This is a genomic window from Burkholderia sp. MS455, from assembly GCF_016899445.1.
Taxonomy (GTDB): Bacteria; Pseudomonadota; Gammaproteobacteria; order Burkholderiales; family Burkholderiaceae; genus Burkholderia; species Burkholderia pyrrocinia_C.
The window spans coordinates 1,303,538-1,359,725 of the sequence record NZ_CP041778.1; the positions used below are offsets into that span (position 1 = coordinate 1,303,538).

49 protein-coding genes (2 of these 49 cut by a window edge) are annotated in these 56,188 nt (G+C 68.3%); 19 read left to right on the forward strand and 30 right to left on the reverse strand.

Features of this window, described 5'->3' with window-relative positions; all coding sequences use genetic code 11:
• On the reverse strand, positions 1-648 hold the 5' portion of the coding sequence (locus tag FPJ27_RS10470; RefSeq protein WP_204422829.1) for a glycerophosphodiester phosphodiesterase. Its footprint begins 498 nt before the window's first position; the window shows 648 of its 1,146 coding nt (coding positions 1-648); its start codon is at positions 646-648; its stop codon lies off the left edge, out of view.
• 390 nt (positions 649-1,038) lie between these two features.
• On the opposite strand from FPJ27_RS10470, the gene FPJ27_RS10475 reads away from it, so the two are divergent.
• Positions 1,039-2,103: a phytoene/squalene synthase family protein gene (locus FPJ27_RS10475; protein WP_204422830.1), complete on the forward strand. Its 1,065-nt coding sequence runs from the start codon at positions 1,039-1,041 to the stop codon at positions 2,101-2,103.
• Positions 2,104-2,581: 478 nt separating this feature from the next.
• Complete coding sequence (locus FPJ27_RS10480) at positions 2,582-3,778, forward strand: porin (RefSeq protein ID WP_175959014.1); 1,197 nt, start codon at positions 2,582-2,584, stop codon at positions 3,776-3,778.
• 226 nt (positions 3,779-4,004) lie between these two features.
• Here the strand turns inward: FPJ27_RS10480 and FPJ27_RS10485 are convergent, their stop codons facing one another.
• The 5 genes from FPJ27_RS10485 to FPJ27_RS10505 are packed head-to-tail and all read right to left on the reverse strand — an operon-like array spanning position 4,005 to position 9,264.
• Positions 4,005-5,495 (reverse strand): efflux transporter outer membrane subunit, encoded by a 1,491-nt coding sequence (locus FPJ27_RS10485; RefSeq protein ID WP_204422831.1) that lies wholly within the window; start codon positions 5,493-5,495, stop codon positions 4,005-4,007.
• A gap of 10 nt (positions 5,496-5,505) precedes the next feature.
• On the reverse strand, positions 5,506-6,663 hold the full coding sequence (locus tag FPJ27_RS10490) for an ABC transporter permease (RefSeq protein WP_204422832.1): 1,158 nt from the start codon (positions 6,661-6,663) through the stop codon (positions 5,506-5,508).
• The gene (locus FPJ27_RS10495; RefSeq protein ID WP_204422833.1) at positions 6,660-7,610 is read right to left on the reverse strand and encodes an ABC transporter ATP-binding protein; all 951 of its coding nucleotides are present in this window, start codon (positions 7,608-7,610) and stop codon (positions 6,660-6,662) included. Before FPJ27_RS10495 ends, FPJ27_RS10490 begins: the two co-directional genes overlap by 4 nt.
• Positions 7,607-8,569 carry an HlyD family efflux transporter periplasmic adaptor subunit gene (locus tag FPJ27_RS10500; protein ID WP_204422834.1) on the reverse strand — a complete coding sequence of 321 codons (963 nt, stop codon included), beginning with the start codon at positions 8,567-8,569 and terminating at the stop codon, positions 7,607-7,609. The genes FPJ27_RS10495 and FPJ27_RS10500 overlap by 4 nt, the downstream gene beginning before the upstream one ends.
• Positions 8,566-9,264: a TetR/AcrR family transcriptional regulator gene (locus FPJ27_RS10505; RefSeq protein WP_204422835.1), complete on the reverse strand. Its 699-nt coding sequence runs from the start codon at positions 9,262-9,264 to the stop codon at positions 8,566-8,568. The genes FPJ27_RS10500 and FPJ27_RS10505 overlap by 4 nt, the downstream gene beginning before the upstream one ends.
• Here FPJ27_RS10505 and FPJ27_RS10510 point away from each other — a divergent pair.
• Positions 9,263-9,412 carry a hypothetical protein gene (locus tag FPJ27_RS10510; protein WP_204422836.1) on the forward strand — a complete coding sequence of 50 codons (150 nt, stop codon included), beginning with the start codon at positions 9,263-9,265 and terminating at the stop codon, positions 9,410-9,412. The genes FPJ27_RS10505 and FPJ27_RS10510 overlap by 2 nt on opposite strands.
• A 128-nt stretch (positions 9,413-9,540) precedes the next feature.
• Here FPJ27_RS10510 and FPJ27_RS10515 read toward each other — a convergent pair whose 3' ends face one another.
• From FPJ27_RS10515 to FPJ27_RS10525, 3 genes are all read right to left on the reverse strand, one after another.
• The gene (locus FPJ27_RS10515; protein ID WP_204422837.1) at positions 9,541-9,960 is read right to left on the reverse strand and encodes a cupin domain-containing protein; all 420 of its coding nucleotides are present in this window, start codon (positions 9,958-9,960) and stop codon (positions 9,541-9,543) included.
• 10 nt (positions 9,961-9,970) lie between these two features.
• Positions 9,971-10,408 (reverse strand): carboxymuconolactone decarboxylase family protein, encoded by a 438-nt coding sequence (locus FPJ27_RS10520; protein WP_204422838.1) that lies wholly within the window; start codon positions 10,406-10,408, stop codon positions 9,971-9,973.
• 94 nt (positions 10,409-10,502) lie between these two features.
• Positions 10,503-11,987 (reverse strand): PLP-dependent aminotransferase family protein, encoded by a 1,485-nt coding sequence (locus FPJ27_RS10525; protein WP_204422839.1) that lies wholly within the window; start codon positions 11,985-11,987, stop codon positions 10,503-10,505.
• Positions 11,988-12,202: 215 nt separating this feature from the next.
• Between FPJ27_RS10525 and FPJ27_RS10530 the strand changes: the two genes are divergently transcribed.
• Both FPJ27_RS10530 and FPJ27_RS10535 read left to right on the forward strand, forming a co-directional pair.
• Positions 12,203-13,120 carry a LysR family transcriptional regulator gene (locus tag FPJ27_RS10530; RefSeq protein ID WP_204422840.1) on the forward strand — a complete coding sequence of 306 codons (918 nt, stop codon included), beginning with the start codon at positions 12,203-12,205 and terminating at the stop codon, positions 13,118-13,120.
• 139 nt (positions 13,121-13,259) lie between these two features.
• The gene (locus FPJ27_RS10535; RefSeq protein WP_072436700.1) at positions 13,260-14,009 is read left to right on the forward strand and encodes an SDR family oxidoreductase; all 750 of its coding nucleotides are present in this window, start codon (positions 13,260-13,262) and stop codon (positions 14,007-14,009) included.
• A 95-nt stretch (positions 14,010-14,104) separates the two neighbouring features.
• Here FPJ27_RS10535 and FPJ27_RS10540 read toward each other — a convergent pair whose 3' ends face one another.
• Positions 14,105-15,751: a glycoside hydrolase family 32 protein gene (locus FPJ27_RS10540; protein WP_204422841.1), complete on the reverse strand. Its 1,647-nt coding sequence runs from the start codon at positions 15,749-15,751 to the stop codon at positions 14,105-14,107.
• Between the two features lie 158 nt (positions 15,752-15,909).
• Positions 15,910-17,493, reverse strand: a complete 1,584-nt coding sequence (locus FPJ27_RS10545; protein ID WP_204422842.1) for a glycoside hydrolase family 68 protein — start codon at positions 17,491-17,493, stop codon at positions 15,910-15,912.
• 218 nt (positions 17,494-17,711) lie between these two features.
• Between FPJ27_RS10545 and FPJ27_RS10550 the strand changes: the two genes are divergently transcribed.
• The 5 genes from FPJ27_RS10550 to FPJ27_RS10570 all read left to right on the forward strand — a co-directional run bounded on the left by FPJ27_RS10550 (position 17,712) and on the right by FPJ27_RS10570 (position 22,863).
• Positions 17,712-18,725 carry a substrate-binding domain-containing protein gene (locus tag FPJ27_RS10550; RefSeq protein ID WP_204422843.1) on the forward strand — a complete coding sequence of 338 codons (1,014 nt, stop codon included), beginning with the start codon at positions 17,712-17,714 and terminating at the stop codon, positions 18,723-18,725.
• 395 nt (positions 18,726-19,120) lie between these two features.
• A complete protein-coding gene (locus FPJ27_RS10555; protein ID WP_204422844.1) occupies positions 19,121-19,807 on the forward strand; it encodes a type 1 glutamine amidotransferase domain-containing protein in 687 nt (228 codons plus the stop codon).
• Between the two features lie 141 nt (positions 19,808-19,948).
• Positions 19,949-21,058 (forward strand): NADH:flavin oxidoreductase/NADH oxidase, encoded by a 1,110-nt coding sequence (locus tag FPJ27_RS10560; RefSeq protein ID WP_072436917.1) that lies wholly within the window; start codon positions 19,949-19,951, stop codon positions 21,056-21,058.
• Positions 21,059-21,194: 136 nt separating this feature from the next.
• Positions 21,195-22,265 (forward strand): AI-2E family transporter, encoded by a 1,071-nt coding sequence (locus FPJ27_RS10565; RefSeq protein WP_072436705.1) that lies wholly within the window; start codon positions 21,195-21,197, stop codon positions 22,263-22,265.
• Positions 22,266-22,488: 223 nt separating this feature from the next.
• On the forward strand, positions 22,489-22,863 hold the full coding sequence (locus FPJ27_RS10570) for a hypothetical protein (protein ID WP_051983619.1): 375 nt from the start codon (positions 22,489-22,491) through the stop codon (positions 22,861-22,863).
• Between the two features lie 28 nt (positions 22,864-22,891).
• Here FPJ27_RS10570 and FPJ27_RS10575 read toward each other — a convergent pair whose 3' ends face one another.
• Positions 22,892-23,686 carry an SDR family NAD(P)-dependent oxidoreductase gene (locus FPJ27_RS10575; RefSeq protein ID WP_204422845.1) on the reverse strand — a complete coding sequence of 265 codons (795 nt, stop codon included), beginning with the start codon at positions 23,684-23,686 and terminating at the stop codon, positions 22,892-22,894.
• A gap of 171 nt (positions 23,687-23,857) precedes the next feature.
• On the opposite strand from FPJ27_RS10575, the gene FPJ27_RS10580 reads away from it, so the two are divergent.
• On the forward strand, positions 23,858-24,703 hold the full coding sequence (locus FPJ27_RS10580; RefSeq protein ID WP_204422846.1) for an AraC family transcriptional regulator: 846 nt from the start codon (positions 23,858-23,860) through the stop codon (positions 24,701-24,703).
• 74 nt (positions 24,704-24,777) lie between these two features.
• Here FPJ27_RS10580 and FPJ27_RS10585 read toward each other — a convergent pair whose 3' ends face one another.
• The 7 genes from FPJ27_RS10585 to FPJ27_RS10615 form a co-directional block, all read right to left on the reverse strand.
• Complete coding sequence (locus tag FPJ27_RS10585) at positions 24,778-25,365, reverse strand: LysE family translocator (RefSeq protein WP_204422847.1); 588 nt, start codon at positions 25,363-25,365, stop codon at positions 24,778-24,780.
• A gap of 96 nt (positions 25,366-25,461) precedes the next feature.
• On the reverse strand, positions 25,462-26,919 hold the full coding sequence (locus FPJ27_RS10590) for a heavy metal sensor histidine kinase (protein ID WP_204422848.1): 1,458 nt from the start codon (positions 26,917-26,919) through the stop codon (positions 25,462-25,464).
• Positions 26,916-27,611: a heavy metal response regulator transcription factor gene (locus FPJ27_RS10595; RefSeq protein WP_034179625.1), complete on the reverse strand. Its 696-nt coding sequence runs from the start codon at positions 27,609-27,611 to the stop codon at positions 26,916-26,918. Before FPJ27_RS10595 ends, FPJ27_RS10590 begins: the two co-directional genes overlap by 4 nt.
• 22 nt (positions 27,612-27,633) lie before the next feature.
• Complete coding sequence (locus tag FPJ27_RS10600; protein WP_204423155.1) at positions 27,634-29,124, reverse strand: efflux transporter outer membrane subunit; 1,491 nt, start codon at positions 29,122-29,124, stop codon at positions 27,634-27,636.
• Between the two features lie 5 nt (positions 29,125-29,129).
• Positions 29,130-30,359, reverse strand: a complete 1,230-nt coding sequence (locus tag FPJ27_RS10605; RefSeq protein ID WP_204422849.1) for an efflux RND transporter periplasmic adaptor subunit — start codon at positions 30,357-30,359, stop codon at positions 29,130-29,132.
• Positions 30,360-30,385: 26 nt separating this feature from the next.
• On the reverse strand, positions 30,386-33,634 hold the full coding sequence (locus FPJ27_RS10610) for an efflux RND transporter permease subunit (RefSeq protein ID WP_204422850.1): 3,249 nt from the start codon (positions 33,632-33,634) through the stop codon (positions 30,386-30,388).
• 229 nt (positions 33,635-33,863) lie between these two features.
• Positions 33,864-34,619 carry a Crp/Fnr family transcriptional regulator gene (locus FPJ27_RS10615; protein ID WP_072436719.1) on the reverse strand — a complete coding sequence of 252 codons (756 nt, stop codon included), beginning with the start codon at positions 34,617-34,619 and terminating at the stop codon, positions 33,864-33,866.
• Positions 34,620-34,787: 168 nt separating this feature from the next.
• Here FPJ27_RS10615 and FPJ27_RS10620 point away from each other — a divergent pair, with 168 nt between their 5' ends.
• Entirely contained in the window at positions 34,788-36,440 is a 1,653-nt protein-coding gene (locus FPJ27_RS10620; RefSeq protein WP_204422851.1) for an acyl-CoA synthetase, read from the forward strand.
• A gap of 42 nt (positions 36,441-36,482) precedes the next feature.
• Here FPJ27_RS10620 and FPJ27_RS10625 read toward each other — a convergent pair whose 3' ends face one another.
• From FPJ27_RS10625 to FPJ27_RS10640, 4 genes are all read right to left on the reverse strand, one after another.
• Complete coding sequence (locus tag FPJ27_RS10625; protein WP_204422852.1) at positions 36,483-38,465, reverse strand: methyl-accepting chemotaxis protein; 1,983 nt, start codon at positions 38,463-38,465, stop codon at positions 36,483-36,485.
• Between the two features lie 152 nt (positions 38,466-38,617).
• Positions 38,618-39,049: a YqaA family protein gene (locus FPJ27_RS10630; protein WP_204422853.1), complete on the reverse strand. Its 432-nt coding sequence runs from the start codon at positions 39,047-39,049 to the stop codon at positions 38,618-38,620.
• Between the two features lie 53 nt (positions 39,050-39,102).
• Entirely contained in the window at positions 39,103-39,249 is a 147-nt protein-coding gene (locus FPJ27_RS10635; RefSeq protein WP_239483277.1) for a hypothetical protein, read from the reverse strand.
• Between the two features lie 47 nt (positions 39,250-39,296).
• Positions 39,297-39,965, reverse strand: a complete 669-nt coding sequence (locus tag FPJ27_RS10640) for a LysE family translocator (protein ID WP_072436723.1) — start codon at positions 39,963-39,965, stop codon at positions 39,297-39,299.
• A 287-nt stretch (positions 39,966-40,252) separates the two neighbouring features.
• Between FPJ27_RS10640 and FPJ27_RS10645 the strand changes: the two genes are divergently transcribed.
• Positions 40,253-40,735 carry an Lrp/AsnC family transcriptional regulator gene (locus FPJ27_RS10645; protein ID WP_072436724.1) on the forward strand — a complete coding sequence of 161 codons (483 nt, stop codon included), beginning with the start codon at positions 40,253-40,255 and terminating at the stop codon, positions 40,733-40,735.
• A gap of 802 nt (positions 40,736-41,537) precedes the next feature.
• Here FPJ27_RS10645 and FPJ27_RS10650 read toward each other — a convergent pair.
• The gene (locus FPJ27_RS10650; RefSeq protein WP_204422854.1) at positions 41,538-43,187 is read right to left on the reverse strand and encodes an IclR family transcriptional regulator C-terminal domain-containing protein; all 1,650 of its coding nucleotides are present in this window, start codon (positions 43,185-43,187) and stop codon (positions 41,538-41,540) included.
• A 177-nt stretch (positions 43,188-43,364) separates the two neighbouring features.
• On the opposite strand from FPJ27_RS10650, the gene FPJ27_RS10655 reads away from it, so the two are divergent.
• Together FPJ27_RS10655 and FPJ27_RS10660 are read left to right on the forward strand one after the other, a co-directional pair.
• On the forward strand, positions 43,365-44,324 hold the full coding sequence (locus FPJ27_RS10655) for an MBL fold metallo-hydrolase (RefSeq protein ID WP_204422855.1): 960 nt from the start codon (positions 43,365-43,367) through the stop codon (positions 44,322-44,324).
• Between the two features lie 157 nt (positions 44,325-44,481).
• Entirely contained in the window at positions 44,482-45,849 is a 1,368-nt protein-coding gene (locus FPJ27_RS10660; protein ID WP_204422856.1) for an MFS transporter, read from the forward strand.
• A gap of 73 nt (positions 45,850-45,922) precedes the next feature.
• On the opposite strand, the gene FPJ27_RS10665 is transcribed toward FPJ27_RS10660, so the two are convergent.
• The 4 genes from FPJ27_RS10665 to FPJ27_RS10680 all read right to left on the reverse strand — a co-directional run bounded on the left by FPJ27_RS10665 (position 45,923) and on the right by FPJ27_RS10680 (position 49,988).
• The gene (locus FPJ27_RS10665) at positions 45,923-47,713 is read right to left on the reverse strand and encodes a sensor domain-containing diguanylate cyclase (protein WP_239483278.1); all 1,791 of its coding nucleotides are present in this window, start codon (positions 47,711-47,713) and stop codon (positions 45,923-45,925) included.
• Between the two features lie 222 nt (positions 47,714-47,935).
• On the reverse strand, positions 47,936-48,340 hold the full coding sequence (locus tag FPJ27_RS10670) for a nuclear transport factor 2 family protein (protein ID WP_204422857.1): 405 nt from the start codon (positions 48,338-48,340) through the stop codon (positions 47,936-47,938).
• A 35-nt stretch (positions 48,341-48,375) separates the two neighbouring features.
• Positions 48,376-49,137: an SDR family NAD(P)-dependent oxidoreductase gene (locus FPJ27_RS10675; RefSeq protein WP_204422858.1), complete on the reverse strand. Its 762-nt coding sequence runs from the start codon at positions 49,135-49,137 to the stop codon at positions 48,376-48,378.
• Between the two features lie 50 nt (positions 49,138-49,187).
• Positions 49,188-49,988, reverse strand: a complete 801-nt coding sequence (locus FPJ27_RS10680; RefSeq protein WP_072436728.1) for an SDR family oxidoreductase — start codon at positions 49,986-49,988, stop codon at positions 49,188-49,190.
• 136 nt (positions 49,989-50,124) lie between these two features.
• Here FPJ27_RS10680 and FPJ27_RS10685 point away from each other — a divergent pair, with 136 nt between their 5' ends.
• Both FPJ27_RS10685 and FPJ27_RS10690 read left to right on the forward strand, forming a co-directional pair.
• Positions 50,125-51,084, forward strand: coding sequence for a GlxA family transcriptional regulator (locus tag FPJ27_RS10685; RefSeq protein WP_204422859.1), 960 nt, complete (start codon positions 50,125-50,127; stop codon positions 51,082-51,084).
• Positions 51,085-51,161: 77 nt separating this feature from the next.
• A complete protein-coding gene (locus FPJ27_RS10690) occupies positions 51,162-52,310 on the forward strand; it encodes an epoxide hydrolase family protein (protein ID WP_204422860.1) in 1,149 nt (382 codons plus the stop codon).
• A 102-nt stretch (positions 52,311-52,412) separates the two neighbouring features.
• Here the strand turns inward: FPJ27_RS10690 and FPJ27_RS10695 are convergent, their stop codons facing one another.
• A complete protein-coding gene (locus FPJ27_RS10695) occupies positions 52,413-52,904 on the reverse strand; it encodes a 2,4'-dihydroxyacetophenone dioxygenase family protein (RefSeq protein ID WP_072436731.1) in 492 nt (163 codons plus the stop codon).
• Between the two features lie 150 nt (positions 52,905-53,054).
• A complete protein-coding gene (locus FPJ27_RS10700; RefSeq protein ID WP_072436732.1) occupies positions 53,055-53,996 on the reverse strand; it encodes a LysR family transcriptional regulator in 942 nt (313 codons plus the stop codon).
• Positions 53,997-54,101: 105 nt separating this feature from the next.
• Between FPJ27_RS10700 and FPJ27_RS10705 the strand changes: the two genes are divergently transcribed.
• Both FPJ27_RS10705 and FPJ27_RS10710 read left to right on the forward strand, forming a co-directional pair.
• Positions 54,102-55,460 carry an aspartate aminotransferase family protein gene (locus tag FPJ27_RS10705; protein WP_204422861.1) on the forward strand — a complete coding sequence of 453 codons (1,359 nt, stop codon included), beginning with the start codon at positions 54,102-54,104 and terminating at the stop codon, positions 55,458-55,460.
• Positions 55,461-55,510: 50 nt separating this feature from the next.
• A protein-coding gene (locus FPJ27_RS10710; protein WP_204422862.1) for a CoA-acylating methylmalonate-semialdehyde dehydrogenase crosses the window boundary here: on the forward strand, positions 55,511-56,188 show its start. The gene runs 840 nt beyond the window's last position; 678 of the gene's 1,518 nt are visible here — the first part of the coding sequence; it begins with the start codon at positions 55,511-55,513; its stop codon lies off the right edge, out of view.

A 56,188-nucleotide genomic window follows, 5' to 3' on the forward strand; every position in this document is an offset into this window, starting at 1 on the left:
CGCCGTGCGCGACGTGTACGGATCCTTCAGCAGCGCGTCGACGAGGCGATCCTCGAGCGGCAGATTGATCGACTGGAAGTAGGTCGGATGCTTGGTTTCCGGATACAGGTGGATCGTGCGGCCGGTTTGCGCGGACATCTGCTTCGCGAGCGCGACGATCTCGTCGAAGGTCGGAATCTCGAACTGGTCGTTGTATGCGGTGTTCGAGGGGCGGATCTGCGGAATGCGCTCGCGCGCGCGCAGCGTCTTCAGCTCGGCGAGCGTGAAATCCTCGGTGAACCAGCCCGTGAGCTGAGCGCCGTCGATCGTCTTGGTCGCCTTGCGGCTCGCGAACTGCGGCAGCGCCGACACGTTCGTCGTGCCCGAGATCTCGTTCTCGTGGCGCGCGACGAGCACGCCGTCGCGCGTCGACACGAGGTCGGGCTCGATGACGTCCGCGCCGTCTTCGATCGCCTTGCGGTACGACGCGAGCGTGTGTTCGGGGCGCAGCGCGCTCGCGCCGCGATGGCCGACCACCTGGACCTTCGCGGAAATCGGCTGCGTGGGATCGGACGTCAGGTCGTCGTCGCCGCCGCACGCAGCGAGCAGGAAGGCTGCGGCACAGGCGAACGGGACGTAGCGCAGGGCGCTCGGGCGCGTGAAGAACATGTCGATGAACCTTCGAAACGGGAGTCGGAAAAATCGGGAAAATCGGGAAAGGGTGCTCGCTCCGCCGGCGCGGCTGTCGTGCCGCGTCGTATGGGATCGAACGGGACGCGATCGTCGCATCGAATAATTACATATGTATTACTTCTGCCTTTCCGTTTTGTTCGGGGCTGCGATGACGGTGGCGGGGAGCGGCGCGGCATCGATGTGCGTGCCGCATTCCGGCCGTCTCGGGCAGGCCTTGCGCCGGATGCACTAAACTTGCGGGAATTTTGCATCGCAGCGCCCGGGCCGATGCCCGCGCGGCGCGACGATGCGGCGACTCGCGGTCCGGCGCGGGCGCCCGACGCCCGTGTGCGTCAGGGGCCCGCGCCGGCCGATTTTTCCCGACCCATGACGACCCGAACCGATTCCGCCTACCTGCTCGGCGACCTGCTGAAGAACGTTTCCCGCTCCTTCTACCTGACGCTGCGCGTGCTGCCCGACGGCATGCGCGACCCGGTCGGGCTCGCATATCTGCTCGCGCGCGCGGCCGACACGATCGCCGACACCGCGCTCGTCGCGCCCGATCGCCGGGCCGCGTTGCTGACCGACCTGCGCGACGAGATCGAGCGGCTCGGCGACGGCGCGGCGCTGTCGCGTTCGCTCGACGACGTGACGCGGATGCAGACGGATTCGCACGAGCACGTGCTGCTCGGCTCGATGGAGCCGATGCTCGCGCTGCTGCGCGCGCAGCCGGACGCCGACCGGGCGTCGATCCGCAAGGTCGTCGCGACGCTGACGTCAGGCATGGAATTCGACCTGCGCACGTTCCCGGACGAACAGTCGGGGCAGGTCGCGTCGCTGCCGACGCGCGACATGCTCGATCGCTACACGTACCTCGTCGCGGGCTGCGTGGGCGAGTTCTGGACCGACATGACGGGCGCGCACACGCGTGCCGCGCGCGGCTGGGATTTGCCGGGCATGCGCGAGAAGGGCATCCGTTTCGGCAAGGCGCTGCAGATGACCAACATCCTGCGCGACTGCGCGAAGGACCTGCGCATCGGCCGCTGCTACCTGCCCGACGACGTGCTGCGCACGCACGGGCTCGGCGTCGCCGACCTGATGCAGCCCGACGCGTCGGCGCGCGCGCGCGGCGTGCTGGTCGACCTGCTGCGCATCGCGCTCGACCAGTATCGCGATGCATGCCTGTATACGCTCGCGATTCCGCGCCGCTTCGTGCGGCTGCGGCTCGCGTGCCTGTGGCCGATCATGATCGGCCTCGAAACGCTCGAACTGCTGGCCGGCCACGATGCGTGGCTCGCCCCGGCGAAGCCGGCCAAGGTGCCGAGAAAACGTATCTACCGGATCATGGCGTCGTCGCTCGCGCTGGTCGGCTCGAACACGGCGATCCGTGCGCGGATGACCGCGCTCGCCGATGCGGTGAACGCGCGGCTCGTCGCGCCGGCATCGCGTTGAATGTCGCCGGCGCGCCGCGCCGGCATCGTCCTTCGGCCCGCGTTCGCCGGGCCGCTCCCGTCCGATCTCCCGCGCGCGGACTGAAACGTTTTCATGATTTCGTTTCGCGAAATGTGGGTGTCATGAACGTCAGCGATCCTGCGCGGCGGCGTGAATCGCGGCGTCAGCTGCGATCGCGCATTTGTAAGACGATTTTTTGCCGAAGGCGTCTGACGACATGAGGCGGTCGCGTTGCACCCGTAAAAATGTAAAGCTAGGGTTTTCACCGGGAAATGCCGGAAATGCCCGCCGCGTAAGCGTTTTCAGGTGTTATGTAACTGCTTGGTGAACCCGCGCGTTGCGTCGATCATACGATGACCGACTGCGCGTGTTGGGAAATAATCGGTAATCCGTCAGAATTGCCCCGGCATGTACTCGCACATGTGTCAGTCATAAAACCACACCAGAAAAGAAATCATTCTTTGAGGACGGAGAATCAATGAAAAAGCGCGTCGCTTTCGCCATGACGGCAGCGGGCCTTGCAGCCGCTACCGCCGCCCACGCCCAGAGCAGCGTGACCCTGTACGGTATCGTCGACAACGCCATCGCTTGGCAGAACAACTCGTCGGCAACTGGCGCGACCACGGGTGGTCACTCGAAGGTGCAGATGGCCACCGGCATTTGGGCAGGCAGCCGCTTCGGCCTGAAGGGCAGCGAAGATCTCGGCGGCGGCACGAAGGCGATTTTCCAGTTGGAAGCCGGCTTCAACGCGAACAACGGCTCGTCGCAGTGGGCCAACGGCATCTTCACGCGTCAGGCGTGGGTGGGTCTGTCCAACGCAGCGTACGGTACGCTGACGGCGGGCCGCCAGTACACCGCGTACTACACGCTGCTGTCGCCGTATAGCCCGACGACCTGGCTGACCGGTTATTACGGCGCGCACCCGGGCGATATCGACTCGCTGGACACCAGCTACCGCGCGAACAACTCGCTCGTCTACATGTCGCCGAAGTTCTACGGCTTCACGGTCGGCGGTTCGTATTCGCTCGGCGGCGTGGCAGGCAGCTTCAACCGCGGCTCGACGTGGAGCGCGGCGATCCAGTACCTGAACGGCCCGGCAGGCATCGCGGTCGGCTTCCAGAAGGTCAACAACTCGACGCTCGGCGGCGGCGTGTGGGGTGACAATTCGACGGTCACGAGCGGCGGCCAGCCGGCCGTGTCGGCGATTAACAGCGGCTACCAAACGGCGCAAACGCAGCAGCGCCTCGGTGTGACGGCCGGCTACCAGTTCACGCCGGCATGGGACGTGTCCGTGTCGTACACGAACGTCCAGTACGTGCCGGGAGTCGGTTCGGCATTCCGCAACACGGCGATCTTCAACACGGCAGGCGCCGTGCTGCACTGGAAGGCAGCGCCGCAGTGGGACTTCGCGGCAGGCTACTCGTACACGGCGGCAACGCAGTCGAACGGCATCTCGAGCGCGGCCAAGTACCACCAGGTCACGCTCTCGCAGTACTACAGCCTTTCGAAGCGCACGGGCCTGTATGCAGTTGAGGCTTACCAGCACTCGACCGGCAACACGCTGAACAAGGCTGGCGGCATCCAGGCAGCAACGACGTCGATCGGCGACGGCGTGGGCGCAGGTTCGAAGCAGAACCAGATCGCTGCAGGCGTCGGCCTGATCCACCGCTTCTGATGTCGCGCGGCGCGCGAGCGCCGCTCACGGCATGCAGTATGAAAAACCGGCCTTCGGGCCGGTTTTTTTATTGGCGGTACGCGTTGTGCTTACTGCGGGTTCCGTCATAGGCGGCATCGAACGGAAGCGGGCGGCGACGGCAGCCGAGCCCGACAAGCGCGCCGCTCACGCGGCGCATGGCGTGCAGACCGGCGGTGTCCGGCCGGTGCCAACGCCATCCTGCCGGTCACTTCGCCGCATTATCCATCCAGCTCCCCGCCAGCGCCTGAAACAGCGCCGCCGTATCGGCAAGCCGATCGGCCTGCGCGCGGGTACGGTCGAGCGTCGTCTGCAACGTCTGCCGCTGCGCGTCGAGCAGGTCGAACGTGCTGATCCCGCCCGCCGCGTAACGGCCGCCGGCAATCGCGTTGCGTGCCGCCGCTTCCTGCGCGGCCGTGTCGCGCGCCTGCAGCTCGGCCGCGTCGTGCTCGACCGCGCGCATCGCGTCGGCTACCTGCTGAAGCGCCTGCAACACAGTTTCCCGATAGCTCGCGAACGCGGCATCGTACGCCGCTTCGGCCGCGCGTTTCTTCGCGCGCAGCTCGCCGCCGTGAAAGAGCGGCTGCGTCAGACCCAGGCCGACGTTCCATACATTCAACCCGCTCACGATATCCGCGATGCGCGTGCGTTCCGAGCCGATTCCCGCCGAAATCGAAAAACGCGGATACAGGTTCGCGGTAGCCACGCCGACGTTCGCGCTCGCCTGGTGCAGCACGGCTTCCGCTGCGCGGATGTCGGGCCGTTCGCGCGCGAGCGTCGACGGTAGCGTGACGGGCAGCGTGCGCGGCAGCACGAGTGCATCGAGCGTGAGATCGGGCAGCACGGCGCTGGACGGCGGCGCACCGAGCAGGATCGCGAGCCGGTGGCCGGCCTGTGCGAGGCGGGCCGCGAGCGGCGGCAGCGATGCCCGCGTCTGCGCGAGCAGCGCGCGCTGCGCATGCACGTCGGCCTGCGACACGCCGCCCACTGTGAAGCGCGCTTCGACGATGCGCAACTGCCGCGTCTGCGCGTCGACTAGTTGCTGCGTGAGCGCGACCTGCTGCGCGAGCGACGCGCGCAGGATCGCGGTGGCGACGACGTTGCCCGCGAGCGTCAGGCGCGCGGCGTCGAGCGTGTACGACTGATAGTCGACCTGCGCGCGCAGCGCTTCGAGCGCGCGCCGGTTGCCGCCGAACACGTCGAGCACGTACGACACGCTGACTGACGCGTCGTACAGCGTGAACGGCCCCGGATTCGGCACGTTGCCCGGCAGCCCGAACGCGGCGATGTCGACCTTCTCGCGCGTGGCGGACAGGTTCGCGTCGACACGCGGCAGCATCGTCGCGCCGGCTTCGGCTGCATGGTTCTGCCGCGCTTCGTCGAGCCGCGCGCGGGCCTCGGCGAGCGTCGGGCTGTTTTGCCATGCGGTGTCGACGAGCCGGTTCAGCGGTTCGGAGCCGAACTCGGTCCACCAGCGTTGCGGCGTGTGCGCGGCCGATGCGAACGTCTGCGCGTCGCCGGCCGGGCCGCCGGCGGCCGCCGTCGTGACGGGCGGCTCGTCGCGCGTGTATTGCTGCGTGGCCGGTGCGTCCGGCGTGCGGAAATCCGGCCCGACCGCGCAACCGGCGACGAGCAGCGCAGCGGCGGCCAGCGTAATGCCGCTTGCAGCGATGGAGGCGCGATGCGAAGCCGGTTTCATCGTGCGGCCCCTAATCGAGCGTGCGCCGGTAGAAGCGCAGCGCGATGCCCATCACGACGACGGTGAACAGCGCGACCGGCCACACGGACGGCCACAGGTCGGCCCAGCCGTTGCCCTTCAGCAGGATGCCGCGCACGAGGCGGTTGAAATAGGTGAGCGGCAGCAGGTTGCCGATGAACTGCGCCCACTTCGGCATTCCGGCGAACGGGAACATGAAACCGGACAGCAGGATGTTCGGCAGGAAATAGAACACCGCGAGCTGCATCGCCTGCAACTGGTTCTGCGCGAGCGATGACAGCGTGATGCCGACCGTCAGGTTCGCGGCGATGAACAGCAGCGCGGACAGGTAGATCGCGAACACGCCGCCGACGAACGGCACGACGAACACGAACCGAGCCGCGACGAGGATGATCGACACCTGGATCAGCCCGATCAGCACGTACGGGACGATCTTGCCCGTCATTACCTCGAGCGGCCGCACGGGCGTTGCGAGCAGGTTTTCCATCGTGCCGCGCTCGCGTTCGCGCGTGATCGCGAGGCCCGTCATCATCACCATCGTCATCGTCAGGATCACGCCCATCAGGCCCGGCACGACGTTGTACTGCGTGATGCCTTCCGGGTTGTACAGCCGGTGCAGCACGACGTCGAACGCGGCCGGGCGGCCGTTCTTCAGGTGCGCGAGCGGCCCCGTCAGGTCCTTGTCCGCGACGGGCTGCACGAGGCCCGGCAGCGCGCCGATCGCGGATGCGGTCGCGACGGGATCGGTGGCGTCCGCCTCGACGAGCAGCGACGGACGCTCGCCGCGCAGCAGCCGCCGCGAGAAATCGGCCGGCACGCTCAGCACGAACTGCACGTCGCCGCGGGCGAGCGCATGCCGGCCGGCCGCTTCGTCCGGCAGCGTCTCGACGATGTCGAAGTAAGCGGAATTGCGCATCGCGGCGATGAAGCTGCGCGCGAACGGGCTCGAATCGGCGACGATCACCGCGGTCGGCAGGTGCTTCGGATCGGTGTTGATCGCGAAGCCGAACAGCGCGAGCTGGATGATCGGCACGCCGACGATCATCGCGAACGTCACGCGGTCGCGGCGCAACTGCAGGAATTCCTTCAGCACGATGCTCCACCAGCGCGCGACCGAAAACGATTCGCGCAGGCCCGCCCACGCGTTCATGACGCTGCTCCGCCGGGCGGCCCGGACGCGCGGCCCATCATGTAGATGAAGACGTCCTCGAGCCCGGTGTCGATGGGCGCGACCCGCAGCGACGCATCGTCGCTCGCGACCCGCGCGAGCGTCGCGTCGAGCGCGCCGCGATCGCGGCCGCTCACGTGCAGCGCGGAACCGAACACGACGGTTTGATCGACGCCCGGCATCGCGCGCAGCCGTGCGGACAGTTCGGTCAGGTGCTCGCCGGTGATCGTGCGGGTCGACAGGTGCTGCGACGCGATGATCTCCGCCGACGTGCCTTGCGCAAGCAGTTCGCCGGACGCGATATAGGCGAGCTTGTGGCAGCGCTCGGCTTCGTCCATGTAGTGCGTGCTGACGAGCACCGAGATCCCCTGCGCGGCCAGCCGGTGCAGTTCCTCCCAGAAGTCGCGGCGCGCGGCCGGATCGACGCCGGCGGTCGGCTCGTCGAGCAGCAGCAGTTCGGGCTCGTGCAGCATGCACGCGGCCAGCGCGAGGCGTTGTTTCCAGCCGCCCGACAGCGCACCCGTGAGCTGGTCCGCGCGGCTCGCGAGGCCGAGCCCGTCGAGCGCGCGCGCGACGGCCGCCTTGCGGTCGGGCATCCCGTACACGCGCGCGACGAAATCGAGGTTCTCGCGGATCGACAGGTCTTCCCAGTACGAGAAGCGCTGCGTCATGTAGCCGACGTGCCGCTTGATCTGCGCGCTGTCGCGCACGATGTCGTAGCCGAGGCAGGTGCCGCTGCCCGAGTCGGGCGTGAGCAGGCCGCACATCATCCGGATCGAGGTCGTCTTGCCGCTGCCGTTCGGCCCGAGAAAGCCGAAGATCTCGCCGCGCGCGACGCGCAACGAGACGTCCTTCACGACGTGCTTGTCGCCGAAGCGCTTGTTCAGGCGATCGACGTCGATCGCGTACGGAGCGGCCGGCGCGTTCATTGCACCCTCACGGCGACGGGCTGGCCCGGATGCAGCTTCGGCGCGTCGGCGACGGCGGGGCGCGCCTCGATCATGAACACGAGCTTGGTCCGGCTCTCGTTGCTGTAGATCACGGGCGGCGTGTATTCGGCCTCGCTCGACACATAGGTGATGCGTGCGGGCACGTCGGCCGCGCAGCCGTCGCAGCGGATCGCGACCGCGCGCCCCGGCGCGAGCGATGCGATGACGGCTTCCGGCACGAAGAAGCGCACCTTCAGGTTCTGCGGCGGCAGCATCTGCACGACCGGATTGCCTGCCTGCACCCATTCGCCGACGCGGTACAGCGTGTCGTACACGCGCCCGGCGGCGGGTGCGGCGACGCGCTTCTGGTCGAGCTTCCATTGCGCTTGCGCGACCGCTGCCTGCGCGGCGTCGACCTGCGCGGCCTGCGCGGCGACCTGCTGCGCGCGGCCCGGCAGGCGAGCGACGTCGACCTGCTTCTGCAGTTCGCGCATCTGCGCGGCGGTGGTTTGCGCGGACGTGCGCGAATCGTCGAGCTGCTGCTTCGACAGGCCGCCGGCCGCGTATTGGCGTTCGTCGCGCGCGAGTTGCGCGGCGGCCCGTGCGGCCTGCGCGGTGGCCTGCGCGAGTTGCGCCTGCGTGACTGCCACTTCCGGCGGGCGCTTGCCGGTCTGCAGGTCGGCGAGCTGCGCGCGTGCCGCGGCGAGCTGATGCCGTGCCTGCAGCAGCGCGGCCGTTTCGTTCGCGGCTTCGAGCGAGAACGCGGGCGTGCCGGCGGCGACGGCCTGGCCGCGTGCGACCGACAACTGCGTCAGCGTGCCCGATTGCGACGACGACAGGTACACGAATTCGCCTTCGACATAACCCTGGTAGGTCGTGCCGTTGTCCGTCGATCGTCCGCAACCGGCGAGCAGCGCGAAGGCGGCGAGCGCGAGCGATAGCGCGCGGGCCGCGTTCACGACGGCCTCCGCGGCGAGCGCGTCCGCGCACGCGGCGTGGCGGCCGGCGGCCGCAGGCCGGAACCGAGCAGCGCGCGGACATGCCGGTGCAGCACGTCGCGATCGATCGGCGGCAGGCCGCGCGCGCTTTGCCACAGCTTCGCGGTCGCGAGCGGCAGCATCACGAGCGCGATGATCGAATGGAACAGGAACGCGGGTTCCAGCGCGGGGTTCAGCGTGCCGGCGTGCTGCGCGGCGCGGATGCGTTCGGCGAAACGCCCGACATGCTCGAGCGGAATGCGCCGGACCATCCGTTCGCGCAGCAGCCCGCCTTCATGGACGATCTCGCGCAGCCAGATCGACGGCAGCCACGGCATGCGATGCGTGACGTCGAAGAAGCGGTCGACGAGTTCGGCGACGAGCGCGAACGGATCGTTCTCGATCTGCGGCTCGGTCGGGCGCCACACGAACGCGATGACCTGCGCGAGCCGCTCCTCGACGATCGCGTCGAGCAGTTGCTCGCGATTCGTGAAGTAGTAGTGGACCATCGCGGACGTGACGCCGGCGGCGGCGGCGATCTGCGCGACCGTCGTCGCGGCGATGCCGTGCTCGGCGAACAATTGCATCGCGACGTCGAGCATGTGGTCGCGCAGGTCGAAATCGTCCACCGACGGGCGGCGCCCGCGCGGCCTGGCGACGGTGGATTTCGCGTTCATGCAGACGACGCTAATTGATGAGTTAGTTAATTTCAAGGAAGGGTTTTCGCCGGCGTTGATCGAGATCAGACGCGCGTCGAATGGCGGCGCGGACGCGCGGGAAAGCGGCGCGCGCGGCCGAGGGCAGTGTGCCGGCGGCGGAGTGTAGGGAGCGGCTAATGGGGAACGGCGGAGGGGGGCGGCGAAAGGCGTCGGCGAAACTGCACGGAACCGACGGGAAAACCGGTCGAGAAACGGAGGCACGGACCGCACACGGCACGCGCCCCCGAAACGTCGTCACTGATCGATCGGCGACTTCAGCGGCTCGTGTTCGCCGGTCAGCCCGAACACGACGAGCTGCGCGGGCTCGGTCGAACTCGCGTTGCGCGACACCTGGTGGCGCGAGCCGGGCGCCTCGTACCAGCCTTCGCCGGCGCGATAGCGATGCAGCGGGCCGCCGTTCACCTGCGACAGCACTTCGCCTTTCGACACGACCGCGAACACCGAGCCGAGGTGCCGGTGCGCGTCGGAAGCCTGGCCGGGCGCATAGTCGACGGTCGCGACGACGGCGAGCTTGCCCGGCGCTTCGGGCACGGCCTGCTGCATGATCGCGTGCACGTTGTCGCCGGCGTCGTGCGCATGGGCGGCGGCCGGCAGCGCGGCGCCGAGCGCGAGCCCCGCGCACAGGGCGGCTCGCTGGAGCGTGGAGCGGATCATCGTCGTCTCCTTACTCGGGCATCTTGCGGAACGCGATCGCGAAGCGGTTCCATGTGTTGATCGTCGCGATCAGCATCGACAGGTCGAACAGCTCCTCGTCGCTGAAGTGCGGCTTCACGGCTTCCCAGACGGCGTCGGGCACGTGATTGCCGGCCACTAGCGTCAGCGACTCGGTCCATTCCAGCGCCGCGCGTTCGCGCTCGGTGAAAAACGGCGTTTCGCGCCACGTGACGACGGTCGCGAGACGGCGGTCGGTTTCGCCGCCCTTGCGCGCGTCGGTCGTGTGCATGTCGACGCAGAACGCGCAGCCGTTGATCTGCGATGCGCGCAGGCGGACGAGTTCGGCGAGCGGCTTCTCGATCGAGCTCTTCGCGATGAAGTCCTCGGCGTTGCGCATCACCTTGATCGCATTCGGGCTGGCGGTATAGAAGTTCAGGCGCGGTTGCATGGCAGGTCCTTTTTCGGTTGGTGCGCACGGTGGCGCGACAGGACCCACTTTAAGACCCGAATTGGCCTGCTTGAATAGCCAATTTTGTGGAAATTCAGGTAACCAGTGCCGGGCGGCCGACACGGCCCGAACCCAGCAGCCCGGCCAGTTGCGCGAGCGCGGTGTCGATGCGCAGCGCGTCGATCCCGCCATAGCCGAACAGCAGCCCCGCACGGACCGGCACGCCGACATGGAACGCAGAGATCCCGTACAGGCCGATGTCCTGCTCGCGCGCCGCGCGCACCAGCGCCGCTTCATCGGGCCCCGGCTTCAGGTATGCCGCGAGGTGGATGCCGGCGGTCGGCACGATCGCGTCGAACCACGGCGCGAGCTCGCCGCGCAGATGCGCGATCAGCATCTTGCGGCGCGCGTCGTAATGTTTCTGCACGCGCTTCAGGTGCCGCGCGAAATCGCCTTCGAGCATGAAGCGCGCGAGCGCCGCCTGCGTCAGCGTGCAGGTGTGCCAGTCGACGATCTGCTTCGCCTTGGCGAGCGCGCCGCGCAGCGCGCGCGGCGGAATTGCGTAGCCGATCCGCAGTTCGGGAAAGATCGTCTTCGAGAACGTGCCGACGTACGCGACGAGGCCCGTGCGGTCGAGGCTCTTCAGCGATTCCACGGGCCGGCCTTCGAAGCGGAACTCGCCGTCGTAGTCGTCCTCGATGATCACCGCGCGGCGGCGCTGTGCCCATTCGAGCAGCGCGATGCGCCGCTCCAGCGTCATCGGCATCCCGAGCGGGAACTGGTGCGACGGCGTCACGTAGACGAGGCGCGCTTCGTCGGGCAGCCGTTCCGTGACGAGGCCCTGCGCATCGACCGGCACGCCGATCACCGTCGCGCCGAGCGACGCGAACGCGGCGCGTGCCGGCGGATAGCCGGGGTCCTCGACCGCGACCACGTCGCCGGGCCGCACGACGACGCGCGCGAGCAGGTCGAGCGCCTGCTGTGCGCCTTGCGTGACCAGCACGTCGTCCCAGCTGCACGCGACCGCGCGGCTGAACGCGACATAGCGTGCGATCGCGCCGCGCAACTGCGGATCGCCGGCCGGGTCGTGGTATTGGCCGGGGCCGCGCGCCTGCTGGCGCAACGCGTGATGCAGGCAGCGCCGCCACGCATCGAACGGGAACAGCGTCTTGTCGGTCACGCCGCCGCGGAAGTCGAAGCCGGGCGAGTCCTGCGGCGCGGGCATCGCGAGCGCGTCGGGGAGGTCGTTCCACAGCGCGCGTGCGTCGACCGCGTCGATGCGCGGCGTGTCCTCGACGAGCGACGGCGCCGGCATGGCCGCGGCGTGCGGCACGCGCGCGAGGCCGTCGGCGACGAACGTGCCGTCGCCCGCACGCGTATTCAGGTAGCCCTCGGCGACGAGACGCTCGAACGCGTCGAGCGTCGTCTTGCGCGATACGCCGAGCTGCTTCGCGAGATCGCGCGTCGACGGCAGCCGCGCGCCGCCTGCCAGGCGCCCGTCGACGATCGCGGTGCGCAGTTGCCGGAAGATTTGCCCCGTCAGGTCGTGACGGCCTTCGATGCGGATCGCGATGTCCATCGCAGTGGTTACCTCGATTGATGCTGATTTGCTGGAATCGGTGTACCGCCAGTATGCCGCCGGCGCGCGGACTCGGGTTGGCAGGATGTTGCGTACGACACCTGTCCGCCCATCCGCCGCATCGAACGCCGTCCGATTGGACCGCCGCCCGCCGCTGCCTTACGATCCACGGGAGCCACGACAATCCCAGACTCACCCCGAACCGGAGTGCCCCCATGCTGTCCGAAGACGAACTTGCGCTGCTCGACGCGATCCGCGCGACCGGCAGCCTGTCGCGCGCCGCCGCGCGGCTCGGCAAGGCGCCGTCGACCGTGTCGCACGCGGCGCGCCAGCTCGAAACGCGTTTCGACGCGCTGCTGTTCGACCGGCGCGGCTACCGGCTGCAGCTCACGCCGGCCGGACAACTGCTGGCCGACGAAGCGGCGCGGCTGGCGCTGGACGTCGCGCGGCTGACGCAGCGCGTGCGGCAGGTCGCGAGCGGCTGGGAGGACCGGCTGTGGATCGTCAGCGACGAGGTGCTGGAGTTCGACACGCTGCTGCCGGTCGTCCGCGCGTTCGACGCGCTCGATTCGGGCGTGTCGCTGCGCTTCACGCACGAAGTGCTCGGCGGCACCTGGGAAGCGCTGCGCGACGGTCGTGCGGATCTGGTCGTCGGCGCGACCAACGAGCCGCCGGCTATTCCCGGCTTCAAATGGTTCGAACTGGGCGCGATGGAGTGGGTGTTCGCGGTGTCGCCGCGCCATCCGCTTGCATCCGTGAGCGACGTGCTGACGCGCGACGCGATCGGCGCGCATCGCGCGGTCGTCGTCGCCGATTCGTCGCGGCGCGCGGCCGGCCGCGCGTATGGCCTGCTCGGCGGGCAGGCCGTGCTCGCGGTGCCGTCGATGCGCGCGAAGATCCTCGCGCAGCGCGACGCGCTCGGCGTCGGCTGGGTGCCGCGCCGGCGCGTGGCGTCGCTGCTCGAGCGCGGCGAGCTCGTCGAGAAACAGACGGCCAACCCGCGCGAACCGAACGTGCTGTATGTCGCGTGGCACGGCGATCGCGACGGCCGCGCGCTGCAATGGTGGCTGGAGCAATTGCGCGAGCCCAGACTCGCGCAACGCCTGCTCGACGGGATCGACGTGACCGGCTGAGACGGAAAACGACGACGGAGCGCCCGCTCGAACACGTTCGACGATTTCGAACATGTTCGCCGCGCGCGTCGTACGGCAACACAGGTCGCCGCGCGCATCCTGTGTTCACGGTCAACTCACCGGTTCACAGGAGAACATCATGCAACGCTTCGAAGGAAAGACGGTCCTCGTCACGGGCGGCAACAGCGGCATCGGCCTGGCGGCCGCCAAAGCATTCGCGGCCGAAGGCGCGCGGGTCATCATCACCGGGCGCGACGCGCAGACGCTGGAAGCCGCGCGGCAAACGCTCGGCGAAGGGGCGCTCGCGATCCGCAACGAGGCCGGCAGCGTCGCGTCGGCCCGCGCACTGGCGGACGCGATCGCCGCCGCGGGTGCGCGGCTCGACGCCGTGTTCATCAACGCGGGCGTCGCGAAACTCGCGCCGTTCGCCGACAGCGACGAGGCGATGTGGGACCTCGTGTTCAACACCAACGTGAAGGGCGCGTATTTCCAGATCCAGTCGCTGGTGCCGCTGCTGAACCGCGGCGCATCGATCGTGATCAACGGTTCGATCAACGCGCACATCGGGATGCCCGGCTCGTCGGTGTACGCGGCGAGCAAGGCGGCCGTCAATTCGTTCGCGAAGACGCTGTCGACGGAACTGCTGCCGCACGGCGTGCGCGTGAATGTCGTGAGCCCGGGGCCGGTTCAGACGCCGCTGTACGGCAAGCTCGGGCTCGATGCGGCGACGCTCGACGAGACGGCCGGGAAGATCAAGGGCCTCGTCCCGATCGGCCGGTTCGGCACGCCGGACGAAATCGCGTCGACGGTGCTGCACCTCAGCGCGCCGGAATCCGCGTTCATCGTCGGCGCGGAGATCATCGCGTCGGGCGGGATGGGATTGCTCTGAGCCGTAACGCCGGCGGGGACCGCACCGGCCGACGCAGCGCCGCGCGACGGTCCCCGTCGCATGCGGGAAGGGCGACGCGCTCTCTCGAACCGCACCTACCGCGCCGCGCAGGTGTTACGCGTATCGCCGCCGGCTTCGAGCTGCGTCACCGTGAGCCCCGAGAACGTCGCGCGGCCGTGCTCGGCAAACACCGCGACGCGGTCCGCATCGAGCGGCGGAAAGATCAGGTCGGTGAGCGTGACGCGGCCGCCGTTCGCAAACACTTCGACCGACCCGCGATCGACGACGATTTCGAGCCGCAGTTGCCCGTGTTCGAGCGGCAGGTCGACGATATGCTCGCGGCTGAACGTGCCGGCGAAATTCGCTTCGCCGGACTGCGAGCGGTCGAGCGTCAGCGTGCGTTTTGCCGTGTCGTACACGATCCGGGTGCCGGTCGTGCCGTCCGCCGAGCGCCGGACGATCAGGCCCGCGCGCGCCGCGCGCTGCGGCGCAATCGTCACCGTGATGCGTTGCGCGACGCCGCGCGTCGCCGCCGACAGCTCGCGCGTGGCGGACTCGACGGCGAGCTCGCCTTCGTGCACGGCGGGCCTGCCGTCCGCCCACGCGTCGAACGCGGCGGCCGGCGCGGCGACGAGCCGGGGTTCGCCGTCGATCGTCTTCAGCGCCAGCTCGCGCGGCAGGGTCGTCGCGCCGCGCCACGGCGTCGTCGGCACTTTTGCCGCGTAATCCCAGTTGCTCATCCACGCGATCGCGACCGGCCGAGTGCCGGGCGCGCCCGAGAAGGTGCCTGCGGCATAAAAGTCGGCGCCGTGATCGACCCAGCGGAACCGGGCGGGATCGGAACCGGCCGGCGCGACGCGATCGGGCGTGAACGTGCGGCCGTCGAAGTCGCCGACGAAATACATCGCGCCCGAGCCGCCCGCGATCGACCACGGATTCACATTGACGATCATTACCCACTTGATGCGTCGGGGATCGCCGTCGAGCGGCAGCGGCACGAGGTCGGGCATCTCCCACAGTGCGCCTGCATGCGGCACGTCCGGCAACGTGAAGTCGCTCAGGAACGACCAGTTGACCAGGTCGTCGGAGCGATAGAGCTTGACGACCTGCGCGTCGGCGACGACCGTCGTCATCAGCCAGTAATGCCCCGGCGCGTACCACGACACCTTGGGGTCGCGGAACTGCTTCGATTCGGGATCGAGCGTGAGCACGGGGTTGTGCGCGTAGGGCTGCCACGTCGCGCCGTGGTCGACGCTGTAGGCGAGCGACTGCGCCTGCGTGCCGGGCGCGTGGCCGGAGCCGTCCTTGTAGACACTCGTGTAAAGCGCAACCAGCGGTGTCTTGCCTGGCGACCCGAGGCCCGACGTGTTGTGCGTATCGGCGACGATCGAGCCGGAGAAGATTTCCTCGGTGGCGTTCGCGCGCATCGCGACCGGTTGCTCGCGCCAGTGGACGAGATCGGTGCTGGTCGCATGGCCCCACGACATGTTGCCCCAATCGTTGCCGAGCGGGTTGTACTGATAAAACAGGTGGTAGCGGCCATCGTCGTAGACGAGGCCGTTGGGATCGTTCATCCAGTTGCGCTGCGGCGTGTAATGCAGCGCGGGGCGCCATTGCGGCGTGCCGTTTTCGGTCGATGCGGCGCAGGGCGCGGCGGCGGCCTGCGTGCAGGCCGCGCCCGCCGCACAGGCGAGCAGCAGCCGGGCGATCCGGAAGGAAAAGCGGGAAAACGTCGATCTCATGCGGGGTTCCGTGCTCCGACGCGCGAAGCGGGAAAGGAGGGCGCGTGCCGCTTGCAAAGGCGGCACGCGCGATCTGCGGAAGAAAAAAAAGCGGCGCGCACGCGACACGCGCGATGTGCGCCGCCTCAACGCTTGCGGGCGGTAGCCCGCCGCGGCCGTTACGGGCGGGTGCCCGGGCCGTCGTTGTGGTCGGCGCCCGTCGCCGGCAGGTTCGCCGGGATATCGCCGTAACCGCCGAGCCCGCCGCGTCCGTACGCGCGGTCGACCGCCGTCGACGTGCCGTTGATGTTGACCTTCACCGTCGGCGCGAGCGTGCCGCCGCGCCGCGGGCCGATCGCGTCGATGAACGACTCGACGAGCCCGCCCGGCATCACGTAGTGCGAATACGACTGGAATTCGCGCGGGTTCTGGTTCGGATCCTGCGAATACGGCGCGCCGGCCGGTGCGGAGAAGTCGGTCGGGTTGCCGAGCACGAGGCCGCCGCCGTTCAGCGGCAGGAAGTCGCTGCGGATGCCGTTGCCGACGAAGCCGTACACGCCGTCCGGCCCGTCGACACCCGCGGCCATCGTCGTACGGTGGCTGATCGTGAACAGGTAGTACTTGCCGTCCTTCAGGTAGATCTGCGGGCGCTCGGTCTGGTCGTCGACGCAGTTCGCCGACAGGAGCGGCGGCAGGAACTTCCATTCCGTCAACTGCGGGTTCGTCGCGACCGCGAGGCCGACATTGGCCTTTTGATACACTGCGCCCGAATTCATCACCGCGTTGAGATCTTCCTTGTACGGATCGTTCGGCGCGTAGCCGAGATCGGCCTCGGTGCAGGTGCGTGCGCCGCGCTGGCCGCCCGTATTGCCTTCGAACACCATGTAGGTCTTGCCCGGGTGCGCGGGATCGGTGAACACGAACGGATCGCGGAACGAGAAGTAGGTATTCTGCTGGCCGGTCTGGTAGTAGTTGCCGTCCGGCTGCAGCAGCGCCTTGTGATCGTCGAAGCCGCTGAACCACACGTGCTTGTCGTCGGCGTGGATGTGACCGTCGGCGCGCGTGATGATCGCCTGCGGCGGCGTGATGTCGGCACCGCCGGGCGCCGAGCGGTTGAACGACGTCGCGGTGTAGTAGAGGCTGACGTTGTCGCCGTGCGTGAGGCGCGCCGAACCCGACCATTCGGCGTTGTTGGTCATCGGCGCGGTGCCGAACACCTTGGCGCTCGCGCCGTCCGGGAACAGGTGGCCGCCCCAGGTCCAGCCGCCGTTGGCGGGGCGCTGCGACGCGGGGACGCCCGCGCGGCGGTAGAAGAAGCCGATGCGCGCATGGACGTGGCGGTCATCGAACGTGTAGCCCGCATGCGGATCGGCGGTGAGCGAGAAGATCACCTCCCAGCCCTTGTAGCTGAGCTGGTTCGCGCGCAGGTCGGCCAGCGGCCAGGTGTCCCAGACCCACACGTTCGAGTTGATCAGCGGGAAATCCTGCGGGATGTCCGGCATCGTCAGCGCTTGCGGCAGCGAGTTCCTGTCGGCGCCGGCCGTATGCGACTGTGCGACGATCTGGCGGATGTCCGCGCGGGTCCAGCGCATCGTGAAGTTGCCTTCGGGATCGTAGGCCTGCTGCGTATGCGGCGTGGGCGCGGGGGCGCCGGCGCTCTGCGCGTGCGTAACGGACGAAGCGGACGCGAAGGCGGCCAGTGCCGCGCCAGCGAACAGCAAACGTTTGGCCGCAGTCGCGCGGCAAAAAGGAAAGTGTGTCATCTCGGCGTTGTTTCAGTTGACGGTGAAAGGGAACGGCTGAAGGTGGCATCGATGTCCAAACCGGTTTGGATACTATTTCAAACCGGTTTGGAACGCAAAAGATATTTATTTGGCGGTAATGCTTACCAAATGGAAATAATTACCCGATTGAGGCGTCCGGGCATCCGGCGTCCGGGTATCTGGGCATCCGGCCGGGCCGGCGAAAACGAGGAGCGACCGTGAAGGTGAATCTGAAGGCGCTGTCGGATGCGCTCGGGCTGTCGCGGACGACGGTCAGCCGTGCGTTGAACGGTTACGACGACGTCAGCGAGGCGACCCGCGAGCGCGTGGCGAAGGCCGCCCGGGAAATGGGCTATGTGGCGGACCCGACCGCGCGCCGGCTCGCGACCGGGCGGGCGGACGTGATCGGGATCGTCTATCCGTTCGGCGCGGGCGATCTCGGCGATCCGCGTTTCGGCGAGGTCGTCGCGGGCATCACCGAGCGGCTGGCCGAGCGCAATCTCGATTTCATCATCGCGTCTGCGCGACCGAATGCGGAACTGGACACCTATCGGCGGATCGTCGACGGCAAGCTCGTCGACGGGCTGATCGTCGCGCGCACGCTGGTCGACGATCCGCGCATTGCGTACCTGCAGTCGAACGCGTTTCCGTACGTCGCATACGGTCGCACGCAAACGGCCGAGCCGTATGCGTGGTTCGATTTCGACAACGAGGCGGGCGCGCGCGATGCCGTCCGCCGGCTGACCGGCTTCGGGCATCGGCGCATTGCGATGATCAGCGCGCCGCTTGCGCTGAATTTCGCCGCGCAGCGTCGCGCAGGCTATCTGTCGGCATTGCGCGAGGCCGGTATCGAGCCGGATCCGGCGTTGCTCGTCGAGTGTACGTTTACGCACGACGGCGGGCTGCAGGCCGCGCGGGCGCTGCTCGCGCGCGCCGAGCGGCCGACGGCGCTGCTGGTCGACAACAACATCGCGGGCGGCGGCGCGTTTCGGGCGCTCGTGGACAGCGGGCTGCGGCCGGGGCAGGACATGTCGTTGATCGTCTACGACGGCGTGCCGCCGGACATCGCGCATCCGCATCGCGTGACGGCCGTCATCCAGCCGACCGGGCACGCGTCGGGACGCGCGCTGGCGGAATTGATGCTGAGGCGGCTGGACGACGGTGCATGCGGGCATCGACTCGAGGCGCCGGTAATCGAGGCCGGCGATACGGACGGCCCGTTGCGCGGCTAGCCGGCGCGACGGACACGGGCGGGGCGCGATCGGTGGCGGACGTTGCCGGATCGCGCCCGGTCGAAAAGGCCATGACGACGGCAGGGGCGAATGGCCATTTACTAGACGACTGGTCTAATCCGTGGATATCATGCGTCCTCGTGAATGCGACGACGTTCGCTGGCGCGTGCAACGAAGACGCGAAATTGCCATTTCGCGCTGCGATGCCGATCGTGCAGCGTACGCCGTCGTTTTATTTGGGATTTTTCTAGACGACTGGTCTAATAGGCGCGCACGGTATTCGGATACGCGAGTCGCACGTTGACGCGCCATAGCGGACTAACCGACAGGCGTGTCGCGCCGACCGCCCCGGTTGCGCGGCAGCGTTCCCGTCCATTTTCGAAGGAGTTTCGATCATGAAGATTCTGGTTGTCCTGACCTCGCACGACACGCTCGGCGACACCGGCAAGAAGACCGGCTTCTGGCTCGAGGAACTGGCCGCGCCGTACTACGCGTTCAAGGATGCGGGCGTCGAGCTGACGCTGGTTTCGCCGAAGGGCGGCCAGCCGCCGCTCGACCCGAAAAGCAGCGATCCGTCCGCACAGACCGACGCAACGCGCCGCTTCGACGCCGATCCGGCGGCCAAGGCCGAACTCGCGTCGACGCGCAAGCTTGCCGACGTGTCGGCCGACGACTACGACGCGGTGTTCTACCCGGGCGGCCACGGCCCGCTGTGGGATCTCGCCGAGGATCTGCATTCGATCGGCCTGATCGAGCGCACGCTCGCGGCCGGCAAGCCGGTCGCGGCCGTCTGCCACGCGCCGGGCGTGCTGCGTCACGTGAAGAACCCGGCAACCGGCGAATCGGTCGTGCGCGGCAAGCGCGTGACGGGGTTCACCAACAGCGAGGAAGCGGCCGTCGAGCTGACGGAAGTCGTGCCGTTCCTCGTCGAGGACATGCTGAAGACCAACGGCGCGGAATTCGAGCGCAGCGCCGACTGGGCGCCGCATGTCGTCACCGACGGGCTGCTGATCACGGGGCAGAACCCCGCGTCGTCGGCGCCCGCGGCCGAGGCGCTGCTCGCGAAGCTCGGCCGCCGGTAAGCATCCGGCGCCGGCCCGGCCGGCGCCGTTCCGTATCCGTCGCCGGGCGCAGCCGCCCCGACGACGGCCCGAATCGTTCCGCCGTGCGCATCGCCCGGCGAGTTCCCAGTCGTTTTGCAGAACCAAGCAAAGGAGTCGTGGATGTCTGCCCTGTTCGAACCGTTCAAACTCAAGGATGTCACGCTGCGCAACCGCATCGCGGTGCCGCCGATGTGCCAGTACGTCGCCGAAGACGGCGTCGTCAACGACTGGCATCACGTGCATCTGGCCGGCATCGCGCGCGGCGGCGCGGGCCTCGTGATCGCGGAGGCGACGGCCGTGTCGCCGGAAGGGCGCATCACGCCGGGCTGCGCGGGGCTGTGGAACGATGCGCAGGCCGAAGCGTTCGCGCCGTCGGTCGCGGCGATCAAGGCAGCGGGCTCGGTGCCCGGCATCCAGATCGCGCACGCGGGCCGCAAGGCGAGCGCGAACCGTCCGTGGGAAGGCGACGACCATATCGCCGACGGCGATCCGCGCGGCTGGCAGACCATCGCGCCGTCGGCCGTGCCGTTCGGCGCGCATCTGCCGAAGGTGCCGCGCGAAATGACGCACGACGACATCGCCCGCGTGCAGGCCGACTTCGTCGCAGCGGCGAAGCGCGCGCGCGACCTGGGCTTCGAATGGCTCGAACTGCACTTCGCGCACGGTTATCTCGGCCAGAGCTTCTTCTCGGTGCATTCGAACCACCGCACCGACGAATACGGCGGTTCGGCCGAGAACCGCGGCCGTTTCGTCGTCGAGACGCTCGCGGCCGTCCGCAAGGTATGGCCCGAGCATCTGCCGCTGACCGCGCGCCTTGGCGTGATCGAATACGACGGCCGCGACGAAGAGACGCTCGCCGAGTCGATCGCGCTCACGCAGCGGATGAAGCGGGAAGGGCTCGACATGCTGAGCGTGTCGGTCGGCTTCTCGACACCCGATGCGCAGATTCCGTGGGGCCCGGCGTTCCTCGCGCCGATCGCCGAGCGCGTGCGCCGCGAGGCCGGGTTGCCGGTGTCGTCCGCGTGGGGGATCGACACGCCGCAACTGGCGAACCGCGTGGTTGCGGAAGAACAGCTCGATCTCGTGATGGTCGGCCGCGCGCATCTGGCCGATCCGCACTGGCCGTACTACGCGGCGAAGCAGCTTGGCGTCGAGCGCCCGTCGTGGACGCTGCCCGCGCCGTACGCGCACTGGCTGGAGCGTTACCGGATCGCCGACAAGGTGGCCTGAGCGGACGCGGCAACATGGCGCCGCGGCGGCCCGCGTGTGACGCGCGCCGCCGATCCGGTGCCGATGGATAGAATGGCGGTTCGTGCAGGCCGGTTGCCTGCGCGAACCGCCATTTTTCCATTTCGACAGAGGTGCCATGGACGCACATGTGCCGTCGTCTCACGAGGCCGCCGCGCAGCCGCGCGCGCAGCAGATCGCTCGCGTCGCGCTGTATGCGGCGCTGCTGGTGCTCGCGCTGTGGGTGATCCGCGACTTCATTCCCGCCATCGCGTGGGCCTGCGTGATCGCCATCGCGATGTGGCCGCTGCTGAAACGCTTCGAATCGCACCGGCTGTTCCGCAACCGGCCTACGGTCAACGCGCTCGTCATCACGGCGGCGATCTCGCTGCTCGTCGTGCTGCCGATCGCCATCGCGGCAACCCAGGCGATCGGGCAGGCGCACGACCTGCGCGAGTGGCTGCGTACGATCCAGGACAACGGCATTCCGTTGCCCGACGTCGTCGGCCGGCTGCCTTACGGTTCGGCGCAGATCACCGAGTGGTGGCAGGCCAATCTCGGTCATCCGCTGCATGCGGCCAGCGCGATGCACGGCGTCAACAGCGAGAAATTCCTCGCGTTCGGCCGGCAGTTCGGCACGAAGCTCGCGCATGCGCTGCTCGAATTCGGCTTCATGCTCGTCACGCTGTTCGTGATCCTGCGCGCGGGCCACAAGCTGTCGGGCGCATTGCTGCAGGGCGGGCAGCGCGCGTTCGGGCGCAACGGCGCGGAACTGATCGAGCGCATGGTCAAGGCCGTGTACGGCACGGTGACGGGGCTCGTGGTCGTCGGGCTCGGCGAGGGTGCGCTGCTCGGCGTCGCCTATGCGCTCGCGGGCGTGCCGCATGCGGCGCTGCTCGGACTCGTCACGGCGATTGCCGCGATGCTGCCGTTCTGCGCGCCGATCGTGTTCTGCGGCGCGGCGCTCTGGCTGTTCGTGCAGGGCGCGACCGTATGGGCCGTCGTGGTTGCGGTGCTCGGTTTCGTCGTCGTGTTCGTCGCCGAGCATTTCGTGCGGCCGGTGCTGATCGGCAGTTCGGCGCGGCTGCCGTTCCTGCTCGTGCTGTTCGGCATCCTCGGCGGCGCCGAGACGTTCGGCCTGATCGGCCTGTTCGTCGGCCCCGCGCTGATGACGGTGCTGACGATGCTGTGGGCCGAATGGATCGCGTGACGATGCCCGCCGTCGCGCCGATCCGATGGATCGGCGCGAAGGGATGGGGGCGCGTGCAAACATGCGCCGGCCGCAACGATCGGCAACGATCCGGCTTGCGCACGGGGCATGCCGGGCAGGGGTTTGCATACGGATCTCTACATTTCTTTTCGATCCGGACCCAAAGGTCTAGTAGCATGGGGCTTTCGATCACGCCGGCATGGCGCGGCAGAATTCCCCAAGCATGCGATTGATTTCGATGTCCCGTCCCGCGGCGACGCTATCCTTGGCGGCCGGCTGCCTGATGTTGCACGGCTGCGCGTGGTTCGACCCGTGGCTGCCGTTCTCGTATTCGCGTACGCCGCTCGCGCGGGCCGCGTCGCGGCATGGCGCGACGCGCGCCGATGTCGTACGCGCCGGCGGCAACCCGCGCAGCGTATGGATGGTCCGCAACGGCAGCGGCGTCTGCTACAACTACTTCATCGAGCACGGCAACGATCACCGGCCTTACTTCGTCGTATTCGACAAGGCCGGTGTCGTCACGCAGTACGGCTTCGATACCTGCATGGATGCCGATCGAAAGGGCACGCTCCAGCCGGACAAGGCCGCTTCGCGCTAGCGCGAAGCGGTGCGCCGCGCGTGAGCGGTCATGCGAGCGTGTCGACCACGCCGCCGTCGACGCGCAACGCCGCACCCGTGGTCGCCGAAGCCTGCGGCGAGCATACGTACACGACCATGTTCGCGACTTCCTCGGGCGTCGCGGGTCGCTGGATGATCGAGCTCGAGCGATGATCGCGCACGAAGTCCACGGCCACGTCTTCGACGCTGCGGCCCGTTTTGTCGGCCGTTTCCTTCAGCAGCGCGCGTACGCCTTCCGACAGCGTCGGCCCCGGCAGCACCGAGTTGACGGTCACATGGGTGCCGGCGGCGAGCTTCGCGAGGCCGCGCGAGATCGACAGTTGCGCGGTTTTCGTGAACCCGTAGTGAATCATGTCGACCGGGATGTTCAGGCCCGATTCCGACGAAATGAACACGATGCGCCCGGCATTGCGTTCGATCATCCCCTTCAAGTAATGCCGCGCGAGCCGCACGCCGGACATCACGTTCATCTGGAAGTAATGTTCCCATTCGGCGTCGTCGATGTCGAAGAACGCCTTCAGGCCGTAGATGCCCGCGTTGTTGACGAGGATGTCCGCATCGGGCGTGTGCTGCGTGACGCGCGCGACGCCGGCCGCGTCGGACAGGTCGGCGGCGACGCCCTCGAAGCTCGCGCCGGGCACGGCGGTGCGCAGTTGCGCGAGCGCGGACAGTACCGATGCGTCGCTGCGGCCGTTGACGACGACGCGCGCACCGGCGCGCGCGAGCCCTTCGGCGATCGCGAGCCCGATGCCGGCGGTGGAGGCGGTGACGACCGCGGTCTTGCCTTTCAGATCGATGTGCATGAGCGTGACGGGAGAGGAGTGAACGGGAACCGCCGCGCGTGTCGCGGCGGCCGGATTTCAAAGCTTAGGCGAAACGGCGCGATTCGGCTTCGAAGCTGCAAAGCGCGGGTTGCATCGGCCCGCGCAGTCTTGTACGGTGAGCGTTCGCTGCCCGAACCAGGAGTCCGCCGCGTGAGCCGTATCTCCAACCGATCCGCCGTACCGTCGCCGTTCTGGCGCGATGCCGCGCTGCCGTTCATCGAGGCGCGCACCGTCGACGACGGGCGCGCGATCTGCTACGCGAAGCACACGCACGACACGTTTTCGGTGGGCGCGATCGTCGGCGGTACGAGCACCTACGTGAACGGCGCGACGAACGCGCATGTCGGGCGCGGCGTGCTCGTGATCATCGATCCGGAGCAGGTGCACGCGTGCAATCCGTACGGCCCCGACGCATGGGCGTACCGGATGGTCTACGTCGACGTTCCATGGCTCGCGCGGCTGCAGCATTCGCTGGGTCGCGATCCGAACGGCGATTTTCACGGGTTTTCGCCGAAGTTGACGGAGCGGCGCGACCTGTTCGCGCAATTTGGCGTCTTCTACCGCGCGCTCGTGTCGCCCGGCATCGATCCTCTAGGCAAGGAGAGCGCGGCGGTCGAATTCTTCACGCAACTGCACGGCGCGCTCGATCGCGAGCTGCCCGATCCGCGGCCGGGCGACGACAACGCAAAGCTCGCGCGCGCGGCCGACTACATCGCCGCGCATTGCCGCGAGGGCGTGACGCTCGATGCGATCTGCGCGGCCGCCGACCTGTCGCCGTCGTACCTGATCCGTGCGTTCAACGCGCGCTACGGGATGACGCCGCATGCGTTCCTGATCGATCGCCGCGTGCAGTACGGCCGCACCGAGCTGCGCCGCGGCCGGCCGATCGCCGACGTCGCGCTCGACGCAGGATTCGCGGACCAGGCGCACTTCCAGCGTGCGTTCCGGCGGATCGCGGCCGCGACGCCCGGGCAGTACCGTAGCGCCATGAGCTGAGCGCCAGGGCGGCGGAGTGTGGAGTGCGCTTGCGCCGTCGCTGCGCCAAGGCGCCCGATCTGCGGGCCGGCCGGCTAGACGTCGAGCAGGAACAGCGCGCTGCCCGCGAGCAGCAGCGCCATCAGCCGGTTGAACATGCGCATGCGCCGCGCGTTCGCGAGCCGGTGCCGCAGCGACGCGCCCGCATAGCCCCAGCACGCGATCGACGCGAAACAGATCACCAGATACAGCGCGGCGAATTGCCAGACCTGCGCGCGGTCGCCATCGGCCGCATACGCGCCCATCGCGGCCACGCACGCGAGCCACGCCTTCGGATTCAGCCACTGCATCGCCGCGCCGGCCGCCGCCGACGGGCCGGCTACGTTCGGATCGGCCGACAGTCGGCCGTCGTCGAGCGCGAGACGCAGCGCCATGTACAGCAGGAACGCGATCCCCGACCACTGCGTGGCGGTCGTCAGCACGGGCCAGCGCACGAGCGCCGCGTGCAGGCCGAGGCCGATCAGCAGGAACAGCGCGACGAAGCCGAGCGTCGCGCCGGCCGCATAGCGCAGGCTCGCGCCGAGGCCGTGGCGGGCGCCCGCACTGAGCGCGACGATGTTGACGGGACCGGGCGTGATCGACGACGCCAGCGCGAACGCGGCCATCGAAACCAGCATGCTCATTGGGTGTCTCCATGCGAAATGTCGAAAGTCGCATCGAGACTATGGGAGCCGCACCGGTACGTATTGAAGAAAACAACCCTCGGCGGTGGGCCGCCGTCAGTGCAATGCGCGCGGCGCGTGCGCCGGCCGCGTGTCGTGTGGATCGGCCGAACCGAGGGCATCGGCCGCGCGTAGCGGACCGCCCGCGCGGGGTTCCGTCGACACCGAGAAGCCGAACGTATTGATGCCGCCCGAGCACGCGACGAACACGCCGCCGCCGTGCATCTCGGCCACGGCCTTGACGATCGACAGCCCGAGCCCGTGGTTCTCCTTGCTGTTCGCGCGCGCTTCCTCGAGCCGGTAGAAGCGCTCGAACACGTGCGAGCGCTGTACCGGATCGATCGGCTCGCCGGGGTTCGACACGGCCATCTCGACGAGCGTGTCGCGGCGCGCGATCGTCACGTGCAGCGTCGCGCCGGGCGCCGAATGCTGGATCGCGTTGATCAGCAGGTTCGTCATCGCGCGGCGGAACAGCGACGGATCGACGGCAGCGCGCGCATCGCCGTGCAGTTCGGCGCGCAATTGCGCCTCGTCGAGCGGGATCTCGAGGAAATCGAGCATGCGCCGCACCTCGTCGGCGAGCGACACGTCCTTCAGGTCGGTCGCGCGTTCGCCGCGATCGCTGCGCGACAGAAACAGCATGTCGTTGATGATCACGCGCAGCCGCTCGAATTCCTCGAGGTTCGACTGCAGCGTTTGGCGCATCCGGTCGACCGAGCGATCGCGGCTCGTCAGCGCGACCTGGGTCTGGCCGATCAGGATGCTGACCGGCGTGCGCAGCTCGTGCGCGACGTCCGCGTTGAAGGCCTCGAGCCGCGCGTAGGTTTGCTGGATGCGTTCGAGCGCGCCGTTGAACGAGGTGGCGAGGTCGCGCAGCTCGGCCGGCAGCGCGTCGGTGTGCAGCCGCTGGCGGCGGTTCGTGGCGCTGACCGTCGCCGCATCCTGCGACAGCCGGTCGAGCGGCGCGAGCCCGAAGCGCGCGACCGCGCGGCTCAGCAGCAGCGTGATGACGGTGGCGGTGGCGATCAGCGCCGCGAGCGTCAAGCCGAAGCGGCGCAGCATCCGCTGCGTGCGCTCGCACGAACTGGCGACGATCAGCTTCAGCGTCGGACGCTCGCCGTTGCCGGCGACCGTGACGGTCTTCGTCATCACGTCGTAGCTGCTGTCGTTGAGCGCGTAGCGCTGGAACGCGCCGAACGGCGGATCGACGGGCACGCCGTTCACCGGCGTACCGAAGCGAAATGCCGGGTTCGTGCTGTCGACCTGGTAGCGCGTCGAGCCGTCGGGCGGTTCCAGGTCGGCCAGCTTTTCCTGCATGAGCCGCCCGCGTGTGGCCGTCGTCGCATGCGACACGATCATCTCGGCGACCTTGGTGCGCGTGTCGAGCGTCGCGCGCAGCTCGGCGAACAGCTGGCGCTCCATCATCACGAACAGCCCGCAGCCGACCAGCGTGAACACGAGCAGCGACACGATGCCGAACATCGCAGACAGCCGCAGGACGATCGAGCGTTTCATGCCTGCCTCTCGGTGTCGCCGTCCTCGCGCGCCTCGAGCACGTAGCCCATCCCGCGGATCGTGTGCAGCAGCTTGTCCGCGAACGGGCCGTCGAGTTTCGCGCGCAGGCGCTTGATCGCCGTCTCGACGACGTTCGCGTTGCTGTCGAAGTTTACGTCCCACACGAGTTCGGCGATCGTCGTCTTCGACAACACCTCGCCGCTGCGCCGCGCGAGCACGCCGAGCAGCTGGAATTCCTGCGCGGTCAGGTCGAGCCGCGTGCCGTCGCGGGTCGCGCGGCGGCCGATCAGGTCCACGCGCAGGTCGCCGATCGAGATCAGCGTCGATTCCTGCACGCGCGCGCGGCGCGTCAGCGCGCGCAGCCGTTCGATCAGCTCGAGGAACGAGAAGGGCTTGGTCAGGTAGTCGTCGGCGCCGCCGCGCAGCCCGCGCACGCGGTCGTCGACGCGGTCGCGCGCGGTCAGCATGATGACGGGCGTCTGCTTCTGCGCGCGCAATGCACGCAGCACGCCGAAGCCGTCGAGCTTCGGCAGCATCACGTCGAGCACGACCACGTCGTAGTCGAATTCGACGGCCTTCCATGCGCCATCCTCGCCGTCGAGCGCGGTGTCGACGACCCAGCCTTCCTCGGTCAGGCCGCTCTTCAGATATTCGACGACTTTCGGTTCGTCTTCGACGATCAGGACTTTCATGTTGTTGTTCCGCGTAACCGGGTTAAGGGCCGACGCCCGCGGTGCGCTGCGGGCCGGACGGCGCGGGGCCGCTCGTCGCATCGCCGTCCCAGCCGCCGCCGAGCGCCTTCGCGAGAAAGACGACGAGCGCCGCGCGCTGGCCCTGGATCTGCACGGCCTGGCGCTCGCTCGTCAGCAGTTGCTGCTGCGCCGTCAGCACGTCGATGAACGGCGTCAGGCCGCCCGCGTAGCGGTCCTGCGCGAGCGACACGAGCTTGCGCGCGTCGTCGACGGCCGCCGCTGCCTGCTGGGCGGCGTCGGCCAGCACCGACAGGCCCGTCACCGCATTTTGCACCTCCTGGAACGCGGTGAGCACGGTCTGCCGGTAGCCGGCCTGCGCGGCGGCATAACCGGCCTGCGCGAAATCGACGCCGGCCTTCAGCTTGCCGCCTTCGAACAGCGGCTGGCTGATCGACGCGCCGACCGACCACAGCAGCGCCGGCACGGTGAACAGGCTCGCGAAGCGCGTCGCATCCCAGCCGATGTCCGGCGACAGCGCGATGCGCGGGAAATACGCGGCGCGCGCAACGCCGATCTGCGCGTTCGCGGCCGCCATCGCGCGCTCGGCCGACGCGACATCGGGGCGCCGCTGCAGCAGGTCGCTCGGCATGCCGGTCGGCAGCGCGGGCGCGTTGATCGGCACCACGCGCGGCGGCAGCGAGAATTCGGGGGCCGGCGTGCCGACCAGCGTCGCGATCGCGGTTTCGACCTGCGCGCGCTGCTGGATCAGCAACTGTGCCTGCGTGCGCGTCGCGTCGAGCTGCGAGCGCTGCTGCAGCAGGTCGAGGCCCGACACGGCACCGAGTTCGTGGCGCGCACTCACGTAGTCGAGCGCCTTTTGCTGCAGGTCGATCGAGCGCTTGACGACGTCGATCTCGCTGTCGAACTCGCGCAGCGCGAAATAGCTCGACGCGAGATCGGCGGTCAGCACGAGGCGCGCGTTCGCGAAATCGTCGTGCGCCTGCTCGGTGCTCGCCTGCGCGGATTCGACGCTGCGCCGCACGCGCCCGAACAAGTCGAGCTCGTAGCTGACGCTCGCGCCGACCTGAATCTCGTTCTGCACGGTCGACATGCTGCGCGTCGCGTAGTTGGTCTGCGGCCGGTCGGCGGAGATCTTGAAGCGCTGGCCGCTCGCGTTCAGGCCGACCACCGGATACTGCGCGGACGCGACCGATGCGAGCGTCGCCTTCGCCTGGTCGTAGCGCGCGGCGACGGCCTTCAGGTTCTGGTTGTTGCGCAGCGCGTCGGCTTCGAGCGCGTCGAGCTGCGGATCGCCGAACGCGGTCCACCACGCGGGATCGAGCGGCGCCCGGGCCGGTGCGGCCGGATGCCAGTACGCGTCGGCCGGGTCGAGCCGCCACGCGGCCGGCGTATCGACGGCCGGGCGCCGGTAGTCGGGGCCGACCGTGCAGCCGGCGACGGCGGCTGCCGCCATGACGGCGGCGAGCGCCGCGGGCCGCACGCGGGTGCGCATCGCGATCACGACTTCGCTCCCGCGACGGCCGATGCGGGTTTGGCCGCCGGCGCCGACACGACGACCGGATCGCCGTTCGCGAGCGCGTCGCTCGGGTTCGCGACCAGGCGGTCGTTCGGCGTGATCGGCCCGTCGACTTCGAGCGTCTGCCCGATCGTGCGCACGACTGTCACCGGTTTCAGGCGGACCTGGCCGTTCGCGTCGACGGTCGCGACCGTCGGGCCTTCGGCGCGGAACAGCAGCGTATTGGCCGGAATCTGCAGGCGGCCGACCGGCGTCATCGGCAGCGTCGCCTGCACGTATGCGCCGGGCAGCAGCCGTGCATCCGGGTTCGGCAGCGTTATCTCGATCTGCAGCGAACGCGTCGCGACATCGATCGACCCGGACGTGCGCGTGATCGTGCCGTCGAAGGTCCGGCCCGGCAGCTCGGCCTGCGCGACGCTCACGTGCTGGCCGACCTTCACCTGCTGCGCGTACGCCTGCGGCACCTGAACGTAGAGGCGCAACCGGTCGGCCTGCACGACCGTGAACAGCGAGCGGCCCGCGTTGCCGGAGCTGACGAGATCGCCGACGTCGACGTTGCGCTGCGTGACGATCCCGTCGATCGGCGCGACGATCCGCTGGAAACCCTTCAGTTCGGTGAGCCGGCGCATGTTCGCATCGGCCGCGGCGAGGTTCGCGGTGCCCTGGTTGAATGCGCCCTGGCGGTCGTCGAGTTCCTGCTGCGACACCGCATCGCGCTGGCGCAACTGCTGCGCGCGGTCGAACGACGTCTTCGCGAGCGCGAGTGCTGCCTGCGCCTGCTGGCGCTGCGCGGTGGCCTGCGCGAGCTCCTGGTTCAGTTCGGGCGTGTCGAGTTCGGCGAGCACTTGCCCCTGCTTCACGTGCGCGCCGATATCGGCCTGCCAGCGCAGCACATAGCCGCTCGCGCGCGCGTAGATCGGCGCCTCGACGAAGCCGCGCAGCGTGCCCGGCAGCGTCAGCTTGCCGCCGGTGGCCGCGTCGGCCGGGCGCACGACGTTCACGTACTGGCGCGTGTTCTGCTCGGCGATCGCGTCGAGCCGGTTGCGGTTCAGCACGTTGACGACGATCGTGCGCGCGGCGCCGGCGGCCAGCAGCACGCCGATCACGATCAGCACGATTCGCCCGCGCCGCGACACCGACGTGCGCGTCGGCAGGTGCATGCCGTGTTCGTCCACCTGGATGCCGACGGAGCTGTGATGTTTCTCTTCCATGAGTTGACCGGGTCTATAGGCGAAAGTCAGTGTCCGGCCTGGCGCGCGCGCCGGCGGGCCAGCCGCGAATGCACGCCGCCGAACACGAGCGGCACGAACAGCAAGGTCGAAACGGTTGCGAACAGCAGCCCGCCGATCACCGCGCGGCCGAGCGGCGCGTTCTGCTCGGCGCCTTCGCCGAGACCGAGCGCCATCGGCACCATGCCGATGATCATCGCGAGCGCGGTCATCAGCACCGGCCGGATCCGCGTCGCGCCGGCCTCCAGCGCGGCCGTGAGCGGCGGCGCACCGGCCTCGAGACGCTGGCGCGCGAACGACACCACGAGAATGCTGTTCGCGGTCGCGACGCCCACCGTCATGATCGCGCCCGTCAGCGCGGGCACGCTCAGGTGCGTGCCGGTGACGAACAGCATCCACGCGATGCCGGCGAGCGCGGCGGGCATCGCGCTGATGATGATCAGCGGGTCGAGCAACGACTGGAAATTGACGACGATCAGCAGGTAGACGAGCACGATCGCCATCGCGACACCCGCGCCGAGGCCGATATACGACGTGCGCATCGTCTCGATCTGGCCGCGCATCGTCAGGTCGGTGCCGCGCGGCAGGCTCGCGCGCATGTCGGACACGATGCGGTCGATCTCGCCCGCGACCGAGCCGAGATCGCGGCCCTCGACGCTCACGTACAGGTCGATCGCCGGACGGATGTTGTAGTGCGTGATCACGGCCGGGTTCGCGGCGGTGCGCACCTGCACGAGGTTGCCGAGCAGTTGCAGCGGCATGCCCGTGCGGCCGCTGGCCGAGATCGGCGTGCCGAGCAGGTCGTCGACCGACGAGACGTCGTATTGCGGGGTCTGGATCTGCAGCGGGTACTGGACGCCCGTTTTCGGGTTGATCCAGAACGACGGCGTCGTCTGCGAACTGCCGGACAGCGAGATCAGCATGTTCTGCGCGACGTTCTGCGCGGAGAGGTTGAGCTGCTGCATGCGCGTACGATCCATGTCGGCCAGCAGGGTCGGCTCGTCGTTGCGTTGCAGCACGTGCACGTCGACGGCGCCGGGGATTTGCCTGACCTTTTTCATCAGGTTGCTCGCGATAGTCATGTTACTCGCGAGATCGTTGCCGAGCACCTGCACGTCGATTGCGGCCGGCTGACCGAAGTTGAGGATCTGCGTGATGATGTCCGACGGCTGGAAGAAGAATTCGACGCCGGGGAAGCGCTCGGGCAGCAGCTTGCGCAGCGTCTGCACGTAATCCCGGGTCGCGTGGTGGCCGGGCTTCAGCGCGATCAGCAGCTCGCCGTCGAGCGTGCCGATGGTGCCGGCATTGCTGTACGACAGGTTGATGCCGCTGACGGGCAGGCCGAGGTTGTCGACGATCGCGCCGAGTTCGTCGGGCGGCACGACTTCGCGGATCACGCGCTCGACCCGGTCGGCGAGGCGCGCGGTTTCCTCGATCCGGTAGCCGGTCGGCGCGCGCATATGCAGGCGGATGTTGCCGGAATCGGCGTTCGGGAAGAAGTCACGGCCGAGCGCGAACACGAGGCCCGTCGACAGCACGCAGAAGCCGAGGAAGCACATCGCGTAGAAGCGGCGGCGCACGAGCAGCATGCTCAGCAGCACGACGTACCACGCGCGCAGCCGCTCGAACGCGTTGTTGAATGCATGATGAAGGCGCGCGAAACGCGACGTCGCGTGGTCGGGGCCGGTGCTCGCCTGCTGCGGGCGGAACAGCAGCATCGCGAGCGTCGGCACGAGCGTGCGCGACAGCACGTACGACGCGAGCATCGCGAACACGACCGCTTCCGCGAGCGGCACGAACAGGTAGCGCGCGACGCCCGTCAGGAAGAACATCGGCACGAACACGATGCAGATGCACAGCGTCGACACGAACGCGGGTACCGCGATCTCGCCGGCGCCTTCGAGGATCGCCTCGTGCAGGTTCGTGCCGAACGACGACCCCCGCGCTCCCTCCGGTCGCTGCTCCCCGACGGGGTCGCTCGGCATGCTTGGGGCGGCCCGGCGCGTGCCGAGATGCAGGTGCCGCTCGATGTTCTCGATCGTGACGGTCGCATCGTCCACCAGGATCCCGACCGCGAGCGCGAGCCCGCCGAGCGTCATGATGTTGATGGTCTCGCCGAGCGCCGACAGCGCGATCAGCGACGTGAAGATCGACAGCGGAATCGAGATCGCGATGATCAGCGTGCTGCGCCAGTTGCCGAGGAACAGCAGGATCATCATCGCGGTCAGCACGGCCGCGATCAGCGCCTCGTGGACCACGCCCTGCACGGCCGCGTTGACGAACACCGACTGGTCGAACAGCGGCGTGATCGTGAGCCCTTCGGGGAGCGTCGGGATCACCTTCGGCAGCAGCGCCTTCAGGTCCGACACGACCTTGAGCGTCGACGCGTCGCCGCTTTTCAGGATCGACACGAGCACGCCGCGCTGGCCGTTCTGGCGCACGACGTTGGTTTGCGGCGCGAAGCCGTCACGCACGGCCGCGACCTCGCGCAGGTAGGTCGTCGCGCCGTTGACGGTCTGGATCGGCAGGTTGTTGATGTCGGCGACCGTATCGGCCGACGCGTTCGTGTCGATCCGGTATTCGGTCTGGCCCATCTTCGCGGTGCCGGTCGGCAGCACGAGATTCTGCGCGTTGACCGCGTTGACGATGTCGGCCGGCGTGAGGCCCTTCGCGAGCAGCGCCTGCGGATCGAGATCGATCGCGACCACGCGCGTGCGGCCGCCGTACGGGAACGGCACCTGGGCACCGGGAATCGTGATCAGTTGCGGGCGCAGGAAGTTCAGCGCGATGTCGGCGAGCGACTGTTCGCTGAGCGTCGTGCTCGACAGCCCGAGCTGGATCACCGGGATGCTCGACGCGGAATAGGTGATCACGAGCGGCGGCGTCGCGCCCTGCGGCATCTGCCGCACGATCGCCTGCGCGGACGAGACCGTCTGCGCGATCGCCGTCTGCACGTTCGCGCCCGGCTGCAGGAACACCTTCACGACCGCGATGCCGGGCAGCGACGTCGACTCGACATGCTGGATGTTGTTGACGGTCGTCGTCAGGATCCGTTCATGCACGGCCGTGATGCGGTTCGTCATCTCCGTCGCGGAGAAGCCGCTGTAATTCCAGATCACGCTGATCACGGGGATGTTGATCGCGGGCAGCACGTCGACCGGCGTGCGCATCAGCGCAAGCGGCGTGGCCAGCACGATCATGATGGCCATCACGATGAACGTGTAGGGGCGCCTGAGCGCGAGATTGACGATCCACATGGAGGCAGCGGGACAGGCGGTGATCAGGCGTCGGTGAGGGGAACCCGAATGATAGGCGTCGGCGTGGAACGGGTTACTGTCGCGAAACTGGCGGGATTGTCAGGTTGGGCGCGCGGTCGCCGCCGGCCGATTCCGCAGATGAAATGCGCGCGCATGCCGCGACCGGCGAACCGCCGCGGCACCGGATGCGCGCGTCGTGCCGGCGACGGTTTCGCTCATCGCGCCGCGCTCAGATCTGCTCCATCCCGAAGCGCGCGAGCGCGCCCAGATCGACGACCTCGATCTGGTTGTACGCGAGCCGCAGCGCGCCGAGCTTCTCGAGCTGCTGCAGCGCCTGATTGATCCGCTGCCGCGACACGCCGACGAGCATCCCCAGTTCTTCCTGCGAGATCGACAGCGACGGGCCGGTGTCCGGGTACAGGTCCGGGTTGAAGAGTTGCGCGAGCGCCTGCGCGACGCGCGCATCGACGTCGAGCAGCCGGCTGTTCTGGATCGACGCGATGAATTCGCCCATCCGGTTGTTCAACTGGTGGATCACGAAGCGCGTGAACGGCAGGCTCGTGTCGAGCAGCGCATGGAACGTGTCGACCGGCACGAACAGCACGGTCGAGCGCTGGATCGCGACGACCTCGTACTTGCGCAGTTCGCGCTTGATCACGCTGCCTTCGCCGAACCAGCCGCCCGACGGCACACCCGAAAACGTGCAGCCGCGCCCCGACGCGTTGAAGATCGCAAGCTTCAGCAGCCCGCGATGCACGCCGATCCAGTATTCGGACGGCGCGAGCCGGTGCGCGATCACGTCGCCGGCCTCGCACTGTTCGACATGCGACTGCGCGAGCACCAGCGCCTGGTGTTCGGGCGCGAGCGTGCGGAACCACGCGCACTGGCCGAACAACGTCGACAGCGCCGGCAGCGGGCCCGGTTCGGGAAGCGCGTCGGCCGGGTGGGCGGCCGCGTCGGGCGGCGCAACGTGATGATCGTGCATGGGTGCGGGTTTGCGAGGTTAGGGATAACGCGCGGTGCTCGAAAGGCACTCTGTCGTTTCGATGACAGACGGCTCACAATAACGCCCGTTAGGCTGTCGGCAATTGAACCACATCAAAGCGATCCGGGGTGCATGCACGCCGGTCGACAGAACACGGGAGACAGGACCATGACGCAGATGTTCGAGGCCGGGCTCGGCCGCCGCGATGCCAATTACGTACCGCTCACCCCGATCGACTTCCTGGTCCGGACGGCGGAAGTCTATGGCGAGCGCCTCGCGATCGTGCACGGCGACGTGCGGCGCACGTGGGGCGAGACCTACACGCGCGCGAAGCAGTTGGCGAGCGCGCTCGCGCAGGCCGGCGTCGGGCGCGGCGACACCGTCGCGGCGCTGCTGCCGAACATCCCGGCGATGGTCGAGGCGCACTTCGGCGTGCCGATGGCCGGCGCGGTGCTGAACACGATCAACACGCGGCTCGACGTGCCGTCGGTGATCTTCATGCTGCGTCACGGCGAGGCGAAGGTGCTGATCGTCGACACCGAATACGCGGAGCTCGCGCATCGCGCGGCGTTCGAGGTGCCGGGCCTGAAGATCGTCAGCGTCGCCGATGCGATGCCGGCCGATCCCGAGCGCTTCGCGGGCGCGATCGACTATGAAGCATTTGTCGCGAGCGGCGACGCCGGCTACGCATGGACGCCGCCCGCCGACGAATGGGACGCGATCGCGCTGAACTACACGTCCGGCACGACCGGCGACCCGAAGGGCGTGGTTTACCACCATCGCGGCGCGTATCTGGCGGCGATCAGCAACATCCTCGAATGGGACATGCCGAAGCACGCGGTGTATCTGTGGACGCTGCCGATGTTCCACTGCAACGGCTGGTGCTTCCCGTGGGCCGTCGCGGCGCGTGCGGGCGTGAACGTCTGCCTGCGCAAGTTCGACGCGAAGACCGTGTTCGACCTGATTCGCCGCGAACGCATCACGCACTATTGCGGCGCGCCGATCGTGCAGAGCGCGATCGCGAACGCGCCGGCCGAATTCCGCGAAGGGATCGACCATACGGTGCACGCGATGGTCGCGGGCGCGGCACCCGCGCCGGCGGTGATCGCGAAGATGAAGGAGATCGGCTTCGACCTGCTGCACGTGTACGGGCTGACCGAGGTCTACGGCCCCGCGACCGTGTGCGCGAAGCAGGCGCACTGGGAAGCGCTGCCGGATGAAGAGCGCGCGCGGCTCAATGCGCGCCAGGGCGTGCGCTACCACCTCGAAGCGGGCGCGACGGTGCTCGATCCCGACACGATGGCGCCGGTGCCGGCCGACGGCGAGACGCTCGGCGAGATCATGTTCCGCGGCAACATCTGCATGAAGGGCTACCTGAAGAACCCGCACGCGACCGACGAGGCGTTCCACGGCGGCTGGTTCCATACCGGCGATCTCGGCGTGCTGACGCCGGACGGCTATATCCGCATCAAGGATCGCCGCAAGGACATCATCATCTCGGGCGGCGAGAACATCTCGAGCATCGAGGTCGAGGACGCGCTGTACCGGCATCCGGCCGTCGCCGTTGCGGCCGTCGTCGCGATGCCCGATCCGAAATGGGGCGAGGTGCCGTGCGCGTTCGTCGAGCTGCGCGAAGGCGCACGCGCGACCGAGGAGGAGATCGTCGCGCACTGCCGGCAACTGCTCGCGGGCTTCAAGGTGCCTAAGGCCGTGCGCTTCGGCGAGCTGCCGAAAACGTCGACCGGCAAGATCCAGAAGTTCCAGCTGCGCAATGCGGTCGGCTCGGACAAGGCGATCGACCTGGCGGGCGACAAGAAGTAGGCGGCGAGCGGCCGCCGGCCGCCGGCCGCCGCCGGTCGACGCTCATGCGTCGCGTTCGAGCCGGAACACGCTGACGGCTTCCGACAGTTGCGCGGCCTGGTCGCGCAGTGCGACGGCCGCGCGTTCGGCGTCCGAGATCAGCGTCGCGTTCTGCTGCGTGGTCTCCCCGATCTGCGTGACGGCCTGGTTCACCTGCTCGATACCGGTCGATTGCTCTCGCGACGCGGCGCTGATCTCGCCGATCAGCGTGCTGACCTGATCGACGCGCGCGACGATGTCGCGCATCGTGCCGCGCGCCGCGTCCGCGATTCGGTACCCCTGTTCGACGGTCGTCGACGATTCGGCGCTCAGCGCGTCGATTTCCTTGACCGCGGCCGCGCTGCGCTGGGCGAGCGCGCGCACTTCGGCCGCGACCACCGCGAAGCCCTTGCCGTGCTCGCCCGCGCGCGCGGCCTCGACGGCTGCGTTCAGCGCCAGGATGTTGGTCTGGAACGCGATGCCTTCGATCGCGCCCGTGATTTCGGCGATCCGGCGCGTTGCGCGGCCGATTTCGTCCATCGTCGCGACCACGCGCTGCACGGCCTCGTCGCCGTCGGTCGCGGCCGCCGATGCGTTCGCGACCAGCGCGTTCGCTTGCGCCGCGTGCTCGGCGTTCTGCTGCACGGCGGCCGTGATCTGCTCCATGCTGGCCGCCGTCTGTTCGACGCTGCTCGCCTGTGTCGCGATCCGCGCGGCGATGTCGCCGCTGCCGGCCGCGATGCCGACCATGCCGCGCGCGATGTCGGCCGAGCCGCTGCGCACCTGCGCGACGATCCGCGCCAGGCCGTCGCCGATCCCGTCGACCGCCTGCACGAGCCGGCCGATCTCGTCGTTGCGCGTGGCGCCGCGTGCCGTCTCGCCGTTGCGGATCCGCACGCTGAGGTCGCCCGCCGCGTAGCGTTCGGACGCGCGTGCCGCCGCATCGAGCGGCCGGCTCACGACGCGCCTCACGACGACGACGAACAGCGCCGCGAACGCCGCGACGAGCACGGCTGCGATCATCAGGAAGCGATCGCGGAGGGTGCGCATGCCGGCCAGCAGTTCGTCGTCGATCGCGATGCCGCCGACCAGCCACTGCCATTGCGGAACCGTCGTGAACGACACGAATTTCGCGGTTGGCCGGCTGTCGTGCGCGGCCGGGTCGGCCGACGTATACGCGAGCCGGCCGTGGCCGGCCGCGAGCATCTGCGTGTACGGCGCGCGCGTGTCGTCGGCGCGTTGGCCGGCTGCATCGGGATGGACGACGAAGGTGCCGCGCGATGCGCCCTGAGAGGCGTCGAGCACGAAGTAGTAGCCGTTCTCGCCGACCTTCAACGCACGGATGCCATCCTGGACGACTTGCAACTCGGCGCCGACGTCGAGCCCGACGAACAGTGCGCCGATCACGCGGCCGGTTGCGTCGGTGACCGGCTTGTACTGCGTGATGTACTGCCGGCCGAACAGTTTGGCGAGGCCCGTGTAGCTGCGTCCGGCGGCGAGCGGCGCGTACGCGGGGCTCGCGCGATCGAGGCGTGTGCCGACCGCGCGTGCCCCGTCCTGTTTCTTCAGCGACGTCGTGATGCGCACGAAATCGTCGCCGTCGCGCGCGAAGATCGTCGCGATCGCGCCGCTTTTCTTCAGGAACTGGTCGGGAATCGAGTAATCGAGGTCGAGCGGCTGGCCGCCCGCGGACAGCGTGGGCGCGGCGACGCCGCCGATGTCGACGGTGCGCGCCGGGTCGAGCGAGAAATCGGCCGGCAGGAAACTCGCGAACAGCGACATCGCGCGACTGGCTTCGGCCGACAGCGCCTTGTCGAACATCTCGACCATCGCACGGATCGACTGCTCCTTGTCGGCGATTCGCGCGTGCGCCTCGTCCGCGAGTTGCTGGCTGGCGAAATGGGCGAGCGCCCACGCGAAAACGGTGAACAGCAGTGCGACGAGCGTGCACGCCAGCGCGGCCAGGCGCGCGCCGACGCTCACCCGGCCCAATTGGGTCAATCTCATACGGCATCCTGAGTGGGGTGGGAGAGGGGCGGAACGCACGCGTCACCGCACACCGTAAGGAATACGGCAGCTTCGGCGGATTCTTTAGCGGTGCGAAGCCGGTGGCGGCGCAAGCGGGCGCCATCGACGGAGGAAAGGCTGCGTCAGTACCGTCAGTACGTCACGAGCCACGCGACGGCCAGGTAGCGGCCGACCTTCGCGAGCGTGACGATCGCGAGAAAGGTCGGCAGCGGCTCGCGCAGCACGCCGGCGATCATCGTCAGCGGATCGCCGATCACCGGCGCCCAGCTCAGCAGCAGCGACCAGCGGCCGTAGCGCGCATACCAGCGCTCGGCGCGTGCGAGCGCGGACGGCTTGACCGGAAACCAGCGGCGGTCGCGGAAGTGCTCGATGCCGCGCCCGAGCGCCCAGTTGATCACGGAGCCGGCGACATTGCCGAGGCTCGCGACGAGCACCAGCGCCCACACGGGCTCGCGCCCGGCGAGCAGCAGGCCGGCGAGCACGGCTTCGGACTGGAGCGGCAACAGGGTCGCGGCGACCATCGACACGGCGAGCAGGCCGCCGTAAGTGAGCAATTCGGACATCGCGCGATTGTACCGGTCGAGCGCCGGCCGCCCCGGGGCGCACGGTCACGGCATCATGCGGCGTCGGCGTCGGCGTCGGCGTCGGCGTCGGCGGCGTTGGCGGCGCCGGGCAGCAGGTGCGAGATCACCGACTTGTCGCCCGGTTCGTCGTTGAGCGTGCTTGCGAGCAGCTCGCCCGCGAGTTGCCGCGGCGAAAACACCGTGTGGGGTTTCGGCAGCCGCAGCCGTTCGAGGTTGCGCTTCTTGCTCAGTTCCAGCCGACCATGATCGCGCCCATCCCGACGAGCAGCCCGCCCGTCACGCGGTTCATCGCGCGCATCCGCGCCGGCCGCCGCAACGCGCGGCTCAGCCGGTGCGAGAACAGCGCCATCGACGCGACGCCGCCCGCGAACAGCAGCGCGAACGTTGCGGCGAGCAGCAGGTATTGAAGGTTCAGGCTCCAGTCGGCGTTCGGGCTGATGAACTGCGGAAAGAACGACGGAAAGAACAGCAGCGTCTTCGGATTCAGGCCCGACGTCGCGACGCCGCGCCAGAACAGCGCGCGTCCGGTGTCGGCGTCCTGCGGGACGATCGTGGCTCCGGCTCCAGCCCTGGCTGCGACTTCCGCCGATGCGGCGGGCGCGTTGACCGGCGAGCGGCCGAGCCATTGCTTGCCGCCGAGCCACACGAGATACGCGGCGCCGGCCCAGCGCAGCACGGTGAGCGCGTGTTCGTCGAGGTGGACCAGCGAATTCAGGCACAGCGCGGTCAACGCGAGTTGCAGCAGCACGGCGAGCGTGCCGCCCCACACGCACGGCAGCGCGCGGCGCCAGCCGGCGCGCAGCGCCTGGTTCATCGTGAGCAGGTTGACGGGGCCGGGCGCGTAGATGAGAACGACGGAAGCAGCGAGGAACGACAGATAAAGCCTGAACGACATGACGGGAAGTGCGAGAACGGGGATGCAGGCACCGGCTCCGCACGCGGTCGGATAGGCGTGCGGGCGGCGGGGAATCGCATGCCTGCTTGTCCGGCACCGCAACTCGTGATTGCGGCCGTGCGTCCCGGTGCGAAGGGGTTGTCGCGGGGAGCGTGCCGGGCAACAGGCATGGTGAAAATGTATCAAGCGAGCCGGTTAAAAGGCTTCCCGTTTTCCAGTAAAACGGACCCGAAACCGGAATCTTGTTCAGATAGAATGCTGATTTTCAGTAGAATATTCTTTTCATCATGGCTATCCGCGAACGCACGCCGAAAACGCTTGACAATCAGGACCGCAAGATCCTTGGTGCATTGCAGAAAAATGCGCGGCTGTCGAACGCCGAACTGGCCGAACAGATCGGCATGTCGACGACCGCGTGCTGGAACCGCACGCGGCAGCTCGAAGTCGACGGCTACATCGACGGTTACGTCGCGCTGGTCAACCAGCGCATGCTCGGCTACGCGGACATCGTGATCCTCGAAGTCACGCTCGATCGCCACGAAGACGACGCGCTCGCGCGTTTCGGCGCGGAACTGGCCGCGCTGCCGGAAGTGCTCGAGGCGTATCTGGTGTCGGGTGAATACGACTACTGGATCAAGGTCGCCGTGGACGGCACGGCCGGCTACGAGCGGTTCCTGCGCGAAAAGCTGTACAAGATCTCGAGCATCCGTCACAGCCGCTCGATGTTCGCGCTGCGCTGCATGAAGGATGTGCCTTCGATCCAGGTGTGAGGGGGCGGAGAAGGGGCGCGGCCGTCGTTGAAACGACGGCGCATGCAACTGCGCGATGGCGCGGAGAAATCCGGCGATCCGCCGCCAGGGACGGCGTTCGGCGTGGAACCGCACGCGGGTAGACAAAACGGATGAATCTTCCGTCCGCAACGATCCGGCGCAATCGCGCGCCGACCGGATAACGGTAGCCGTCCGGGCAGCCTGCGGACAAAACCGCACCGATACCGATCGGTGCCGGACCTCAAACCGACCTCAACGCTCCCGACGCGGTGAGCGCATTCAACCCCGGGGCAAGCCCGGCCAGTTTCCGCGTGGCCTGCCAGATATTCCTGTGCCGGACGCAGCGACCTCGCGGCGTGCGTCCGCACAAGCGGATCCGGCAGGTCATCGCGCCGGTTGGCGGCTGATCATTCCGTTCAGCGCGGGAGGCGCGCGTGTGCTTCGGCGATGACTTCGCAGTTCTCGAGGTGGAGCTGCCAGGCTTCTGCAAGCAGCTCGCCAACACGTGCGAGCCAGCCAGTGGATTGGGTGGAACGATCGGAGACATTAGACGTTTGCATGACGAAGCCCCATATAGGTGGCGAGTTAGGGATAACCCTAATCATAGCGAAACGTCTCCGCGTTGTGAAATGCGATTTCGTTATATGAGAATTACTGACACTTTGTGTTGCTGCTTCGCAACATGAATTGGGGCGGTCCGTCCGGTCGCGGACAGACGCGAGAAGGCCGTGGCAAGCACACGGCCTTCAAGGAGAAAGAGGGGATTAATCGAGCGACGCGGAAGAAGGCGGCGATGCGGCGATTACCGGCCGATCCACCCGAACCGCCACGACAGTCGCCGCGTCGCGGCGAGCAGCGTCTGAGCGAGGTCGCTGTCCGGCCCGCGCGGGAAGCCGCGAGACGAGCCGATGATCGCGATCACGAGCCGGATGCTGCCGGTGTGATCGAACACGGGCGCGGCGACCGTCCCGATGCCCGGCACCGGCGCGTCGAACGCGAAATCGAGCGCGTCCGCGCGGATCGCCGCGAGCCGCGCGCGGAATGCATCGTCGGCCTGGGCGGGGCCGCTGCCGGCGAGGCGCACGGGCTCGTTGGCGAGCAGGTCGGCCAGCACGTCGTCGGACATGCCGGCCGCGAAGATCCGGCCGATCGCCGTATTGACGAGCGACATCACGGTGCCGACCTGCAGGCTCACGTGCTGCGGCCGCGCCGATTCCTCGAGGCGGATCACGGTCGGGCCGAGCGGCCCGAGCGTCGCGGCGGCCACGCTCATGTCGGTCGCGGCGGCCAGCGCGACGATCTCGGCTTCCGCGTCGCGCGTCGGCGACACTCGCTGCATCGCGATCAGGCCGAGCGCCTGCCCGAGCGGGCCGCCGTCGAAGCAGCCGGCGTCGTCGCGGCTCAGCAGGCCGATCTTCTGCAGGCTGACGAGATGCGGAAACGCCTTCGCCGCCGGCATGCCGGCCGCCGCCGCGAGATCGCGCAGCGGCAGCGCACGGCCCGCCGATACCAGCGCGAGCAGCAGCTCGCCGGTGCTGTCGAGCGCGTTGATTCCGCGCTGCGCTTTCGCGTCGTCGGCCAGCGCGGGCGGCACACGCGGTGCGCCCGTCGAGGGGGCGGGCGGCGGCTCCGAAACTGCCGCGCCGAGCGACGCGGTAGCCAGCCGCGCCGCATCGCGCAAGGCCGTCGCGATCGGGCCGTCCCAGTCGACATCGATCGACCCGCTCGAACCGATCACCGTCAACGCGAGTTGCAGGCGCCCGTGCGCGTCGAATACCGGCACGCACATCGCACTGACGCCGGGGCTCGGCCGGTCGACGCTGCGTTCGATGCCGCGCGCGCGGACCGCGTCGAGTTCGGCCAGTTGCGCTTCGGCATCCGGCGCGGGCTGCGTCCCTTCGGCGCCCGCGAGCGTATCGCCTGCGCCGACCTGGCTGGCCGCCATCGCGTCGAGTTGCGCGGGATCGCCGAATGCGCGGAACACGCGGCCCGTCGCCGTCGTATCGAGCGACATCACCGAACCGACGTGCAGGTTCACGTGCAGCGGATAGCCGCCGTGCTCGATCCGTACGATCGTCGGGCCGAGCACGCCCGGCACCGACAGCGCAACGCTCAAGCCCACCGCTTCCGCGAGCCGCGCCGCGTGCGGCAGCGCCGCGCGGTAGGCCGGCTGGCGCTCGATCGACATCAGCCCCAGCCGCAGCGACAACGGGCCCGGCTCGTAGTTGCCGGTGATCGCGTCGCGCTTCACGAGCGCGAGCCGCGTCAGGCTGACGAGATAGGTATGCGCCTGCGCGGTCGACAGGTCGGCGGCCGCGGCCAGCTCCGACAGGCCGAGCGGCTTGCGCCGGCGCGCGAGCGCGTCGAGCAGCCGGCCGCCGACCTCGACACTCTGGATCCCGCGCTGCGCCTTGGGCGGCGCGCCGTCCGCGCTGACTTCGTGGTTCTGCACGCGATGATTCTTCCGTTGACGAAACCCCGCATGGTATCCGACGCCATTTGTCGCACCAGCCCACAGGTTTACCCGTATTGGACAATAGCAAGTCTATTTGTCATTGACAAATAATCGATCGGGGAAGATGATCCGTTCACACCCCTCAACACATGGCTCGCAGCCACGGAACGCAACATGGCCAAAGCATTCGCCTCCCAAGCCGATCTGGAAGAGAAGAAAGTCACGTGGACGAAGCTGTCCGAGAACGCGTACGCATACACCGCCGAGGGCGACCCGAACTCGGGCGTGATCATCGGCGACGACAGCGTGCTGATCGTCGACACGACCGCGACGCCCGCGATGGCACAGGACCTGATCGCGAAGATCCGCAGCGTGACCGACAAGCCGATCAAGCACGTGGTGCTGTCGCATTACCACGCGGTGCGCGTGCTCGGAGCGTCCGCGTATTTCGCCGAAGGCGCGCAGCACGTGATCGCGAGTCGCGGCACCTACGAGATGATCGTCGAGCGCGGCGAGGCCGACATGAAGTCGGAGATCGAGCGCTTCCCGCGCCTGTTCGCCGGCGTCGAGACGGTGCCCGGCCTGACCTGGCCGACGCTCGTGTTCGAGCGCGAGATCACGCTGTTCCTCGGCAAGCTCGAAGTGAAGATCATGCATGTCGGCTCGGGCCACACGAAGGGCGACACGATCGTCTGGCTGCCGTCGCAGAAGGTGCTGTTCTCGGGCGACCTCGTCGAATACGACGCCGCGTGCTACTGCGGCGACGCGCAGCTCGAACAGTGGCCGGCCACGCTCGAGGCGCTGCGCGCGCTCGGCGCCGAGAAGCTCGTGCCGGGCCGCGGCCCCGCGCTGCTGAATCCGGCCGACGTGAACAAGGGCCTCGACTACACGAAGGATTTCGTCACGACGCTGCTCGCGCAGGGCCGCAAGGCCGTGGAACGCAATCTCGACCTGAAGGCGTCGATGGCGCTCACGCGCGAAGCGATGGATCCGAAGTTCGGCCACGTGTTCATCTACGAGCACTGTTTGCCGTTCGACGTGTCGCGCGCGTTCGACGAGGCGAGCGGCATCGAGCATCCGCGCATCTGGACTGCGCAGCGCGACAAGGAAATGTGGGCCGCGCTGCAGGACTGAGCGGCACACGGCGGCGGGGCGTTCGCGTGAGCGCGTCGCCGTTTCACTGAGGGCGGCGGTTTCCGCCGCCATATCCGGTCTCACAAGAAAGCAGGGCGCATGCACGCCCTCGGAGACTGCTGCGCGCTCGAATCGCGCGGCCCGTTTGGAGAGAGACATGCCCCAATCGCTTCCCGCCGAAGCGACGCTCGCGCCCGCGAGCGCTTCGGTATCCTCATCGACGTCGGAATCCGGCGACGCGCTGCTGTTCCGCAAGATCGCGTGGCGGATCGTCCCGTTCCTGTTCCTCTGCTACGTCGTGTCGTTCCTCGACCGCATCAACATCGGCTTCGCGCAGTTGCAGATGAAGCACGATCTCGGCTTCAGCGATGCGATGTACGGCCTCGGCGCCGCGGTGTTCTACGTCGGCTACGCGTTCTGCGAAGTGCCGAGCAACCTGCTGCTCGCGCGTTTCGGCGCGCGCCGCACGTTCACGCGGATCATGCTGCTGTGGGGCATCGCGTCGACGGGGATGATGTTCGTGTCGCAGCCGTCGCATTTCTACGTGCTGCGCTTCCTGCTCGGCGTGTTCGAAGCCGGCTTCTTCCCCGGCATCGTGCTGTACCTGACCTGGTGGTTCCCCGCGAACCGGCGCGCGGCCGCGATCTCGGTGTTCTTCGCGGGCGTCGCGGTGGCCGGCGTGCTCGGCGGCCTGATGTCGGGCTGGATCATGCGCGACATGAGCGGCGTGCTCGGGCTGCACGGCTGGCAATGGATGTTCGCGATCGAAGGCGCGCCGGCGATCCTGCTCGCGTTCGCCGCGTTCACGTTCCTCGTCGACCGTCCGCAGGAGGCCGCATGGCTCACGACCGATGAAAAGGCGCGCGTCGCCGCGCTGTGCGCGGACGGCCGCGGGCATGGCGGCGCGCACGACGGGCGCAGCCTGGCGGCCGCGCTCGCGAACCCGCGCGTGTACCTGTTCGCGTTCATTTATTTCTCGCTGACCTGCGCGTCGCTGACGCTCAATTTCTGGATGCCGCTGATGATCCGCGACTTCGGCGTGACCGACGTCGTTGCCGTGAGCCTCTACACGGTCGTGCCGAATGCGGTCGGTGCGGTCGGGCTGATCCTGATCGCGCGCCGCTCGGACCGCACCGGCGAGCGCCGCAGGCACTTCGCGTGCTGCACGATCGGCGGCGGGCTCGCGCTCGCGGCGCTGACGCTGCACCTGCACAGCTTCGCGGCGATGCTCGCGTGCCTGTCGATCGCGGCGACGCTGATCTTCGCCGCACTGCCGATCTTCTGGGCCGTGCCGACCCGCTACCTGTCGGGCAACGCGGCCGCGGCCGGGATCGCGCTGATCAGCAGCATCGGGATCACGAGCGGCATCGTCAGCCCGTGGGTGATCGGGATCATTCGCACGCGCACGGGCAGCATGGATCTCGCCGTGTACCTGCTGGCCGCGCTGCTGGTCGCCAGCGGCGTCGCGCTGATGCTCGGCGTGAAGGGCGGCGATGCGCTCGTACGAGCGGAAGCTCAACATTGATCGTGAGCTCGGGCGACCGGGTGGCTGGTGTTGTCGCCGTCCGGTTCGGCGCGGGTGGTCCGCACCACTTCGGCTACGCCCGATACACCTCGATCCGGTTGCGGCCGCGATCCTTCGCGAGATAGAGCGCCTTGTCGGCGCGCGACAGCGACTGGTACGCGCCGAAGTCGGACTCGCGCATTGCGTCGATACCGATGCTGACGGTCAATTCGACCAGTTGGTTCTCATGCATGAGCCGCGCCAGCATCGCGCGTTGCTGCAGGCGCCGCGCAAACGCGATCGCCGTATCGAGGTCCGATCCCGGCAGCACGATTGCGAATTCCTCGCCGCCGATCCGGCCGACGATGCCGTCCGGCCCGGTTTCCGCGAGCAGCAGCCGCGCGAAATGCCGGAGCGCGCGGTCGCCGAGCGGATGGCCCCAGCGGTCGTTCAGCGCCTTGAAGTGATCGAGATCGAGCATCAGCACCGCGGCGGCCCGGCCGGTCGCACGCACGCCGCGCAGCGCGGCTTCGCTTTGCCGCATGAACGCGTGGCGGTTCGACAGTTGCGTCAGGTGGTCGGTCGTCGCCATCCGCTGCAGTTCGGCCTCGATGCGCTTGCGCTCGGTCGCATCGGTGATGAAGCCGTGCCACACGGTGCCGCCGTCGGCCATGCGTTGCGGGCGCGCATCGCCTTCGCGCCAACGCAGGCCCTGGCCGGGCAGCAGCACGCGATATTCGAGGCGCCACGGCGTCAGTCGCGCGGAAGACTCATGCAGCGATTGCCGATAAGCGATCAGGTCGGCCGGATGGATCCGCGTCTCGACCGCCTCCGCGTTGCGGGCGATCTGCTCCGGTGTCAGTTCGTAGATGTCGCGGATACCCGCACTCGCATAGGTAAAGGTGCGGCGCCCGTCGGCCGCCTGCCGTAGCTGGAACACGAGCCCGGGAACCTGATCGGTGAGATCCGTGACGAGCGCGGCCGAGTCGCGCAGCCGAGCGGCAAGCTCGCGCAGCGCCGTGATGTCGGTTGTCGTGCCGACCATGCGCAGCGCGCGGCCGTTGCCGTCGCGGCTGATCACCTTGCCGCGGCTGCGGATCCATTTGTACGTGCCGTCCTTGCAGCGGATGCGGTGCTCGACCTCGTAGCTGTCGGTCCGGCGCTCGAAGTGCGCGAGCATGGCCGCCTTCACGTCGTCGGCATCGTCCGGATGCAGCCGTTCGTACGCATCCTCGATCCGGCAGCTCAGCTCGTGCGGCGCGTAGCCGAGCATCGCCTTCCAGGTCGGCGAGTAATGGATCTCGCCGGTTTCCACGTTGCGATCCCACACGCCGGTGCCGCTTTCGGTCAGCGCGAGCGTCGTCAGCGTGCTGTGTTCCTCGACGATGCCGAGCCGTTCGCGCAATGCGGCTTCCGCGATGGCGCGGGCGAACGCGCGCTCCGCGAGCGACGCGAGGTCGTGCAGGAATGCGCGCTGGGTGGCGTCGAGTGCCAGACCGGAATGGCTGGCGAGGCACAGCGCGCCGAGCGGAGTGCCGTCGGGCGCGGCCAGTTCGCAGGCTGCGACGACCTGCGGCGTGTGAAACGGTCCGTTGCCTATGTCGGGCACGACGATTCGTCCGCCGGCAGGCGAATCTCGCTCGACGCATGACGCGAAGGTATCCGGCCGAAGCGTTTCGGGGAGCGTCCCATCGGACGCCAGCAAGCATTGCGCGCGCGCGACGAACGCGCCGGCCGTGCCGAAATGCGCGCGTGCCACGCGGCATACGGTGTCGAGTTCGGGGAGCGGCGGCAGATCCGGCGGATGGTCGGCCGATATGCGCGGGGAAACAGGCGGGGAGACGGGCATGCTGCCGGTCTCGGTGGTGAACATACGAAGCCGCATGGTCGAATTCCGCAACGGTCGATTGCCCGGATGATCGGACGGATTGCGCCCGATATGGCGCTGCTTCGGAAACTGCAGCGGTAGAGCTTACTGTTGAGCAAAATCCAAGGCAAGCGGGCGGGAATCGGCGTTCCATGTCACCTATTTGCGCCGCTGGGGAAAGAATCCCCGGCGGCATCCCGGCGCGCCTGCGCCGGGCTTTTCGTCAGACGAACGATCGTATCAACCCGTGTGCGGAAATGCGTCGCCGAACATCGGATGGCCGCCGGCCGATTCGGCGCGCGTCGCCTCGTCTTGCAGCACGTCCCAGTGCTCGACCAGCTTGCCGCCTTCGATCCGCAGGATATCGACGGCGATCAGCGCGACGGGGCTTGCCGAGTTCGTGTACCGGCTGTGCACCCACACGAAGTCGCCGTTGGCGGCGACCCTGTCGTATTCGAAACGCAGGCCGGGCATCGAATCGACGAGGCCGAACAGCCCGTCGCGGCCGGCCGGAACGAGCCGGCTGTGCTGCACGTAGTCGTCGGCCCAGAATTGCGCGGCGCGCTCGTAGTCTTTCCGGTTGAACAGCGTATCCAGCGCGTCGAGGACGAAGGCCGTGTTTTTCTCTTCCAGTGCGGTCGTCATGATGTGTGCTCCGATGACGGGTTTCCCGGGCGATGTCATTCGACCGGAATCGGGTTGTCGACGATGAATTGGTTGAATTGCTCGACGAATGCGTGCTCGTTCGGCCCGGCGTTGTCGCGCAACGGCCTGGCCGCCTCGACGACGACTTCCGTCGTCGCGGTTTCGAGCAGTGCCAGCGTTTCGGCGACGAACGCGTCGACCGGCATCGCGCGCGGGTCGCCGCTCTTGTGCACGAGATCGGTGTCGACCCACGGCGGCGCGATTTCGAGCACGCGCACGCTGGTGTCGCGCAGCGCGAAGCGCTGCGACAGCGTGTAGGAGTGAATCGCGGCCTTCGTTGCCGAATAGAGCGCCGTCGCCGCGAGCGGCACATACGCGAGCACCGAGCTGTTGTTGATGATCGTCGCATCGGGTTGCCGCTTCAGGTGCTCGACGAACGCCGCGCTGACGCGCACCGGGCCAAGCAGGTTGGTATCGACGAGGCGAACGGCCTGTGCGTCGTCGAGCGGGCCGCTCGCATCGTCGAACGGCATGATGCCCGCGTTGTTTATCACGACGTTCAGCGCCGGATAGCGGTCGATCAACCGGGCAGCGATCTCGCGAATCTGCGCGCCGTCGCCGACATCGAGTTCGACCGTGTCGATATTCGGGTGCTGCCGCGCGATCTCGTCGAGCAGCGCCTTGCGCCGGCCGGCGACGATCACCTTGTTGCCGCGCCGCTCGAGCGCGATCGCGAGCGCGCGGCCGATGCCGGAAGTGCCGCCGGTGATGAAGACGGTATTGCCGCTGAGTTTCATGATGCGTGCTCCATTTGTCTGATCGGATCGGGGAGAAGCGAAAACAGGAATCAGCGCGCCGCCGCATAGCGCGGCGCCGGCGTATCGGTCGACAGGTGCGGCGCCATCGTCTGGCGCGCGGCCTCGTACGCATTCCATTCGTCGGCCGCGTGCAGCGACGGAATCGTCACGAGTTCGCCGCGATCGAAGCCGACCAGCGCCGCGTCGACCATGTCGGACGCCGACATCACGATTTCCTTCGGCAGGTGCTCGAGCGGCAGGCCGCCCGTCTGCCAGAAATCGGTGGCCGTCGCGCCGGGCAGCACGGCCTGCACCTGCACACCCTTGCCGCCGAGCTCGTGGTGCAGCGACTGGCTGAACGCGAGCACGAACGCCTTGCTGCCGCCGTACACGCCGTTCAGCGTTTCCGGCGAGATCGCGACGATCGACGAAATGTTGATTACCGCGCCGCGGCCACGGGCGACGAAGCCGGGCACGGCTGCATAGGTGAGGCGCGTGAGCGCGGTCACGTTCAGGTCGATCATCCGCGTCATCGCGTCTACGTCGCTGTCGAGCAGCGGGGCGTGCGTGCCGACACCCGCGTTGTTCACGAGCAGCGTGATGCTCGCGTCCTGCTTCAGCTTCGTTTCGACGGCGGCGAGTGCCGCGCGGTCGTTGAGGTCCGCGTCGACGATCTCGACGCTGCGCCGCGTGTCGTTCGTGATGCGCTCGGCGAGGGCGGCCAGCCGGTCGCGGCTGCGCGCGACCAGGATCAGGTCGTAGCCGCGGCGCGCGAGCCGGTCCGCGTAGATTGCGCCGATGCCCGACGACGCGCCGGTAATGAGGGCGGTACCGCGATGTGCTTGAGTCATGATGTCGCTCCGTTTTCGATGAAGTGGCCGAATGGCGTGAATGCATTCTGGCTTCGAATCGCTGCGACACAAATGACGTAGATGGGTATGATTCAGGACGCCGGGCCGAAGACACGCCCGGGACTGGAGAACACACATGCACCGAATCGGCTTTCTGATCAGCGACGGTTTCCAGATCATGGCGCTCGCCGCGCAGTCGGTGTTCGAGTACGCGAACATGGGTGCTGGCGAGCCGTTCTACGTGATGGAAAACTATTCGGTCGATGGCGGCGACGTGCGCTCGTCGCTCGGGCTGTCGGTCGCCACGCGCGCGCTGCGCGGGCGGATCGCCGTCGATACGTGGATCGTCGCGGGCGTCAACGATCCGCTCGCTGCGCCGGCGCCGGCCGGCGTGGTCGCGTTCCTGCGCCGCACGAACGCACGCGCACGGCGGATCGCCGGCATTTGCACGGGCGCGTTCGTGCTGGCCGAGGCCGGGCTGCTTGCGCAGCGCCGCGCGACGACGCACTGGGCGTTCGGCCGCGACATGCAGCGGCACTACCCGGAGATTCGCGTCGAGGAAGACCGGATCTACATCGTCGACGGGCCGATCTGGACGTCGGCCGGGATGACGGCCGGCCTCGACCTCGCGCTCGCGATGGTGGAAAAGGATCTCGGCGCCGATGCCGCGCGCTCGGTCGCGCACAAGCTCGTGATGAACCAGCGCCGGGCCGGCGGCCAGTCGCAGCATTCCGAAATGCTCGATCTCGCGCCGAAATCAGACCGGATCCAGAACGCGTTGAACTACGCGCGGCAGAACCTCGGCCGTGCGCTGACCGTCGAGGATCTGGCCGATGCCGTCCACCTGAGCCCGCGGCAGTTCAGCCGCGTGTTTACGCTCGAAACGGGGCAGTCGCCCGCGAAGGCGATCGAGAGGCTGCGGCTCGAAGCCGCGCGGCTGATGATCGAACAGAGCCGCCATCCGCTCGACGTGATCGCGAAGGAGAACGGGTTTCGCGATCGCCGGCACATGCGCGAGGCGTTCGTGCGCGGGTTCGGCGTGCCGCCGCAGGCGATGCGGCGCGATGCGCGGGCGGACGAGCGGGAAACAGGCTGACGCGTGGGCGCGAGCCGTTCGTCGCGGGCCGGAAAAATGGCGCAGAATCTCGTCGATATTCTTCGCGAGGAGAAACGATGCACACCGCCCCGTTCAACATTGCGATTCCCGATCACGCGCTTGATGACCTGCGCCGGCGCCTGCGCGACATGCGCGCACCGATGCTGACACCCGCCGGGCCGTGGCAGCAGGGTGTCGAAGGTGCGTGGCTGCGCGAACTGACCGCGTACTGGGCCGAACGCTTCGACTGGCGTGCGGTGGAGCGTGCGCTGAACCGGCTGCCGCAGTTCGTCGCAGATGCAGGCGGGCAGCGCGTGCATTTCATCCATCGACACGGCGTCGGGCCGAGGCCTTATCCGCTCGTCGTCACGCACGGCTGGCCGGGCTCCGTATTTGAATTCGACGCGCTGATCGATCGCCTCTGCGACCCGGCGGCGTTCGGCGGCGATCCGGACGATGCGTTCGACGTCGTCGTGCCGTCACTGCCGGGCTTCCTGTTCTCGCCGGCGCCCGCGGCACCCGGCGTGTCGGCATTTCAGGTCGCCGACCGCTGGGCGGCGTTGATGTCCGGTCTCGGATATCGACGCTTCGGCGCGCAAGGCGGTGATCTCGGCGCAGGCGTGTCGATTGCGCTCGGCGCGCGACACGCCGACGTGGTGGACGGCATCCATCTGAACTACCTGCCCGGCAGCTACGAGCCTCCGACCGACGCGGCTTCGCCGCTGACCGAGGACGAACAGGCCTTCGTGACGCAGCGCGGCGAGTGGGCCGCGATGGAAGGCGGATACGCGCATATGCATATGACGAAGCCGCAGACGCTGGCCGTCGCGCTCAACGATTCGCCGGCCGGGCTGGCCGCGTGGATCACCGAGAAATTCCGCACGTGGAGCGATTGCGACGGCGACGTCGCACGGCGGTTTTCGCACGACGTGCTGCTGACCGGAATCTCGCTCTACTGGTTCACCGGCTGCATCGGCTCGTCAATGCAGATGTATTGGGAAAACCGGCTGCAGCCAATGCGCTTCGCGGCCGGGCAACGCGTGGCGGTGCCCGTTGCGTTTGCGCGTTTTCCGAAGGAAATCAGCCACCCGCCGCGCAGCTGGCTCGAACGGGTGTTCGACGTCGTGCAGTGGACCGACATGCCGCGCGGCGGCCATTTTGCTGCGATGGAAGAGCCGGATCTGCTGGCCAACGATATTCGGCGATTTTTCCGGCGTTTTCGGTAATGCGCGGGTAGGCCGGGGAAGCTGGCGAAGTTCGCAGGCGGCCATCCGCGCATTAGCGAGAGCCGGCACCATGCGGATCATGACGCGACGATGCCGCCTGCCTTACCGTGTGACAAACGGCGCAGCGTCGTCCGGCGCCGTGCGCGCATGCTTGCGCTGGCGCAGCAGCGCGACGCGGCAGTTCTCGCGCGCGGTCTCGCGGCCGTCGTCGTCGAGCAGCACGAGATCGCCGCGCATCACGTTGAGCGTGATCACGTCCTCGCCCGGCGCGCCGAGCGTTTCCGGCGTATGCACCGAGCCGGCCGGTTCGAGCACCGTCGAGCCGGCGTGCGCGACCCAGTCGTACTCCAGGTAGCGCCACGCACCCTGCAGCGTATGGACGAACACCTCGCCATCGTGGCGATGGCGCGGCAGCGTGCCGCCGGCCGGCATCTTCAGCAGCGCGGTCAGCGTGTCCTCGGCCGCATTGATGTGCAGATACTTGATCGCCAGCCCCGGCAGGTCGGCGCTCATCGGAAGCCACGGCAGCGCATCGCCGGGCAGGCACGAGATCGGCGGCAGGTCGGTGGAGAGCGGGGCGGACGGTTGCGTCATGGCGGGGCGGCGGAACGGGAATGGGGAGCCCGCATTATCGCAGAGCCGGATTGTGAGGCTGAACGGCGGCGGTTCGCGCGCGGCGCACGGCGCTGAACGCGATGCCCGCGCCGCCGTTCCCGCGCGGCGCGGCGCGGACCGTCGCGCCGGCTACGCTTTCACGTCGTGCGCGGCTTCCAGGCACGACTGGAACAGCAGCGCGGCCCGCGAAGGCCGCGGCGAGCGCCGCAGCAGGCTCACGAACCGGCACCGGTAGTTGAACCGGTGCGGCGCGATCGGCTGCATCAGCCCCTTGTTTTCGAAGCTTTCCGCGTAATGGTCCGGCAGGAAGCCGAGATAGCGGCCGGACAGGATCAGCGTCGCGATCGATTCCTGGTCCGACGCGGTCGCGCTGCGCGTGAGCTTCGCGCGATGGCTCAGTTCCATGTTCGGCGAATGGAAGCCGAGCCCCGCGAACGCGTGGTTGCGGATCGTCGTCCACGTGAGCTTGCCGTGCGGCGCATCGTAGAGCGGATGCTGGCGGCCGCAGTACAGCAGCATCCGTTCGTCGAACAGCTCCGAATACACGAGGCTGCCCGAGTTGCGGTGCGCGGGAATGATCCCGACCTGGTAGCTGTCGTCGATGATCCCGCGCTCGACCTCGTTGATCGACGCGACATGCAGGTTCAGCGCGACGTCGGGTGCCTCGTCCGCGAATCGGCGGATCGCGTCGCCGAGCCGCGCGTTCGGGTTGGTGGCCGTCTTGTCGAACACCGCGATGTGCAGTTCTCCGCCCATCCTGTCGTGAATACCGTCTATCCTGCTGCGAAAGGCCTCCATCGACGCGAGCAGTCGCAGCGTCTCCTCGTACACCGTCTGCCCCTCGGGCGTCAGCGTGAAGCCCGCGCGGCCGCGCCGGCACAGCACGAGGCCGACGCGCGTTTCCAGATCCTTCACGTGCCGGCTGATCGTCGAGATGCCGATATTCAGTTCCAGTTCGGCCGCCGCCATCCCGCCGCACTGCACGACGCCCTTGAAGACCCGCAGCAGGCGCAGATCCATGTCGCTGAGCTGCCCGAGCAGCGCGCGGCTCTTCGGTTTCTTTGCTTGCATAGTTGAGCAAGTGAACATTGATATTGCGATATTGAAGAGACTAATTGTCGTCCCGACAATGTGCAACATCATCACAAGAAGGAGGGGCGCGCCGCGCCGACCGACATGACCGACATCACCACCGCCGCGCAGCAGGACGACACGACTATCCGCACCGACGCCGCGTGGCTCGACGCGCACTGGATGCCGTTCACGGCCAACCGCCAGTTCAAGGCCGATCCGCGCATGATCGTGTCGGGCAACGGCGCGTATTACACGGACGCCGAAGGCCGCAAGATCTTCGACGGCCTGTCGGGCCTCTGGTGCACGGGCCTCGGTCACGGCCGCACGGAAATCGTCGAAGCCGTGAGCCGCCAGGTCGCGCAGCTCGACTACGCGCCGGCGTTCCAGTTCGGCCATCCGAAGTCGTTCGAGCTCGCCAACAAGATCAAGGACCTGACGCCGGCCGGCCTCGACTACGTGTTCTTCACGGGTTCGGGCTCGGAAGCGGCCGACACGTCGCTGAAGCTGGCCCGCGCGTACTGGCGCGCGAAGGGCAAGGGCACGAAGACGCGGCTGATCGGCCGCGAGAAGGGCTACCACGGCGTGAACTTCGGCGGCATCTCGGTCGGCGGGATCGGGCCGAACCGCAAGCTGTTCGGCCAGGGCCTCGACGCCGATTTCCTGCCGCACACGCAACTCGCCGAGAACAAGTTCTCGCGCGGGATGCCCGAGCACGGCGCGGAGCTGGCCGACCGCCTGCTCGACCTGATCGCGCTGCACGACGCATCGAACATCGCGGCCGTGATCGTCGAGCCGTTCTCCGGTTCGGCGGGCGTGGTCGTGCCGCCGAAGGGCTATCTGAAGCGGCTGCGCGACATCTGCACCGCGCACGACATCCTGCTGATTTTCGACGAGGTCATCACGGGCTTCGGCCGTGCCGGCGCGATGACGGGCGCCGATGCGTTCGGCGTGACGCCGGACATCCTGAACTTCGCGAAGCAGGTGACGAACGGCGTGCAGCCGCTCGGCGGCGTGATCGCGACGAAGGAAATCTACGACACGTTCATGGCGGCAGGCGGCCCCGAGTACATGCTCGAATTCCCGCACGGCTACACGTATTCGGCGCACCCGGTCGCGTGCGCGGCCGGCGTCGCGGCGCTCGACCTGCTCGTCAAGGAAGACGCGGTGGCCCGCGTGCGCGATCTCGCGCCGCATTTCGAGGCGGCCGTGCACGGGCTGAAGGGCCAGCGCCACATCGCGGACATCCGCAACTACGGCCTCGCGGCCGGCCTGACGATCGCGGCGCTGCCGGGCGAACCGGCACGGCGCCCGTACGAGATCGCGATGCGCTGCTGGGCGAAGGGCTTCTACGTGCGCTACGGCGGCGACACGATCCAGCTCGCGCCGCCGTTCATCTCCGAGAAGCGCGAGATCGACAACCTGGTCAACGCGCTGTCCGATTCGCTGAACGAAGTGGACTGAGCCGCGGCCCGCCCCCAAGCGACAACCGAATTGACGAAAGAGCCAGACAGATGAAACACGACAGCAAGGTGACTTCCACCCTCGGCCACCTGATCGACGGCAAGCGCGTCGACGGCGGCAGCCGCGTCCAGCCGGTGTTCGACCCGGCCACCGGCGAATCGGACAAGAGCGTCGCGCTCGCCGACAAGCTGACCGTCGAAGCCGCGATCGCGTCCGCGCAGGCAGCGTTCCCGGCGTGGCGCAACACGCCGCCGCTGAAGCGCGCCCGTGTGATGAGCCGCTTCAAGACGCTGCTCGAGGAGCACGCCGACGAGCTGTGCGCGCTGATCACGGCCGAGCACGGCAAGGTGCTCGCCGACGCGATGGGCGAACTGCAGCGCGGGATCGAGAACGTCGAATACGCCAGCTACGTGCCCGAGCTGCTGAAGGGCGAGCACAGCAAGAACGTCGGCCCCGCGATCGATTCGTGGAGCGAGTTCCAGGCGCTCGGCGTAGTGGCCGGCATCACGCCGTTCAACTTCCCGGTGATGGTGCCGCTGTGGATGTGGCCGATGGCCGTCGCGTGCGGCAACACGTTCGTGCTGAAGCCGTCCGAGCGCACGCCGTCGTCGACGCTGCGCATGGCCGAGCTCGCGCTCGAGGCCGGCCTGCCGCCGGGCGTGCTGAACGTCGTGAACGGCGACAAGGAAGCGGTCGACACGATCCTGACCGACCCGCGCGTGAAGGCA

What these genes read in the sequence shown, in the direction of transcription:
- FPJ27_RS10475 (WP_204422830.1), top strand. Translation starts at nt 1,039, where the DNA reads ATGACGACCCGAACCGATTCCGCCTACCTGCTCGGCGACCTGCTGAAG.
- FPJ27_RS10480 (WP_175959014.1), top strand. Translation starts at nt 2,582, where the DNA reads ATGAAAAAGCGCGTCGCTTTCGCCATGACGGCAGCGGGCCTTGCAGCC.
- FPJ27_RS10485 (WP_204422831.1), bottom strand. Translation starts at nt 5,495, where the DNA reads ATGAAACCGGCTTCGCATCGCGCCTCCATCGCTGCAAGCGGCATTACG.
- FPJ27_RS10490 (WP_204422832.1), bottom strand. Translation starts at nt 6,663, where the DNA reads ATGAACGCGTGGGCGGGCCTGCGCGAATCGTTTTCGGTCGCGCGCTGG.
- FPJ27_RS10495 (WP_204422833.1), bottom strand. Translation starts at nt 7,610, where the DNA reads ATGAACGCGCCGGCCGCTCCGTACGCGATCGACGTCGATCGCCTGAAC.
- FPJ27_RS10510 (WP_204422836.1), top strand. Translation starts at nt 9,263, where the DNA reads ATGCAGACGACGCTAATTGATGAGTTAGTTAATTTCAAGGAAGGGTTT.
- FPJ27_RS10505 (WP_204422835.1), bottom strand. Translation starts at nt 9,264, where the DNA reads ATGAACGCGAAATCCACCGTCGCCAGGCCGCGCGGGCGCCGCCCGTCG.
- FPJ27_RS10515 (WP_204422837.1), bottom strand. Translation starts at nt 9,960, where the DNA reads ATGATCCGCTCCACGCTCCAGCGAGCCGCCCTGTGCGCGGGGCTCGCG.
- FPJ27_RS10520 (WP_204422838.1), bottom strand. Translation starts at nt 10,408, where the DNA reads ATGCAACCGCGCCTGAACTTCTATACCGCCAGCCCGAATGCGATCAAG.
- FPJ27_RS10525 (WP_204422839.1), bottom strand. Translation starts at nt 11,987, where the DNA reads ATGGACATCGCGATCCGCATCGAAGGCCGTCACGACCTGACGGGGCAA.
- FPJ27_RS10530 (WP_204422840.1), top strand. Translation starts at nt 12,203, where the DNA reads ATGCTGTCCGAAGACGAACTTGCGCTGCTCGACGCGATCCGCGCGACC.
- FPJ27_RS10535 (WP_072436700.1), top strand. Translation starts at nt 13,260, where the DNA reads ATGCAACGCTTCGAAGGAAAGACGGTCCTCGTCACGGGCGGCAACAGC.
- FPJ27_RS10540 (WP_204422841.1), bottom strand. Translation starts at nt 15,751, where the DNA reads ATGAGATCGACGTTTTCCCGCTTTTCCTTCCGGATCGCCCGGCTGCTG.
- FPJ27_RS10545 (WP_204422842.1), bottom strand. Translation starts at nt 17,493, where the DNA reads ATGACACACTTTCCTTTTTGCCGCGCGACTGCGGCCAAACGTTTGCTG.
- FPJ27_RS10555 (WP_204422844.1), top strand. Translation starts at nt 19,121, where the DNA reads ATGAAGATTCTGGTTGTCCTGACCTCGCACGACACGCTCGGCGACACC.
- FPJ27_RS10560 (WP_072436917.1), top strand. Translation starts at nt 19,949, where the DNA reads ATGTCTGCCCTGTTCGAACCGTTCAAACTCAAGGATGTCACGCTGCGC.
- FPJ27_RS10565 (WP_072436705.1), top strand. Translation starts at nt 21,195, where the DNA reads ATGGACGCACATGTGCCGTCGTCTCACGAGGCCGCCGCGCAGCCGCGC.
- FPJ27_RS10570 (WP_051983619.1), top strand. Translation starts at nt 22,489, where the DNA reads ATGCGATTGATTTCGATGTCCCGTCCCGCGGCGACGCTATCCTTGGCG.
- FPJ27_RS10575 (WP_204422845.1), bottom strand. Translation starts at nt 23,686, where the DNA reads ATGCACATCGATCTGAAAGGCAAGACCGCGGTCGTCACCGCCTCCACC.
- FPJ27_RS10585 (WP_204422847.1), bottom strand. Translation starts at nt 25,365, where the DNA reads ATGAGCATGCTGGTTTCGATGGCCGCGTTCGCGCTGGCGTCGTCGATC.
- FPJ27_RS10590 (WP_204422848.1), bottom strand. Translation starts at nt 26,919, where the DNA reads ATGAAACGCTCGATCGTCCTGCGGCTGTCTGCGATGTTCGGCATCGTG.
- FPJ27_RS10595 (WP_034179625.1), bottom strand. Translation starts at nt 27,611, where the DNA reads ATGAAAGTCCTGATCGTCGAAGACGAACCGAAAGTCGTCGAATATCTG.
- FPJ27_RS10600 (WP_204423155.1), bottom strand. Translation starts at nt 29,124, where the DNA reads ATGCGCACCCGCGTGCGGCCCGCGGCGCTCGCCGCCGTCATGGCGGCA.
- FPJ27_RS10605 (WP_204422849.1), bottom strand. Translation starts at nt 30,359, where the DNA reads ATGGAAGAGAAACATCACAGCTCCGTCGGCATCCAGGTGGACGAACAC.
- FPJ27_RS10610 (WP_204422850.1), bottom strand. Translation starts at nt 33,634, where the DNA reads ATGTGGATCGTCAATCTCGCGCTCAGGCGCCCCTACACGTTCATCGTG.
- FPJ27_RS10615 (WP_072436719.1), bottom strand. Translation starts at nt 34,619, where the DNA reads ATGCACGATCATCACGTTGCGCCGCCCGACGCGGCCGCCCACCCGGCC.
- FPJ27_RS10620 (WP_204422851.1), top strand. Translation starts at nt 34,788, where the DNA reads ATGACGCAGATGTTCGAGGCCGGGCTCGGCCGCCGCGATGCCAATTAC.
- FPJ27_RS10625 (WP_204422852.1), bottom strand. Translation starts at nt 38,465, where the DNA reads ATGAGATTGACCCAATTGGGCCGGGTGAGCGTCGGCGCGCGCCTGGCC.
- FPJ27_RS10630 (WP_204422853.1), bottom strand. Translation starts at nt 39,049, where the DNA reads ATGTCCGAATTGCTCACTTACGGCGGCCTGCTCGCCGTGTCGATGGTC.
- FPJ27_RS10640 (WP_072436723.1), bottom strand. Translation starts at nt 39,965, where the DNA reads ATGTCGTTCAGGCTTTATCTGTCGTTCCTCGCTGCTTCCGTCGTTCTC.
- FPJ27_RS10645 (WP_072436724.1), top strand. Translation starts at nt 40,253, where the DNA reads ATGGCTATCCGCGAACGCACGCCGAAAACGCTTGACAATCAGGACCGC.
- FPJ27_RS10655 (WP_204422855.1), top strand. Translation starts at nt 43,365, where the DNA reads ATGGCCAAAGCATTCGCCTCCCAAGCCGATCTGGAAGAGAAGAAAGTC.
- FPJ27_RS10660 (WP_204422856.1), top strand. Translation starts at nt 44,482, where the DNA reads ATGCCCCAATCGCTTCCCGCCGAAGCGACGCTCGCGCCCGCGAGCGCT.
- FPJ27_RS10665 (WP_239483278.1), bottom strand. Translation starts at nt 47,713, where the DNA reads ATGCGGCTTCGTATGTTCACCACCGAGACCGGCAGCATGCCCGTCTCC.
- FPJ27_RS10670 (WP_204422857.1), bottom strand. Translation starts at nt 48,340, where the DNA reads ATGACGACCGCACTGGAAGAGAAAAACACGGCCTTCGTCCTCGACGCG.
- FPJ27_RS10675 (WP_204422858.1), bottom strand. Translation starts at nt 49,137, where the DNA reads ATGAAACTCAGCGGCAATACCGTCTTCATCACCGGCGGCACTTCCGGC.
- FPJ27_RS10680 (WP_072436728.1), bottom strand. Translation starts at nt 49,988, where the DNA reads ATGACTCAAGCACATCGCGGTACCGCCCTCATTACCGGCGCGTCGTCG.
- FPJ27_RS10685 (WP_204422859.1), top strand. Translation starts at nt 50,125, where the DNA reads ATGCACCGAATCGGCTTTCTGATCAGCGACGGTTTCCAGATCATGGCG.
- FPJ27_RS10690 (WP_204422860.1), top strand. Translation starts at nt 51,162, where the DNA reads ATGCACACCGCCCCGTTCAACATTGCGATTCCCGATCACGCGCTTGAT.
- FPJ27_RS10695 (WP_072436731.1), bottom strand. Translation starts at nt 52,904, where the DNA reads ATGACGCAACCGTCCGCCCCGCTCTCCACCGACCTGCCGCCGATCTCG.
- FPJ27_RS10700 (WP_072436732.1), bottom strand. Translation starts at nt 53,996, where the DNA reads ATGCAAGCAAAGAAACCGAAGAGCCGCGCGCTGCTCGGGCAGCTCAGC.
- FPJ27_RS10705 (WP_204422861.1), top strand. Translation starts at nt 54,102, where the DNA reads ATGACCGACATCACCACCGCCGCGCAGCAGGACGACACGACTATCCGC.